This is a genomic window from Enterobacter cloacae complex sp. P2B, from assembly GCF_014895985.1.
Classification (GTDB): Bacteria; Pseudomonadota; Gammaproteobacteria; order Enterobacterales; family Enterobacteriaceae; genus Enterobacter; species Enterobacter bugandensis.
In genome coordinates, this window is the sequence record NZ_JADBQQ010000010.1 from 1 (window position 1) to 57,671 (window position 57,671).

The window sequence follows — 57,671 nt, forward strand, 5'->3', positions numbered from 1 at the left end:
GTAGTGATTGCAGCGGTCAGCGTTGTTTTACCATGGTCAACGTGGCCGATAGTACCGACGTTAACGTGCGGTTTTGTACGTTCAAACTTTTCTTTAGACATCGATTGTCCCTCTAAGACACGGATAAATCGGTGATATCACCACATCAACCAGGCGAAATGCCTGAATTGTTGAATACAGTAAAATTGAAACAGAGAGAAACGGGAAGGAGAAGTGAAGTGGTGCTGATACCCAGAGTCGAACTGGGGACCTCACCCTTACCAAGGGTGCGCTCTACCAACTGAGCCATATCAGCACGTATTGGAGCGGGCAGCGGGAATCGAACCCGCATCATCAGCTTGGAAGGCTGAGGTAATAGCCATTATACGATGCCCGCATCCTGAAACTCGGCTACCCAGTTCTTTCTGTAACAAAAAAAGAGATTTCTCTCTTTTTCAGTTTGAGCTGGCTAATTTTTCCAACCAGCTCCGGCGGCATTTACGCTGCCAGAAAGTGGTGGTGGGGGAAGGATTCGAACCTTCGAAGTCGATGACGGCAGATTTACAGTCTGCTCCCTTTGGCCGCTCGGGAACCCCACCGGACTTGATGGTGCCGACTACCGGAATCGAACTGGTGACCTACTGATTACAAGTCAGTTGCTCTACCTACTGAGCTAAGTCGGCATCAAGTAGCGCGCATTCTATGGATACCTGCGCGGTCATGCAACTAAAAATTTGCATAAAACGTTCTTTCGCTCACATTTTATGCGAACGCAGCGCTAAGCGATGTAAAAGTAGCCATTCCGGGTCAAATAATCAACATACAGGCATGATTTACATCGCATACACCGTAGCGTGACGGCTTCCGCGTAACGCAGCGCTTTCCATCTTTTTTCTTATTATTCCCGCCATCTGGTGTTAACCTCCTGCCCATTGTCCAAAATTAACTGTGTGATGAGCCACGTCCCGGCAGCATAGCGCTGGCTCACTGAAGCATGCTTATGAGCAAAAAAGAGCAAACGTTAATGACGCCTTATCTTCACTTTAACCGCAGCCAGTGGGCTGCCCTGCGTGATTCCGTCCCTATGACGCTGACGGAAGGTGAAATCGCACGGTTAAAAGGGATAAACGAAGATCTGTCCCTGGAAGAGGTGGCAGAAATTTATCTCCCCCTCTCTCGCTTGCTTAACTTCTATATCAGCTCCAACCTGCGCCGTCAGGCGGTGCTGGAGCAGTTCCTCGGAACCAATGGTCAGCGCATTCCTTATATCATTAGTATTGCGGGCAGCGTGGCCGTGGGTAAAAGCACTACCGCACGCGTGCTGCAGGCGCTGCTGAGCCGCTGGCCGGAACACCGCAGCGTTGAGTTGATCACCACCGACGGCTTCCTGCACCCGAACGAGGTCTTAAAAGAACGCGGGCTGATGAAGAAGAAGGGCTTCCCGCTCTCTTATGATATGCACCGTCTGGTAAAATTTGTCTCTGACCTGAAATCTGGCGTGCCGCACGTCACGGCGCCGGTCTATTCACACCTGATTTACGACCGCATCCCGGATGGGGATAAAACGGTAGTCCAGCCGGATATCCTGATCCTTGAAGGTTTGAACGTGCTGCAAAGCGGCATGGACTATCCTCATGACCCGCATCATGTGTTCGTTTCGGATTTCGTCGATTTCTCTATCTATGTTGATGCGCCGGAAGATCTGCTGCAGAACTGGTATATCAACCGCTTCCTGAAGTTCCGCGAAGGGGCATTCACCGACCCGGACTCCTATTTCCACCACTACGCCCAGCTTTCTGAAGAAGAGGCCATTAATGTGGCCAGGGGGCTGTGGAATGAGATCAACTACGTGAACCTCAAAGAGAACATCCTGCCGACGCGCGAGCGTGCGAGCCTGATCCTCACCAAGAGCGAGAAGCACGCCGTCGACCAGATTCGCCTGCGAAAATAGTCAGGCAGACATAAAAAAACCGGCTTAGCGCCGGTTTTTTTCGTTATGCGTGCGGCTTCTCGCCATTTTCATCCTGATCGACCGCAAAGCAGGCGACCAGCTGACCGCCATAATCCTTCAGCTGCGGCTGAAGCTGGGTGCACGGGCCAAAGCGGCGGCTGCAGCGCGCGTTGAAGGCACACCCCGGCGGCGGATTCAGCGGACTTGGCAGTTCACCCGTCAGCTTAATGCGCTCGCGACGATCGTCCGGGTTCAGACGCGGCGTCGCAGACAGCAGCGCCTGGGTGTACGGATGACGAGGATTACTAAAGATCTGCTCTTTGGTCCCCTTCTCCACGCAGCGCCCCAGATACATCACCATCACTTCATCGGCAATATGCTCCACCACCGACAGGTCATGGGAGATGAAGACATAAGACAGCCCCAGATCCTGCTGGAGATCCATCATCAGGTTCAGCACCTGTGCGCGCACGGACACGTCGAGCGCCGAAACCGGCTCATCGGCAATCACTACGTCCGGATCGAGCATCAGCCCGCGGGCGATGGCGATACGCTGACGCTGGCCGCCGGAGAACATATGCGGGTAGCGGTCGTAATGCTCGGTTTTGAGGCCGACCTTCGCCATCATTGCCAGCGCTTTTTCACGGCGCTGCTCTTTGCTCAGATTGCTGTTAATCAGCAGGGGCTCTTCCAGGATCTGTCCCACTTTTTTACGCGGGTTCAAAGAACCGTACGGGTTCTGGAACACAATCTGGATTTTCTGGCGGCGCAGTTTCTGCGCCTGCGGATCGTGCTTGAGCAGATCCTGGCCCTGATAATAAAGCTCACCGCCGGTCGGGACTTCAATCATCGTCAGCAGACGGCCCAGCGTCGATTTCCCGCAGCCTGACTCCCCCACCACCGCCAGCGTTTTACCGCGTTCGAGGTTAAAGGAGACGCCGTCCAGCGCTTTCACCAGGCGCTCAGGGGCAAAAATCCCCTTTTTCACCGGGTAGTGTTTTTTCAGGTCGATGGCCTGCAACAGCGGCTGCTGCGTGGTGGCCTGTTGCGTACTCATAGTGTTGGCCTCCCGGCATCATCGAGTGGGTAGTGGCATTTTGACTGTCGACCGTCGGCCAGCAGATTCAGCTCAGGCTCCTCAACGCGGCATTTGTCCGTGGCATACGGGCAGCGCGGATTAAGCAGACAGCCCTGCGGACGGTCGTACTTGCCCGGAACCACGCCCGGCAGCGACGCCAGACGCGCTTTGTCCTGAGCAAACTCCGGCAGCGCGCGCAGTAGTGCCTGCGTATACGGATGACGCGGCGCGCGGAAGATATCGTGCGAATTTCCGGTCTCAACCACCTGGCCCGCGTACATCACGATGATCTTGTGTGCCGCTTCGGCCACCAGCGCCAGATCGTGCGTAATCAGCACCAGCGCCATGTTCTCTTTCTGCTGCAACTCCAGCAGTAGCTCGATGATTTGCGCCTGAATGGTCACATCCAGCGCCGTTGTCGGTTCATCCGCAATCAGCAGCTTTGGTCGACAGGCAATCGCCATGGCGATCATCACGCGCTGGCTCATCCCACCGGAAAGCTGGTGCGGGTATACGTCCAGCCGCGATGCCGGGTCAGGAATACCCACCTGGTTCAGCAGGTCGATCGCGCGCTGGCGACGGGTTTTCTTGTTACCACCCTGGTGCACCTTAATCGCTTCCATAATCTGGAAGCCGACCGTGTAGCACGGGTTCAGGCTGGTCATCGGGTCCTGGAAGATCATCGCCACTTCGGCGCCCACCAGCTGGCGGCGCTGTTTCTCAGAAATGCGCTTAAGGTCCTGACCGTTGAACTGCAGGTTTTCCGCCATCACGCGGCCCGGGTAATCAATCAGCCCCATGATTGCCAGTGAACTCACCGACTTACCGGAACCGGACTCCCCGACGATACCAACCACTTCGCCCTGATTGACGCTGTAGCTGATGCGGTCCACGGCGCGAAACGGGGTGCCTTCGTCGCCGAAGTGCACCGATAATTTATCTACATTTAATAACGCCATCTCGTGCCTCTTACTGCTTCAGTTTGGGATCAAGCGCATCACGCAGGCCATCACCCATCAGGTTAAATGCCAGCACCGTCAGCAGGATTGCCAGACCCGGGAAGGTGACAACCCACCAGGCGCTTTGTGCGAACTGCAACACGTCGGAGAGCATGGTGCCCCACTCCGGTGTTGGCGGCTGCGCACCCATGCCCAGGAAGCCAAGAGCGGCCATATCAAGAATGGCGTTAGAGAAACCGAGCGACGCCTGAACGATCAGCGGCGCAAGGCAGTTAGGGAAGATATTAACGAACATCTGGCGCATCGCACCGGCACCCGCCACGCGAGAGGCGGTGACGTAGTCGCGGTTCACTTCCACCAGCACCGCCGCGCGTGTTAATCGCACGTAGTGAGGAAGCGCCACGAAGGTCAGCGCCAGGGCGGCGTTACCGATCGACGGGCCGAAGATCGCCACCAGCACCAGAGCCAGCAGCAGGCTTGGCAGTGCCAGCATGATGTCGACGATACGCATAATGATGTTATCAACGATGCCGCCGAAGTAACCGGCAACCAGGCCGAGGATGATCCCCATAATCAGGGAGAGCACCACCACCAGACAGCCAACCAGCAGCGACAAACGCGCGCCGTACATCAGACGCGACAGCACATCGCGGCCCACATCATCGGTACCCAGCAGGTGCGCCAGGCTACCGCCATCCTGCCATGCAGGAGGTGCCAGCAGCGCATCGCGGAACTGATCCGCCGGGTTATATGGCGCCAGAAAGTTCGCAAACACCGCAATCAGAATCATGATAGCGACATACACCAGCCCGACTACCGCGCCTTTATTGCGCTTGAAGTAGTGCCAGAACTCCTGCAGCGGCGTCATTGGAACCGGTGCAGCAACAGCTTTGTTTTCAGAAACCTGTGACATGATGGCCCCTTACTTCTTATGACGAATACGCGGGTTCACCACGCCGTACAGCAAATCGACCAGCAGGTTGACGAGGATAATCATCGTCGCGACCAGCAGCACCCCACCCTGCACCACCGGATAGTCACGGCGTTGCAGCGCATCAATCAGCCAGCGTCCGAGGCCCGGCCAGGAGAAGATGGTTTCCGTCAGGATCGCCCCCGCCAGCAGCGTACCCACCTGGAGGCCGATAACGGTCACCACCGGCAGCATGGCGTTACGCAGCGCGTGGACGATGATGACGCGCATGCGGGTTAAACCTTTGGCGCGCGCGGTACGGATGTAATCTTCACCCAGCACTTCCAGCATGGAGGAACGGGTCATACGCACGATCACCGCCAGAGGAATGGTGCCCAGCACCATGGCAGGCAGGATCATGTGCGCAACGGCATCAATGAAGTTGCCCTCCTCGCCCCAGATGGCCGTGTCGATCAGCATAAAGCCGGTTAACGGATTGGTATCATCAAGGAAGACCATATCGCTGACGCGTCCGGAGACCGGCGTCAGGTTCAATTGCACCGAGACCAGCATGATCAGCATCATGCCCCACCAGAAGATAGGCATGGAGTAACCGGTCAGCGCCAGACCCACGGCGGTATGGTCGAAAATAGAGCCACGCTTAACGGCAGCCAGTACCCCAACAGGAATACCCACCGCAGTGGCGAAAATCATGGCGCAGATGCCAAGCTCCAGCGTCGCTTTAAAACGCGGCACGAACTCGTCCCACACTGGAAGACGGCTTTTTAACGAAATCCCTAAGTCACCGTGCATCACGCCCCAGATATAGTGGAGGTACTGCTGCCACATCGGCTTATCGAGGCCGAGTTCAGCCAGCAGCTGCGCATGACGTTCAGGGGAGATACCACGCTCGCCCGCCATAATCATTACCGGGTCGCCGGGGATCATATGGACGAAGGCAAAAGTGAGAAGGGTGATACCGATAAACGTCGGGATAACAAGTCCCAGACGTCGGAGGATGAACTGCAACATAACCCGGATTCTCTCTGATGACGCACGGCCAGTGGCGTGACGTCTGTATTGCTCACAAATCTTATTCCCTCCCCTTTCAGAGAGGCAATAAAGCACTGCTGCCGGGTGGCGCTACGCTTACCCGGCCTACATACCGTAGGCCAGTGCAAGCGCAGCGCCGCCTGGCGTTGCTTTTAATTATTCAACCGATACGTTTTCGAAGTGGTGTTTGCCCAGTGGATCAACCACGTAGCCCTTCACTTCTTTACGTACTGGCTCATACACGGTGGAGTGAGCAACAATCAGTGCCGGAGCCTGATCGTGCATAACAACCTGAGCCTGCTTGTAGAGTTCAATACGTTTGTTGTGATCGTCAGTCGCACGCGCCGGCTGGATCAGGTCTTCAAACGGCTTGTAGCACCAGCGAGAGTAGTTAGAGCCGTCTTTCGCTGCCGCACAGCTGAACAGGGTGGCGAAGAAGTTGTCCGGATCCCCGTTGTCACCGGTCCAGCCCATCATTACCGCCTGGTGCTCACCCGCTTTGGCGCGCTTCAGATACTCGCCCCACTCGTAGGTCACAATCTTGGCCTGAACGCCAATTTTCGCCCAGTCAGCCTGGACCATTTCCGCCATACGGCGTGCGTTCGGGTTGTACGGACGCTGTACCGGCATCGCCCACAGCTCGACGGTAAAGCCTTTATCCTGGCCCGCTTCTTTCAGCAGCGCTTTCGCTTTCTCAGGATCGTAACTGTAGTCCTTAACGTCGTCGTTATAGCCCCACATGGTTGGTGGGATCAGGTTCTTGGCAGCAACGCCCGCGCCCTGGTAAACGGCCTTGATGATCGCTTCTTTGTTCACCGCGTAGGTCAGCGCCTGACGTACTTTCACGTCATCAAACGGTTTCTTCTCGGTGTTGAAGGAGAGATAGCCTACGTTCAGGCCCGCCTGCTCCATCAGGTTGATGTTCTTGTCCTGCTTCATGCGCGCGATGTCTGCCGGGTTCGGGTACGGCATCACCTGGCATTCATTTTTCTGCAGTTTAGCGTAACGCACGGATGCGTCAGGCGTGATGGAGAAGACCAGACGGTCGATCTGCGGCTTGGTGCCCCAGTAGCCCGGGAAGGCTTTATACAGAATACGGGAGTCTTTCTGGTACTGCAGCAGCTGGAACGGGCCGGTACCGATTGGGTTCAGGTCCACTTTTTCCGGCGTGCCGGCTTTCAGCATATTGTCCGCATACTCTTTAGAGAGAATAGAGGCGAAGTCCATGGCCAGGTCAGCCAGGAATGGCGCTTCCGGACGGGTCAGCACGAACTGAACGGTTTTATCGTCTACTTTTTTCACTTCGGCGATCAGGTCAGGCAGACCCATCCCTTCGAAGTATTCGTAGCTGCCGCCAGACACTTTGTGGTACGGGTTCTGGGCGTTTTTCTGACGGTCGAAGGAGAACACAACGTCGTCGGCGTTAAAGTCGCGCGTTGGTTTGAATTCTTTGCTGTCCTGCCACTTCACGCCCTGGCGCAGGTGGAAGGTATAGGTTTTGCCGTCTTCGCTGATGTCCCACTTCTCGGCCAGACCCGGAATCACTTCCGTGGTGCCGGTTTTGAATTCAACCAGACGGTTATAGATCGGTACAGAGCTTGCGTCGTAAGTCGTACCAGAGGTAAAGAGCTGTGGGTTAAAGCCTTCCGGCGAGCCTTCAGAACAGTAAACCAGGGTTTTTGCCTGTACGCTTGCTGCCACGGTCATAGCCACCAGGCTCAGACCAAGCTTCAGCATCCCTGACTTCTTCAAGGAAATACTCATTATTCTGCTCCAATGTGATGTTTTGCTTTGTTGTGTTACGCCGCCAGACCTTTATTTATTTTTTACCCGGTCCGGTCGGAGGTGCCCGAAGGCGTTAAAGGGATGGAGAATCCTTTCAGAAGAGCGTTTGAGTTGCAGCGCAGATCGTCCCTGAAATGCCCCTCATGCCCTACAATCTGTCAACAGAATGTGAAAACGTCAATACAGGTGACGGGGATTTGCGCCGAGTGTGAGAAACCGCAAACAAAGATTAAAAAAACCCTGAACGCCAGTTTTCAGCAGGGAAATTTATGCTACTCGCCAACTTGCAGCACAAATATCTTCATATTTCGCAACAATCAGTGATTAACTTTTATTCAGAATGGGTAAATTTTCTTGCAGAATGGTGATTATCTGAGCACTAAATACCGCGAACGTTAAAACGCACAGCGAAAAATGCTGAGGTTATCCATAAGCAACGCGAAAAAAGATCAATCTATATATAAAAAAATACAATGGATTATGTCACAAAATCGTTAACAGGCAGGAAGAAGCGGGGATAAGGGGCATTTTACTGAATCAGGATGAGTAAGCCGTTAATGCAAAAAGGGCTAACCTTGCGGTTAGCCCTTTTCAGAATGTGGTCGGCGAGAGAGGATTCGAACCTCCGACCCACTGGTCCCAAACCAGTTGCGCTACCAAGCTGCGCTACTCGCCGAATGCGGAGCGCATCTTACTGCTGAGGTGCGCCCCCGTCAATCCCTTATTTTCAAAAAGCCATTCAACTGGCGATATTCTCGCCAGAGCAGCTACTGCGCGGCTTTTGCGGTGTTATCAGGGAGTTTACACCAGTTGTTGTTTTCGTTAATCCCACCGTTCGGTGAGGTATAGCCGAGGCAACCCATAATGGTGTCGTACAGCTCAACGTGACGGCGCGGCACCTTCATTTCCGCCTCTTTCTTAAGCTGAGCAAACATCTTCGCTTTCTCCGGATTTTCAAGATACTTATCCGACATCCACATGATCATCGGCACGCGGAACTGCTCCGGCGGTGCCAGCTTGCGCGGCGTACCGTGCAGGTGCTCTTTCTCATTAATGGACTCACCGTGGTCTGCGGCGTAGATAACAATCGCTTTTTTATCACGCAGCTGGTCAATCACGCGGCTCAGGAAGGTATCCACATACAGAACGGAGTTATCGTAGGCGTTGATCAGCTCCTGCTTGCTGCAGTCTTTATTAATGCCTACGCACTCAGGCTGCCATTTCGCGAAATCGCGCGTGTAACGCTGGTAATAACTGTAATGCGACCCTTTGGTATGCAGAATGACGAGATGTTTGCCCTGCGGGTGATTCTTCAGAGACTGGGACATCTCCTCAAGCAGCAGCATGTCGTCCACGTTTTTCCCGCGGTTGCGAGGCTCGGCACCAATCTGCTCACGATACGCGATGTTATCTGCCAGCGTGTTGGTGTAGAACCACATCTCACTTTGCATGGCGAACAGATCGGAGCTAAATCCAAGCTGCTTCAGCACGGCAAAGACGTTTTGTTCTTTCAGCGTACGTTGCGGGTTATCGCTCGCCCCGCCTTCACGCACAAACATACAGCGCAACGAGAGCTTCGTGGCGGTATCGCAGGAATAGCCGCGGTAAGCCACCAGATTCTTCTCCTGCGCCAGTTTCGGTGTGGTATCGCGGTCATAACCGAGGATACCCATATGATCCCAGCGCGTCGTTTCACCGATGACAAAGACTACATAAGTATCATCCAGCCCGTCAGCCGGCGCCTGGTAGGTGAACTTTTTGGTCGGGTTAATCAGCGATTTCACATCGCTGGATTCGTCCGCCTGCGCCCAGGCGTAAAGACCTAACGCGGACAGCCAGTTGGACGGCAGATACGAGTTAGCCACCACGCCGCCATAGCTCGGCATATCCACGCCCGTCGCTTTTTCGATCCGTTTTTGCTGTTTTTCCATCAGGCGAATCGGCGCCCACACCAGCAGGCCTGCCAGCAGAACGACGGCGACGTTGCGGATGCGCTGTCCCCGGGTACGCAGCTGGCGTAACAGGGTATAACGGCAGGTATTACTCCAGATAAAGAAGAGCGGGATCAGGCAGGTCAAAATCGTCCATATGATGAACCCTTGACCCACCACCTCTTTCGAGAGGTCGATGTCCGTGGTCATCACCGAGGCGACAATACCGTAGCCAATGACCACGTTCATGAATGTCATGTAATAGCTTGCGGCGGCAGAGATAATCACCACCAGCGAGGCCAGAATTTGCCATGTACGTCGGCCAAAAAGTGAGAGCAGGCGTAACAGGAAGAAGGTTGCCAGGATAGAGCCAAACACTTCGATGACGGCAAAAATTCCATTTCTTACGCTGAGGTGTTCGAAATAACCTTCCACACGTCTGAACAGTACCGCGCCATTCAGAAACAAACCGATATAGACAGCCAGCATCAGACACAATCTTTGCTGGGTAAGAGACCTAATATATTTCATGCAAACAACCCTGGGGGAAGGGGTATAAAGATCCGCCGAATCTCAGTGAGAAAGCTGACAGAGTAAGTAGATGCGAGCGAAACCGTTATCAGAAACGTCTACAAGCGCGATAAGTAGACCACAGCGGGAAAGAAAAGTGGCAGCAGAGAGTGTGATCGAGGAAATTTTTTACAAAATAACAAGTCCGAAAGTGATGTTGAGATAAAAAAAGAGGCCCTGAGGCCCCTTTTCATCGAATCATGCATGCGCTTCTTTATACACCTCGCGCTGCGGCTGACGAATCGTTGTGGACAGCGCCAGCGAGATAATCAGCAAGGCAAATATCACGCAGAAGGTTACGTAGAAGCCACCGAACAGCGAGGCAATCAGCGACCCGCAGATACTGCCGATACCGAAGCCGAGATAAATGACGCCGTAGTTTTTCGCCAGATTGTTGAGGCCAAAGAACTCGCTCACCAGCGACGGGAAAACGGTAATGGTGCCGCCGAAGTTAAAGGCGACGCAGGCAATCGCCGCAAAGAAGGTCGCCTCGTTCAGCGGTGCAAACAGCAGCGCCGCCATGCCTACCAGAGAGATGACCTGCCCCAGCGTAATCACGCGGATGCGGGCGATTTTGTCAGACAGGATACCGAGCACCAGACGACCCGAGAGGTTAGCAATGGAGATGACCGTCACCGCATTCGCCGCCGTCGCGGCATCCAGTTTTACCATCCCCTGCGCGATATCCTTTGCCACACCGATGACATACAGACCGCTCATGCAGGCCGTCAGGAACATCACCGCCAGCATCCAGTACTGCGGTTTACGCATGGACTGCGCGAGGGTGAAATCATTCTCCACCACGCCGTTAACGGTTTTCACTTCCTGCTGCGGGGCATCTTTCATCAGCGTGGCGCCAAACAGAATCATCACCAGGACAATTGCCCCCCAGATCATGAACGTTTTTTCGAGGCCAACGGACGCCAGCAGTTGAGAGTCGATAAATTTAAAGCCAAGGCTGCCCAGGCCATAGGAGCCGATAGCAAACGCGGAGATCAAGCCTTTACGCTCCGGGAACCACTTCACGCAGTTCGACAGCGTCAGCAGGTAACCTGCGCCGTCCGCCAGCCCCACCAGCACGCCGGCGCTCAGCCACAGCATCATCAGGTTGCTGGAATGCGCCGTCAGGAAAAAGCCCAGGCCCAGCAGAATGCCGGAGGCCATGGTCACGCGCTTCACGCCGAAGCGTTCCTGAAGTTTGCCCGCCACGGAAGAGGAAATCGCTAATCCAAGACTCAGCAAGCCGAAAGAGAATGCCACCTGGCTTATCGGCGCGCCGAGCTTATCAGACAAGGCGCTGTTAAACAGACTCCAGGTATAGACCGAACCCAGTGCGAACTGGGTAATGATGGTGCCGAATAGCGTCAGCCAGCGCGTGCGGTTATAGGTTGAGGTGTTCATGGCAGTATCCTGCAAGAGAAATTAAGGAAATTCGCTGAGGACACGATAAACAAAACCCCTAAACGCCAGGGGTAAAACGGCATGAAATGCAGGAGAAACGGAATGAAATGCCTGGAAGCGGGAATGAACGACCTTGCCAGAGAAGAAAACGTTTAAAGGTGAGTGACCACTATCACCACACCCCTCGCCGTTATTGTATTAAATATGTTACCGCAGCGTTTAAAAAAGTAACAACCCTAAAATTTGGCGCTTAAGCCCAGGGTATACAAATATTCTTCTTCCGACTGCTGGTTGTAGCTGATCTTCGCCCAGGGGTGTAAATCGCCGTACTGGGTATCAACACGCCACCCCAGCGAGTTCACGCTGGCATGCCAGAGGGGTTCGGTAAGCGACTGCGCGGTGGTTGTATCACTAAACGTATTTACCGTTGAGGGTGGAGTGCCCTCTGTGCGCCACGCCATGACCGGCCCGGTTGTGATATGCCCCGCCACGGGAAAATTCCAGCCAACGCTCAGAACGGTTTCCGCATCCGAACCGGATGGGTCGTTCAGCGAAAAGCCCGCAGCATTCTGCGAATGGTTAATACGCTCCGCGAGAATATCTTCATAACGAGGTTGGTGATCGGCGTCCCATGTATAGCGTTCTGTCGTATTACTTTGTGCATCTGAAACGATATATTCCTGTTGCCACGCAAAAACGGTGTTACATATAAGCAGGCAGGCTGAAACGCCCACCAGGCCAGAAGCAGCATGGCGACCACTGATTTTTTTTATCATCATCAAAGCGACTCCAGAAAGAGCCGAGTTCGGCGATATATGTCATTGTTCGAAGAGGTATTAGGGCATATAGCCCTGTATTAACTATTGTCTCTTTAGCAGACACGTCAAGCCGGGCAGATTGAAATTTTTGCGTTTATCGTATCAGGAAGGGAGATGACCTATGCAACGTTGCGGTTGGGTAAGCCAGGATCAGCTTTATATCGATTATCACGACAAGGAATGGGGCGTACCGGAAACCGACGGTGAAAAACTGTTTGAAATGATTTGCCTTGAAGGCCAGCAGGCCGGTCTGTCGTGGATCACCGTTCTGAAAAAGCGTGAGAACTACCGCAATGCCTTCCATCAGTTCAATCCGGCTGCGGTGGCCGCCATGACCGACGACGACGTGGAAAGGCTGGTTCTGAATCCCGGTATCATCCGCCATCGCGGTAAAATTCAGGCCATTATCGGTAACGCGCGGGCTTATCTGGCGATGGAGCAAAACGGCGAACCCTTCTCAGCATTTGTCTGGTCGTTTGTGGATAACGAGCCGAAGGTGACGCGGGCCGCCACGCTTGCAGAGATCCCAACCTCGACCCCTGCCTCGGATGCCCTGTCGAAAGCGCTGAAAAAACGCGGCTTCAAGTTTGTGGGCACCACCATCTGTTACTCCTTTATGCAAGCCTGCGGGCTGGTCAATGACCATATTACGGGCTGCATCTGCCACCCGGAGGGCAACCATGATCCGCAAATGGCACAGTGAGAATACCGCTCAGCTCCTGAGACTGTGGCTTGAGAGCACCACCGAGGCGCATCCGTTTATCGACGCCGACTACTGGAAAGCGAACGAAGCGCTGGTGCGGGATGAATACCTTCCCGCCGCCGAAACCTGGGTCTGGGAGGAGAACGGCACGCCGCGCGGTTTTATCAGCGTCATACAGTCGCAGTTTGTGGGGGCGCTGTTCGTTACGCCAGCGTATATCGGAAAAGGCATCGGGCGCGCGCTGCTGAACCATGTTCAACAGCGCTTCCCGCACTTAACCCTGGAGGTGTATCAGAAAAATGTCCGGGCGGTGAATTTCTACCATGCTCAGGGCTTTCGCATTGAAGACAGCGCCTGGCAGGATGACACCCAACACCCGACGTGGATCATGAGCTGGCAGGCGGATCAAACGCCGTTAAGGTAAGCTCGGGCCCCTCATATTTCTCGACCCAGGCCAGCGCCGTGTTCCCTGCGCAACCATTCCCCAGCTTCGAGCTGGGGAGATCTTTGGTCAGCACGTTAACCGCCCCGTTTTTACAGATCCCACCTTCGGTGGGCTCAAGGTCGGGCCAGGCTCCCTGATGAATACAGATCACGCCTGGCTTAATCCCGTCGCTGACCACCGCCCCTGCCAGCACCTGTCCACGCTGGTTCCAGACGCGCACCACGTCACCGTCCGCAATCCCACGCGCTTTGGCGTCTAAAGTATTCAGCGTAATTGGCTCCCGCCCGGCGACCGCATACTGCTCGCGCAGAGAGGTGTAGTTAAGCTGACTGTGCAGACGATGCGCCGGATGGGCAGACAGCACCTGCAGCTGCGCCGGCTGAGCGTTGCCGTGCCACTCGTCCGGCTCCAGCCACGAAGGGTGTGGCGGACAATCGACATATCCAAAGCTGGCGATGCGCTCGCTGTAGATCACAATCTTGCCGCTCTCGGTTTTCAGCGGATGGTTTTCCGGGTCGCGACGGAAATCGGCGAAACGGACAAATCGGGCGTTCTGTTCGCTTTCCGGCATTTCGAGAATCTGGTTCGCCTCCCAGAATTCAGCAAATGGCGGAAGCGTCACGCCCTGCGCCGCACCACGCTGTCCGGCGATCTGGTAGAAACTCTCCAGCCACTGCAGGTCATTTTTCCCTTCGGTAAAGCGTTCGCGACCGCCCGCTTCCCAGAGATCGCTCAGTTCAGCAAACACGTCAAAATCATCACGCGCTTCATCACGCGGGGCCACCACGCGCTTCATCGGCACCATATGCTGGTTGCTGTAATCGCCGGTCATGGTGAGATCGTTACGCTCAAACGACGTGGTCGCCGGCAGCACGATATCGGCATGTTTGGCCGAGGCGGTCCAGAAGCACTCAGAAATCACCACCAGCTCCGGCTTTTGCCAGGCGCGGATCAGGCGATTGGTATCCTGATGGTGCGTGAAGTTTGCCCCGCCCGCCCACCAGACAAACTTAATGTCCGGGAAGTGGCGGTCCAGACCATTATGCTGATAAAAACCGCCCGGGTTTTCCAGGGCTTCAACGATTCGCGCCACCGGGAGTTTATCCACGGCATCCACGCCGCCCTGCACCGAGCCTTGCAGGGACGCCAGCACCGCCGCTTTACGCGTTGGGTTACCGCCGTTCGCAAAATGATAGGAAAGACCAAAACCGCCGCCCGGCGTACCAATCTGTCCTAGCATCGCGGCAAGGGTCACCAGCATCCAGTGTTTCTGCTCGCCAAACTGCTGGCGCTGCATCCCCCAGCCGGACATTAACATCGTGGTATTTTTATGGAACAGTGCCGCCAGTTCGCGGATTTTAGCGGCTGGAACGCCACAAATTTCCGCGGCCCACTCTGCCGTTTTCACTACCCCATCAGATTCGCCCGTCAGGTAGTCGGCGAATTTGTCGAAGCCGGAGGTGCACCGGGCGAGGAAATCGCGGTCGTGCCAGCCGTTCTCCACCAGCGTATGGGCGATACCCAGCATCATCGCCACGTCGGTGCCCATATGAGGAGCAATCCACTCGGCGCTGTCGCCGAAGAAATCCATGGTTTCAGAACGCATCGGATCAATGCAGATGATGCGTTTGCCGCTTTTGCGCAGCGCGTCGAAATACCCAATCCCCTGCTCGTCGCTGGCATTCCAGGCAATTTTCAGCGTGTTCAGCGGGTTGGCGCTCCACAGCACCACCACGTCGGTGTGCTGCAGCACCAGCGGCCAGCTGGTCTGCTGCTGGTACACTTCGTTTCCTCCCACGACGTACGGCATGATCGCCTGCGCCGCGCCGGTCGAATAGTCTCCCAGATGACCGGTATAGCCCCCGGCCAGGCTCATGTAGCGCTGCAGCAGGGTCGAGGCCTTATGCAGCACGCCGTTCGAGCGCCAGCCATAGGAGCCGGCAAAAATGGACGATGGGCCATAGCTGTCGCGAATGCGCTTATGCTGCGTATGGATCAGCGCCAGCGCATCGTCCCAGCTCACGCGAACAAACTCATCCTGACCACGGATCCCCTGCGGCTTATCCGGCGAGGCCAGAAAACCTTTGCGCACCATCGGCCAGCGCACGCGCGTTTTGCTGTGCACCTGATCGCGTACGACGGTCTGTAACGAATTGGGATGTTGTGTTGGCAGTGCCCCACGGGACGACAGAACATTTTCGCCATCGGTTTCGACCAGCATCGGCCCCCAGTGGGCGGCGGTCAGAATGGTTTTTGTTGAGGTGCTCAAGCGTGCGCTCCTGGTTGCGTGCAGGTTTACGGCCTTCTCGTTGAGGCCGTTTATGGTTTGTCACAAATTTCAGAGTTATACCCGGAATTTTCTCCGTATCTGGACGTCATAATCAACTGCCACGCTCGCCGTGGCAAAGAATAAAAAGGATTAAGGAAAGAAGATGAAAAAACGCGTACTCGTTATTGCCGCTCTGGTGAGCGGTGCACTGGCTGTTTCTGGCTGCACAACCAACCCTTACACCGGTGAGCGCGAAGCGGGTAAATCCGGCATCGGCGCAGGTATCGGCTCGCTGGTCGGCGCAGGCGTTGGGGCACTCTCCTCCTCCAAGAAAGACCGCGGCAAAGGTGCGCTGATTGGCGCAGCGGCAGGCGCGGCGCTGGGCGGCGGCGTCGGTTATTACATGGACGTGCAGGAAGCGAAACTGCGCGACAAAATGAAGGGAACCGGCGTGAGCGTCACCCGCAGCGGCGATAACATCATCCTGAACATGCCGAACAACGTGACCTTTGACAGCAGCAGCGCCACGCTGAAACCCGCGGGCGCGAACACCCTGACCGGCGTGGCGATGGTGCTGAAAGAGTACAACAAGACCGCCGTGAACGTGATTGGCTACACCGACAGCACCGGCAGTCAGGATCTGAACATGCGTCTGTCTCAGCAGCGTGCCGATTCCGTGGCCAGCTCCCTGATAACCCAGGGCGTTGAAGCAAACCGCATCCGCACCAGCGGCATGGGTCCTGCCAACCCTATCGCCAGCAACAGCACGGCGGAAGGTAAAGCGCAAAACCGTCGCGTAGAGATTACGTTGAGTCCGATTCAGTAATCCCGAGGGAAAGGGCCGGGGTGAGGGCAACAGACCGCACACCCCGGCATGAACCACTTGCCATCGTTGATTTTCCCGCTAAGGTATTCTCACTAAATTCAGGGAAATCAGCGATGAGCAAACCAGCCCGGGCCACCATCAGCGACGTGGCGAAAGCCGCCAAAACCGGTAAAACCAGCATTTCGCGCTACCTTAACGGCGAGAAACACCTGCTGTCCGACGCATTGCTGGCGCGTATTGAACAGGCCATTGCAGATCTCGACTATCGTCCCAGCCTGATGGCGCGCGGGCTCAAACGCGGTCGCACCCGTTTGATCGGCCTTATTATCGCCGATATCACCAACCCCTACTCCGTCAACGTCCTCAGCGGTATCGAGGCCGCCTGCCGCGAGAAGGGCTTCACGCCGCTGGTCTGTAATACCAACAACGAAGTCGACCAGGAGCTGCACTACCTCGATCTGCTGCGCAGCTACCAGGTGGAAGGGATTGTGGTTAACGCAGTAGGCATGCGTGAAGAGGGCCTGCACCGCCTGCAGCAGTCCTCCCTGCCCATGGTCCTCATCGACCGTAAAATCCCGGAATTCGCCTGCGATGTCGTCGGGCTGGATAACACCCAGGCAGCCACAACCGCGACCGAGCACCTGATCGAACAGGGCTTCGAAGCGATTCTTTTCCTGAGCGAACCCCTGGGCATGGTAAATACCCGACGCGACCGCCTGGCGGCATTTCGCGCCACGCTTGCGCGTTATCCCGGAGCGATCGCCGAAAATGCCGAAACGCCGCTTCACGAAGCCGACCAGATCGACAACACCCTGCGCCAGTTCCATACCCGCCATCGCGGGATGCGCAAAGCCGTTATCTCCGCCAACGGGGCGCTGACGCTTCAGGTCGCCCGCTCGCTCAAACGCATTGGCCTGCACTGGGGCAGCGATATCGGTCTGCTGGGCTTTGATGAGCTGGAGTGGGCGGAGCTCGCTGGCGTGGGTATTACGACCCTTAAACAACCCACCTGGCAGATTGGCTATGCCGCTGTAGAACAAGTGATTCGTCGTATTGAAGGTACCCGCGATGCCGTACGCGAGCAGGTCTTCTCCGGCGAGCTGATCGTTCGCGGCTCCACCGCCCGTTAATTCCCCCTTGTGATAGCGATCATAAATTCGACATCCTGATCTTTTCTTTGGAACCGGTTCCATCTAGCGTAATAGTATTGATATGTTGCGATGGAGTCCGAAGATGGGCAGGAAAATCATGGTGGTCACCGCCGCGTATGGCGCGGAACAGGTGCGACAGGCAGGCGGTCAGCGGGCGATGCTCCCCGTTATTGCAGGCGCAGGGGCAGACGGCGTGGAGATCCGCCGCGAACTGTTTAACAGCGAAGAGCTGCTGGCGCTGCCTGCACTGAGCGAATCCATCGAGCTAATGGGTCTGCTGGCGTGCTACTCCGCGCCCGCCGCCCTGTTTATGGCCGACGGCACCCTTAACCCGAACCTGCCCCGCTATCTCTCTGAGGCCAACACCCTTAACGCCCTGTGGCTGAAGGTTTCTCTGGGCCATTTCAGCGACACACAGCCTCTCGACGCCCTGCGCGCCCTGCTGAATGCCAGCGGTATGGCGCTTGTTGTGGAGAACGATCAGACCGACTGCGGGCAGCTCGCGCCCATGCGGCGCTTCCAGGCCTCCTGTCGGGAAATGGCGTTGCCCGTCACGCTGACCTTCGACATGGGCAACTGGCTGTGGGTCGGCGACTCCCCCGAAGAGGCCGCACGTCACCTGGCCCCTGCGGTGAGCTATATCCACGTTAAAGCCGCCGTGCCGCATAAAGATAACTTCCGCGCCGTGGCGCCGGACCGCGCAGACGCGCGCTGGCTGGATCTGCTCGGCCAGCTGCCTGCAGATGCTCCGCGCGGTATTGAGTTCCCGCTGGAAGGGGCGGATTTAACCGCCGTTACCCGTCATTACGTCAACCTGCTGCGCGAGGAGTAAATCATGCACAAAACGCTGGATGCCATCACGATCGGCGAGGCTATGGCGATGTTTGTCGCGACCGAAACGGGCGAACTGAGCGCGGTAGAGCACTTTATCAAACGCGTAGCGGGCGCAGAGCTGAACGTCGCGACCGGCCTGGCGCGTCTCGGTCTGAACGTCGGCTGGGTCAGCCGCGTGGGGGATGACAGCTTTGGCCATTTCGTTCTCGACTCGCTGAAAAAAGAGAATATTGATGCCGCAGGCGTCACCCTGGACGGACGCTTTCCTACCGGCTTTCAGCTTAAATCGAAGGTCGAAAATGGAACCGATCCCATCGTGGAGTATTTCCGCAAAGGTTCGGCGGCAAGCCATCTCTCAACGGAAGATTACCACGCCGGCTATTTTGCCTCCGCGCGCCATCTGCACCTGAGCGGCGTGGCGGCGGCGCTCTCTGACAGTTCCTATGAACTGCTGGACCATGCGGCAACGACCATGAAGTCGCTGGGCAAAACGATCTCTTTCGATCCGAATTTGCGCCCGGTGCTGTGGAAAAGCGAAGCGGAAATGGTCGAGAAGCTGAACCGCCTTGCGTTCCAGGCGGACTGGGTTCTGCCGGGCCTGAAGGAGGGGATGATTCTGACGGGTGAAAATACGCCGGAAGGCATTGCTGATTTCTATCTGAGTCAAGGGGTAAAAGCGGTGGTGCTGAAGACCGGTGCCGATGGTGCATGGTTCAAAACGGCAGACGGCGAACAGGGCGCGGTCGCGGCGGTGAAGGTTGAGAACGTTGTCGACACCGTCGGCGCGGGCGATGGCTTTGCCGTAGGCGTCATTAGCGCCCTGCTGGAAGGCAAACCGCTGCAGCAGGCCGTCGCGCGGGGCAATAAGATTGGCTCGCTGGCGATTCAGGTGCAGGGCGACAGCGAAGGATTGCCAACGCGAGCAGAGCTCGGCGTTTAAATTCCCTCTCCCTGTGGGAGAGGGCCAGGGTGAGGGCAGCATGCCACACCAAATAATTAAGCCACCGTGTACCCTACAGTCAACGGCGGTAACAACCTCAACAACAGAGGCAAGCCTATGAACAGTTCGACCAATGCAGTAAAACGCTGGTGGTACATCATGCCAATCGTGTTTATCACGTACAGCCTGGCGTACCTCGATCGTGCCAACTTCAGCTTCGCGTCCGCGGCGGGGATCACCGAAGACCTCGGCATCACCAAAGGTATTTCATCCCTGCTGGGTGCCCTTTTCTTCCTGGGCTACTTCTTCTTCCAGATCCCCGGCGCGATTTACGCGGAACGCCGCAGCGTGCGTAAGCTGATCTTCATCTGTCTGATCCTGTGGGGCGCCTGCGCGTCACTGACCGGCGTGGTGAACAATATTCCTGCCCTGGCCGCCATTCGCTTTATTCTCGGCGTCGTTGAGGCAGCGGTCATGCCGGCGATGCTGATTTACATCAGCAACTGGTTTACCAAATCTGAACGTTCACGCGCGAATACCTTCCTGATCCTCGGTAACCCGGTCACCGTACTGTGGATGTCGGTCGTCTCCGGCTACCTGATCCAGTCCTTCGGCTGGCGCGAGATGTTTATCATCGAAGGGGTACCCGCAATTATCTGGGCATTCTGCTGGTGGGTGCTGGTAAAAGACAAGCCTGCCCAGGCGAAGTGGCTTTCCGAAGATGAAAAAGCCGCGCTGCAGGCGCAACTGGATAAAGAGCAGCAGGGGCTGAAGGCGGTACGCAACTACGGCGAAGCGTTCCGCTCCCGCAACGTTATCCTGCTCTGCGCGCAGTACTTTACCTGGAGTATCGGCGTGTACGGGTTTGTGCTGTGGCTGCCGTCGATTATCCGCAGCGGCGGCGAGAACCTCGGCATGGTGGAAGTGGGCTGGCTCTCTTCCGTACCGTATCTCGCCGCGACCATCGCGATGATCGTTGTCTCCTGGGCGTCGGACAAGCTGCAAAACCGTAAGCTGTTCGTCTGGCCGCTGCTGCTGATTGCCGCTTTCGCCTTCATCGGCTCGTGGGCCGTGGGCGCGAATCACTTCTGGGCCTCTTATACCCTGCTGGTGATTGCCGGTGCCGCCATGTACGCCCCGTACGGTCCGTTTTTTGCCATCATCCCGGAAATGCTGCCGCGTAACGTCGCGGGCGGTGCAATGGCATTGATTAACAGTATGGGCGCGCTGGGGTCGTTCTGCGGATCCTGGTTCGTCGGCTACCTGAACGGTGTTACCGGCAGCCCATCCGCGTCGTATATCTTTATGGGGGTAGCGCTTTTCGCCTCCGTGTGGCTTACTTTGATTGTTAAGCCTGCTAATAATCAACAGCACCTCGTCGGCGCACGCCACGCCTGAATCCTTAAAAATCAACGGAGATTAGCATGAAGCCGTCCGTCATTTTGTACAAAGCTCTGCCGGAAGATCTGCAGAAACGCCTGGAAGAACACTTCACCGTTACGCAGGTGAAGAACCTGAGCCCGGAGACCGTGGCGCAGCACGCCGATGCGTTCGCCAGCGCCGAAGGCCTGCTGGGTTCAAGCGAAAAAGTGGATGTCGCCCTGCTGGAGAAAATGCCGAAGCTTCGTGCTACCTCAACCGTTTCCGTGGGTTATGACAATTTCGACGTGGATGCCCTGAACGCCCGTAAAATCCTGCTGATGCACACGCCGCATGCCCTGACGGAAACCGTGGCAGATACGCTGATGGCGCTGGTGCTCAGCACGGCCCGTCGCGTGGTGGAAGTGGCCGAGCGTGTGAAAGCCGGCGAATGGACGAAAAGCATTGGGCCGGACTGGTTCGGTGTGGATGTGCATGGCAAAACGCTGGGCATCGTGGGTATGGGGCGTATCGGGCTGGCGCTGGCGCAGCGCGCGCATTTCGGCTTCAACATGCCGATTCTGTATAACGCGCGCCGTCATCACAGTGAAGCAGAAGAACGCTTCAACGCGCGTTACTGCGAGCTGGATACGCTGCTGCAGGAAGCCGATTTTGTTTGCCTGATCCTGCCGCTGACGGATGAAACGCGCCATCTGATTGGCAAATCCGCGTTTGAAAAAATGAAGAAGTCCGCCATCTTCATCAACGCGGGTCGCGGCCCGGTGGTGGATGAACAAGCGCTGATTGAAGCGCTGCAAAACGGCGAGATCCACGCCGCGGGTCTGGACGTGTTTGAGCAGGAGCCGCTTCCGGTGGATTCCCCGCTGCTGAGCATGCCAAACGTCGTCGCCCTGCCACACATCGGCTCTGCTACCCACGAGACGCGCTACAATATGGCGGCGACGGCAGTAGATAACCTGATAGCCGCGCTTGCTGGAAAAGTAGACAGGAACTGCGTTAACCCGCAGATCCAACAGTAGAAACGAAAAAACCCGCCAGAAGGCGGGTTTTTGAATTTTGTGCTACTGGGTTGGAAGCTTACAGGCTTACAACGTTACCAGCTGCTGGGCCTTTAGCGCCGCTTTCGATGGTGAAGGAAACTTTCTGACCTTCGTCCAGAGATTTGTAGCCATCGTTCTGGATAGCAGAGAAGTGTACGAACACGTCTTTAGAGCCATCGTCAGGAGTGATGAAGCCGAAACCTTTATCAGCGTTGAACCATTTAACCAGACCAGTCATTTTAGCAGACATAGAAATTACCTTATTAACAAATATATTGTGCCTTCCGGCTTGATGGATTGCGTTACAGATTTTTAAGCGATGAAGGAAGGGTCACTACGAAGGGTATCTATGGATAACAATCTGGACTGCTTTACTAAACTGCTTTAGGTCTGTGTAACAAACCGACGCGAACAGTTATACCGATGTGGTAGAGGAATGACAAGCGTTATTTTCTGAATGCCGAAAAAAAACCCCGCCTGAGGCGGGGTTTTTCGGTTTATTCTGTGGCAGCGACTGCTGCGCCCCACGCCTGGCTAAAGGCCTGGTGCTGGGCGGCCAGCGGCCCAATCAGCGTATTGTACTGACTTGCCTGCTGCGAGGTTGGGAACTGAATGCCGTTGGCAACAAAGCTCACCTGTGTCCCCTGCTGCGAGATGAAATCCCCGACCTGAACCAGCTGCTGAGTGAAGACCTGCGCGGCCGGAATCAGCGGTTGTATCGCTTCAGACGGTTTCGTCACTACTTTCTCATACACTTTATCGAAGACCGGTTTGAGATCCTCGCCCTGCTTCAGCGCAGAACGTGACGCGTCAGCCTGCATTTTCGCATTTTGCAGCTGCTGGCTCAGCACGCCGAGCGCACCGTTGGACTGGCGCAGCGGCTCGCGCTGAGTCATATAATCCTGGGGAACACGGATGGCGTTCACGCTATCCACTACCGGGCGGATACCGGAGTCCATCGCCTGGCTCACCTGCTGTGAATACCCATAAAGAATGGCGTAATCGGACACAAAGGGGCCAAACTGTTTTTTCTGATCCGCAGTCAGCGTCGGCAACCGCTCGCCGCTGCGCATCACTGTATTCTGCAGAAAATCGATAAACGCTTTGCGCTGATCGCCTTCTTTATCAAAACACCCACTCAGGCTAACAACCATCAACAACGCCGCAATAGGCGCAAACCAGCGAGAGCAGGACTTTCCTGTCGCCATTTTATTACTCCTTTCACCCAAAAAAGCGCACACCGGCACACGCGTGCCCGACGCTGACAAGGATAGTCCAGGTCAGCCTTGCAAGATACTCTTTTCATGTAAAACGACTATTGCCGATTTATTTCTTACTATTTACAAAAAAATACCTGGCGAAGCCGACATATGGTTAATCAGGGAATTAGCATAACTATCCAGATAGCTGAATCGCGTAAAGCGATCGTTACCGCACGATTAATCACAGCCGTGACGATCCTTGGTTTGTATTAGGGACTATTCTTAATTGGCTCTCTGATGTTCTTGATCACGATGTGAGATTTAAGAGGAGTTCTCAATGGAATATAAAGATCCTGAGTTTGAGCTGCTGAGCAGTCTGGAACAGATCGTTTTTAAAGATGTACCGCAGGCCATTACCCTGCAACAAAAATCCAATCCCTTTACAGAATATGAGCAATTGCGCAAAGGGACAGGGCTGAAAACTGAAGAATTCGCCAGAGCGATGGGTGTCAGCGTGGCTATGGTGCTGGAGTGGGAGTCAAAACGAGAGAAACCCACCCCAACCGAGTTAAAGCTGATGCGCCTGATTCAGGCCAACCCTGCACTCAGCAAACAGATAGCGTAGTAAAGTTTGAACGCCCCCGCCTCTGCGGGGGCTTGTGTTTAAAGGCTCTCGAAACGCCAGCCCGTCTCTTCCCACACCATCTCGTACGTCAACGTTAACCCTTTTAAAAACGCATCATCGTGTGACACCACCAGCAGCGCGCCGGGGAAACCAGCCAGCGCCGCTTCAATAGCCTGCACTGAAGCCAGATCCAGATGGTTGGTCGGTTCATCCAGCAACAGGAGCTGCGTGGCCTCCCCGCGCCAAAGCACGCAGGCCAGCGCAGCCTTCAGACGCTCACCGCCGCTCAGTTCCGCCAGCGGGAGCGAGACTTTGTCGGCCCCCAGCTGAAGCTGGGCTAAACGGGTGCGTAACATACCCTCTTCCAGGGGCGTATTGCCCAGGTTGAGGTGCGTCATGACCGACTGCGACAGATCGAGCCGGGAAAGATGCTGATCGAGATAAGCACAGCTGACCGACACCTTGCAGGTTCCTGAGCGTGGACTAATGTCGCCGAGGATGGCTTTCAACAGCGTCGACTTCCCGCAGCCGTTCGGACCTTTTAGCGCCACCCGCATTGGCCCATCCATCCGCCAGCTAAGCGGAGGAACAGGCACATGCGGTAACACCAGATCTTCCAGCACCAGCACCTGTTTACCTTCCGGGATCTGACTCCCCGGCAGGGTAAACATCACCGGGTTATCTTCCTCAACCCGCTCACGCGCCTTGTTTACCGCGGCATTCAGGGCTTCATTTTGCTCGCTGTGCTGTTTTTTCCAGGCGCCGATACGTTCCTTTGCCGCACCTTTGTATTTGACGCGTTCAAACGACGCGATATTCAGGGTATCGACGGTGCGTAATGTTTTTGCCGAGCGCCGCTGGCTGTCGTCATGCTCTTTTTGCATGCGCGCGCGGGTGCGTTTGCGCTCCGTGGCCGCGTGCTCCAGCGCCGCGCGGGCCGCCTGCTGTTCGGCATCGCGCTGGGTTTGATAATCCGCATAATTCCCGCCGTAGCTGCGCAGGCCGCCGCTGCTCAGCTCAAGAATACGCGGCACCTGCGCCAGCAGCTCACGGTCATGGGAGGCGACGAGCACGCCGCCCTGATAACGGGCAAGCTGGTCGTAGAACCACGCCCGTCCTTGTCGATCCAGATGGTTAGTCGGTTCGTCCAGCAGCAGGAAATCCGCTTCAGCCGTAAATGCCCCGCACAGCAGCGCGCGAATACGCTCGCCGCCGCTGAGCTCACCGGCTGGCTTATCTGGATCAAACGGCGGAAGTTTCGCCCGGGCAAACGCCTCGCCAAGACGTTCAGCTAAATCCCAGAATCCATCAAGCATTTCCAGATCGTCAGGCTGGTAATCGCCGCTGTCGATACGCGCTCGCGCCGCGAAGATGGCCTCGTACCCGAGCAGCTCAGCCAGCGTCGTGTGCGGCAAAATGTCCTGCTGCTGAGCAACATAGACATGTGTTCCGGTACGTTCAATATGCCCGCTTGCAGGCTCATCAAGCCCCGCCAGCAGACGCAGCAGACGCGTTTTCCCGCTGCCGTTGCGGCCAACCAACGCGCACAGAGACGGCTCCAGAGAAAAACTCAGCGGACCAAAAAGGGTATCGCCCGTCGCAAACTGACAGGTGACCTGATGCAAAATAAAAGAAGGGGACTGCGCAAAATGAGCCATAAGCACTCCTGAATGAAATCAAAACATCCCCTGCCCACGCGGTGGCGTTTAGCAAGGATCGAAATTCATCAGTCGTGTTTGTTCATTTTTGGGGGGCGCTCCAGAGCGAGAAATTTAACGGAGATAAGGATAGAGGTAATGGGTTGACCATTTCAAGGTTAAATTTTGGACGATTTGTACTCCCTCTCCCTTTGGGCTGAGGGATCCCCACCAAATATTGCTTGCACAGACGGCCCCCTCTCCCTTGAGGGAGAGGGCTGGGGTGAGGGGAAGCATACGACTCTGGTGGTCATTCCGTTCACTTTATGTTCCTTGCTACTCTGTAACGACAATACCCGTGAACGTGCCAGGGTGGCTCAGTCGCCACCACCCTGGCTACCCGGGCTCCCGGCGGTAAATCGCCGCTACGCGGTACCTTCGGCTTATTCCTTCCGGCTTATCGGGGACGGGCGGAGGTAACATCCCTGTAAAGCCCGCCCTCTCGGCGCATCCATGCGCCTCGCCCCGGCCTGCAGGAAACGCCTCAGCGATTTACAGCCGGACCATAGCGTCGCTATAAGACCTCTGCCCGCAGTATGCTTTTCATTGCGGTAATTTTGCGAGTCTCTTTCCAGAAATGGTAATATCCTCAGTGGCATAGCTCAAATCTATTGCCGCCTGTTTTGATGAGCAGTAAGTTCTCTTTGCACCTGCAAAATCAGGTGCCGGGTTTAGCATCCTGGCTTATCTTATCGGCGGCACATTATGTGCAGCATGCTTTGCTACATCTCAATGGTGGGCTGAGCAGGGGCATCGAAAGATGCGCCGGTATCCGATAAGGCCGGTAATGCTAACTCTGTTCAGTCCACCACCAGCGAAGTTAGCATTTCCGGTGGTGGAAGCTTTATCACTTATCGGAGGCTGCCAATATGGCTACTACCCCAACCCAAGCTCATTCTTTATTCACCCTGCCCTTCAACCACGCCACCGACTTCACCGAACTGGCGGATAACTGCGAACGTTTTACCGACGCACTGGTAGATTGCGAAGAACCCGCCCCAAAAATGGCGCTTTACGGCAGACTTTATGCCTGTCTGAATCTTCTGCAACCCACGCTTCTGGAACCTGTTCCGGACGCTTTAAAAGCCAGCCTGACCGTGAAGGAACTCCCGTCACGCGTTCCGGCTTTCGAACCCGAATGCGATCAGCTGGGGCGCTACTGTCAGGAGCTTACGCAGATGCTGATGAACGGCTCACTGTCGCGACAATCTGAAATCGTGATGGAAGATTTGCTGTGCGAGCTGGTCAGCTACTTTGCTGATACGCTGAAGGCACCGCGCTGGCTGCAGACAGACGAAGGCACAATCGCGATCGGCTAAACCTGCCGGATGGCGCTGCGCTTATCCGGTCTACAAAAGACCCATAAAAAAACCCGCCGAAGCGGGTTTTTAGCATTTGTTACAACGGGCACATTACTGCAGCAGCGAAATATCCGCCACGCGCAGGAACAGCTCGCGCAGTTTTTCGAGCATGGAGAGACGGTTAATACGCAGCTCTTTATCTTCTACGTTCACCATCACTTTCTCGAAGAAGGCGTCGATCACGTCACGCAGCTCCGCCAGCTCAACCAGCGCTTCCTGGTAGCGACCTTCCGCGAAGTACGGTTCGAGCTTGTCGCGCAGCACCACAACCTGCATCGCCAAGGCGATCTCTTCCGGCTCTTTCAGCGTCGCGGCGTTTACGCGCTCGTTCAGCGTCTCGTCGGATTTCGCCAGGATGTTGGATACACGCTTGTTGGCCGCCGCCAGGGCAGATGCCGCTTCCAGCGTACGGAAGTGGGAAACCGCCTTCATACGCGCATCGAAATCAGCCGGACGGGTTGGACGACGCGCCAGCACCGCCTGAATGGTGTCGACAGTGTAACCTTCGTCCTGATACCACGCGCGGAAACGGCCGAGCATAAAGTCGATCACGTCATCCACCACGTTCGCGTTGGTCAGCTTGTCGCCGTACAGACGCACCGCTTCTTCGGTCAGGGTCTGCAGATCAAGGTTCAGGTTCTTCTCAACGATGATGCGCAGCACGCCCAGCGCGGCACGACGCAGCGCAAACGGGTCTTTATCGCCTTTAGGATGCTGGCCAATGCCGAAGATACCCGCCAGGGTGTCCATCTTATCGGCAATCGCTACAGCGCAGGCAACCGGGTTGGACGGCAGATCGTCGCCCGCAAAGCGCGGCTGATACTGCTCGTTCAGAGCTACGGCCACGTCTTCCGCTTCGCCATCGTGACGCGCGTAGTGCATGCCCATTACGCCCTGGGTGTCGGTGAATTCGAACACCATGTTGGTCATCAGGTCGCATTTGGAGAGCAGGCCCGCGCGGGTCGCGTGGTTAACGTCGGCACCGATTTCACGGGCGATCCAGCCGGACAGCTCCGCGATACGGTCGGTTTTGTCGCGCAGCGTACCCAGCTGCTGCTGGAACAGCACGGTCTGCAGGCGCGGCAGGTTATCTTCCAGACGCTTTTTACGGTCGGTATTGAAGAAGAACTCGGCATCCGCCAGACGCGGGCGCACCACTTTCTCGTTACCGGAGATAATCTGGCTCGGATCTTTCGATTCGATGTTCGCCACGAAGATGAAGTTTGGCAGCAGCTTGCCGTCGTTGGCGTAAACCGGGAAGTACTTCTGGTCACCCTTCATGGTGTAAACCAGCGCTTCTGCCGGAACGGCCAGGAATTTCTCTTCGAATTTCGCGGTCAGCACAACCGGCCATTCCACCAGAGAAGTGACCTCTTCCAGCAGGCTGTCGCTCAGGTCGGCATTACCGCCAATCTTACGCGCCGCTTCTTCCGCGTCCGCTTTAATTTTGGCTTTACGCTGTTCGTAGTCGGCAATCACTTTACCGCGTTCCAGCAGGATCTGCGGGTACTGGTCGGCATTGTCGATGGTGAACTCTGGCTCGCCCATAAAGCGGTGGCCGCGGATCACGCGATCGGACGCCACGCCCAGAATGGTCGCCGGGATAACGGTGTCGCCCAGCAGCAGGGTCACGGTGTGTACCGGACGCACGAAGTGTACGTCAGACGCGCCCCAGCGCATCAGCTTAGGAATCGGCAGCTTAGCCAGCGAAGTGGCGATCATGTTTGGCAGCAGCGCTTCCGCGCTTTCGCCTTTCACGTGGGCACGATACAGCAGCCATTCGCCTTTATCGGTGGTCAAACGCTCGGCCTGATCAACGGTGATGCCGCAGCCGCGCGCCCAGCCTTCGGCAGCCTTGCTTGGCTTGCCTTCCGCGTCAAACGCCTGGGCAATCGCCGGGCCACGTTTTTCAACTTCACGATCCGGCTGAGACGCCGCCAGATTTGCCACTTTCAGCGCCAGACGACGCGGCGCAGCAAACCACTCAATTTTACCGTGCGCCAGGCCAGCGTTATCCAGCTCGGCGGTCACGTTCGCAGCAAAAGATTCAGCCAGGCTGCGCAGGGCTTTTGGTGGCAGCTCTTCGGTGCCGATTTCCACCAGGAAAGTTTTCTCAGACATGGCCGCCTCTTATTTGTTTCGGTTGCACATCGGGAAGCCAAGGGCTTCACGGGACGCGTAGTAAGCTTCTGCAACGGCTTTGGTCAGGGTGCGAATACGCAGAATGTAGCGCTGACGTTCAGTCACGGAGATCGCTTTGCGGGCGTCCAGCAGGTTGAAGCTGTGGGCGGCCTTCAGAATACGCTCGTAAGCAGGCAGCGGCAGCGGAGTTTCCAGCGCCAGCAGCTGCTGTGCCTCTTTCTCGTACTGCTCGAAGCAGGTGAACAGGAAGTCCACGTCCGCGTATTCGAAGTTATAGGTGGATTGCTCCACTTCGTTCTGATGGAACACGTCGCCGTAGGTGGTTTTACCCAGCGGGCCGTCGCTCCAGACCAGGTCGTAAACGCTGTCTACGCCCTGAATGTACATGGCCAGACGTTCCAGACCGTAGGTGATCTCTCCGGTGATCGGCTTACATTCCAGACCGCCGACCTGCTGGAAGTAGGTGAACTGGGTCACTTCCATGCCGTTCAGCCACACTTCCCAACCGAGACCCCAGGCACCCAGCGTTGGGTTTTCCCAGTTGTCTTCCACGAAACGGATGTCGTGAATGGTTGGATCCATACCCAGCTCTTTCAGCGACCCGAGATACAGTTCCTGAATGTTGTCGGGTGATGGCTTAATCACCACCTGGAACTGATAGTAATGCTGCAGACGGTTCGGGTTTTCACCGTAACGACCATCGGTCGGACGACGGGAAGGCTGCACATACGCGGTCGCCATTGGCTCTGGCCCCAACGCGCGCAGGCTGGTCATCGGGTGTGAAGTGCCGGCGCCGACTTCCATGTCCAAAGGTTGAACAATGGTACAGCCCTGACGAGCCCAGTAATCCTGTAAGGTCAGGATCAGGCCCTGGAAGGTCTTGGTATCAAACTTTTGCATAGTATTTCGTGCTGGATACGTGTGGTTTTAAATGGAAGGGACCAGTATACCCGCTGGCTGCAAGATATACAGTACGAAACGGGGTTGTTTAGGGAAAATTGGGAAATAAGCCTTCCGGCCAGAACGCTGGCGGCGTCTGGTTGTTGATTATGCGAGCAGGCTAGCGCATGGAGAGATGTAAAAACTGACCGTCCGCATCAAACGAGCAGACAAAGCCCTCTTTACGCGCCGTATACCCTCTGAGCTCATAGCTGCCCTGAAAGCGCTCGAATCCGATGACGTTAATTTTCTGAACGTCCGAGTTATAGCGCCGAGCAGCCCGCTCTTTACAGAGCGCTTCCATATTCAGCGAACGCTCCGGGCTTATTTTTCCCTGCTGCGCTTTTTGCACGGGGACTTCCTGTGGCGCACTGCATCCTGCCAGCATCAACAGCAGAAAGAGTGATGCCACACGCTTCATCATCATTTTTATTACCGTCCTGGTCAGCGGCTGTTATTTTTAGTATCAACACTTTTATAGATTAAGGTCTGCCATTCTGCGAATCTCGCGGTCTCCCGGCAAGCCTGCGCATAAAACTCAGAATTTTCCAAACGAAGACTTTTGGACAATGGGAGTCCCACTCACTTTACAGGGAATACGAGGAACTGATGCCGTCAAAAATTAACTGGATTGATAACCTGCGAGGAATAGCGTGTCTGATGGTGGTCATGATCCACACGACGACCTGGTATGTCACGAATGCCCACAGCATCAGCCCCGTTAACTGGGATATTGCCAATATCCTCAACTCCGCGTCGCGCGTCAGCGTGCCGCTGTTTTTTATGATTTCCGGCTTTCTCTTTTTTGGCGAGCGTAGCGCGCAGCCGAGGCACTTCATCCGCATCGCGGCCTGTCTGGGGTTCTACAGCGCCGTTGCCCTGCTCTATATCACCCTGTTTACCTCCATTAACGCCGGGTTATCCCTCAAATATTTGCTGCAAAAACCGGTTTTCTACCACCTGTGGTTCTTCTTCGCCATCATCGTTATCTATCTGGTCTCTCCGCTCATTCAGGTGAAAAACGTCAGCGGGAAAATGCTTCTGGCCCTGATGGTGGTGATTGGCATCGTCGCCAACCCGAACACGATCTCGCAGAAAATCGACGGTTTCGAATGGTTGCCGGTAAACCTCTATATCAACGGCGACACCTTCTACTACGTGCTTTACGGCATGCTGGGGCGCGCCATCGGGATGATGGACACGCAAAAGCGCGGTCTGAACTGGCTCTGCGGAGCGCTGTTTATCGCCGGCGTGGCGGTGATTTCACGCGGGACGCTACATGAGCTTCAGTGGCGCGGCAATTTTGCCGATACCTGGTATCTGTATTGCGGGCCGATGGTCTTTATCTGTGCCGTATCGCTGCTCACGCTCGTTAAAAACACCCTGAATGCGCGTCCCCTTCCCGTGCTGGGCTTTATCTCGCGGCACTCGCTGGGAATTTACGGTTTTCACGCGCTGGTGATCCACGCCCTGCGAACAAGGGGCGTTGAGCTCAAAAGCTGGCCGGTGCTGGATATCGTCTGGATTTTTGCCGCTACGCTGGTTATCAGCCTGCTGCTGTCGATGCTGCTGCAAAAAATCGACGCGCGCCGCTTCGTCAGCTAACGCTGCGCTGCCGGGCGCGGTGGTACTGGCGCGGGGAGGAGAAGCCTGCCGCCAGCGAGGCCTGTTCCACGCCGCGCCCCTGCATCAGCCACTGCTCCGCCACCGCCAGACGCAGCTGCTCCAGATAATCGCGGACGCTAATCCCTAAATGCGTCTGGAAAAGCCGGGTGAGATGGCGCGGGCTGACGTGCGCCAGTGCGGCGATATCAGGCAAGCTCCACGTTTTTTGCGGCTCGGCGGTGAGCGCATCCTGCGCCCGATGGATCGCCGGATGAAGATGATTGCGGTAGCGCAGCCACGGTGAAAGCTGGGGATCGTCACCGGAACGGCGGAACCAGACCACCATCTCGCGCGCCACGGCCAGCGCCTTTTCGGGACCGCACAGGCGGTTAATCATATGCAGCGCCAGATCGATGCCCGACGTGATCCCCGCGCTGGTCCAGATATTCTCGTCCTGTACAAAGATGCGGTTTTCTTTAATCGTCGCCGTGGGAGCCACAGTGCGTAAACGGCTGATAACGTCATGGTGGGTTGTGCACTGTTTGTTATTCAGCAGGCCCGATTTCGCCGCCAGCAGCGCACCAGAACAGACGCACATCACCGTGATATCCCGGCGCTGAATGACCGGCTGCAGGCGCATTAGCCAGTGCTGGATCTGCTGCGCCTGCGGCGTTGAGAACTGAACGCGGGAGTCGCTCACCCCCGGCAGGACCAGCAGACTCCCCGGAGGCAGACTTTCCGGCAACGGCTGGATGCCGCCCATCGTCAGGCCTATCGACGTCGGCACGTCCGGTTGCGGCCCAATGTAATGCAGACGAAACGCGTCGCCAGCCAGCACAAAGGTCTCCGCCGGGCCTGACATATCCAGTGCCAGTACCCCGGGTAACATCACGAACCAGACGTCGATGCGCATTACAGTGACTCCAGCGTCTCCGCTACCGTTTTAATTTCGGCAAAACGCCCGGCCAGTACCGTCTCGGTACGATGGCGAATTTCCGCTGCGCTCAGGGTAATGCCCTTGTACATCATGGGAAACGTCAGCATTGCCTCGCTCACAAACGTCACAGCATAACCCAGATCGGATGCTACCCGAGCGGTGGTTTCGCAGCATTGTTCCGTGCGAATGCCGCAGATAATCAGCTGGTTGATATCTCGCTCGCGCAGCCAGCGGTCAAGCCCGGTATCCGTGAAGGCATTATGGACGTGTTTCTGGAAAACCACATCCGGCTGATGACGCAAAAAGGCCATCGGTTTGACATAGCCGCTTTGCAGCGTGAAGGGGCCGTCTTCATCCACATGAAAAATATCAACAACTGGAATACCGCGCGCCTGGCAGCCTTCAATCAGCCCCAGCATCGCCTGCTGAAAGGCAGGAATGTCGCCCTCCTGCCAGTAAGGGCGATGATGGAAGGACTGCTGAGTATCAATATTGATCAGTGCAATGCGTGACATGATGGATCTCCTCGCCAGTGGGTGTAACACCATACTGGCAAGGAAAGGAAGGCACGCACAGACCAAAAAAGGACATCCTCGTGCCGCGGTCGGACAAGCGTGTTTATGACATCAGCGGCAGCAGCTGCTGATAGATTTTACGGAATACCGCGCGCCTTTCCGCGTACCGCGCATGGTTTGCCGCGTCAGGGTGATGCGCCTGTTCAAGCGTAAGCTGCGGCAGCAGCTGCGAAAGCGGTTGTTCCGGGTTCATAGCGATCTGCGCCAGACGCGCGGCGCCGAGCGCGGGGCCAACATCCCCTCCCGTGCGGAAATCCAGCTGCAACCCGCTGATATCCGCCAGCATCTGTCGCCAGTAAGGGCTTCGCGCGCCGCCGCCAATCAGGGTGACGCTCGCCGGTTTCAGGCCGCAGTCGTGCACCACATCCATTCCGTCGGCCAGCGCATACCCCACACCTTCCAGAACCGCACGCGCCAGTTCTGCCGGGCCGTGCTGATGGGTTAGGCCAAAGAATACCCCTTTCGCTTCCGGGTTGTTGTGCGGCGTACGCTCGCCAGAAAGATAGGGTAAAAACCAGACGGTACTCGCCGCGTCATCCGCTTGCTGCGCTGCCGCAATGAGTGCCGGAACGTCCGCCATGCCGGTAAGCTTCGCCGCCCAGTCCAGGCAGGATGCCGCGCTCAGCATCACCGACATCAAATGCCATTTTCCCGGAAGCGCATGACAGAAACTGTGCACAGCGCTTTCGGGATTGCTGCGATAGCCGTCGCTGACGGCAAAATAGACCCCAGAGGTTCCCAGCGACAGCATCGCCTGCCCCGCCTCAACCATCCCGACACCCACGGCACCCGCCGCGTTATCACCGCCCCCGGCCACCACCGGTACGGCAGGCATATTCCAGCGTTCCGCAACGTCTGGCAGCAGCGTACCCGTCACCTCACAGCCTTCGAACAGCGCGGGCATATGTTCCCGGGTCAGATGGCAGGCATCCAGCATCGCCTCGCTCCAGTCGCGCTTCGCCACGTCGAGCCACATGGTACCCGCGGCATCGGACATGTCGCTGGCGAAATCGCCCGTCATACGAAAGCGCAGATAGTCTTTCGGCAGCAGGACTTTCGCCACCTGACGGAAAATCTCCGGCTCGTGGCGCTGTACCCACAAAAGTTTTGGTGCGGTGAAGCCCGGCATCATCAGGTTGCCCGTAATCTCGCGGGACGTGGGCACACGCGCTTCAAGGATTGCGCACTCTTCCGCACAGCGGCCATCGTTCCAGAGAATAGCCGGGCGCAGAACGCGATGCTGGCTATCCAGCAACGTTGCACCATGCATTTGTCCGGCAATGCCCAGCGCTTTCACGTCGCGCAGGCTGTGCTTCTCGCCTAAGGCTTTTATCGCGCGATCCGTCGCCTGCCACCACTGCTCCGGGTCCTGCTCCGACCACAGCGGATGCGGGCGTGAAACCTGCAGCTTTTCAGTCTGCGTTGCTAACACGTCGCCCTGCTCGCTTAACAGGATGGCTTTCACACCCGATGTGCCAAGATCGATCCCGATATACATTGTGGTGACTCCTTTGACAGAAATGCCCGGTGGCGCTTCCGCTTACCGGGCCTGGATGCTGTTATTTATCGAACAGGTAGTGATTAACCAGGTTTTCCAGCAATTCCTGATGCCCGCTCTGGTGCTGCGGCGCCAGCTGCTGTTGTTCAGCGTACTTCGCGATGTCCGCAAGCGATAACTGACCCTTCAAAATTTGCTGGCCCAGCTCACTGTTCCAGCCGCTGTAGCGCTTCGCCACGCGCTTATCCAGCTCGCCGTCTTCAATCATACGCGCCGCCACTTTCAGCGCCAGCGCCATGGTGTCCATCGCGCCAATGTGGCCGTAGAACAGATCGTATTTGTCGGTGCTCTGGCGACGCACCTTGGCGTCAAAGTTAAGGCCGCCGGTGGTGAAACCGCCCGCTTTGACGATCTCGTACATCACCAGCGCATTCTCTTCCACGCTGTTCGGGAACTGGTCGGTATCCCAGCCCAGCTGCGGATCGCCGCGGTTCGCATCTACCGATCCGAAGATGCCCAGCGCAATCGCAGAGGCAATTTCGTGATGGAATGAGTGGCCCGCCAGGGTAGCGTGGTTAGCCTCAATATTCACTTTGATCTCTTTTTCCAGACCAAACTGCTTCAGGAAGCCATACACGGTGGCGACATCATAGTCGTACTGATGCTTGGTTGGTTCCTGCGGTTTAGGCTCGATCAGCAGCGTGCCGCGGAAGCCGATTTTGTGCTTATGGTCGACAACCATCTGCATAAAACGGCCAATCTGCTCGCGCTCCTGGCGCAGGTCGGTATTGAGCAGGGTTTCATAGCCTTCTCGGCCGCCCCACAGGACATAGTTTTCGCCGCCCAGCTGATGCGTAGCGTTCATTGCCGTCACCACCTGCGTAGCCGCCCAGCTAAACACTTCCGGATCCGGGTTGGTGGCCGCACCCGCACCGTAGCGTGGGTTGGTGAAGCAGTTTGCCGTACCCCAGAGCAGCTTCACGCCGCTTTGCTGCTGTTTTTCTGCCAGCACGTCCACCATCTGCGCAAAATTGTTCAGGTACTCTTTCAGCGACGCCCCTTCCGGCGATACGTCAACATCATGGAAGCAGTAGAACGGCACGTTCAGCTTGTGGAAGAACTCAAACGCCACGTCGGCTTTGCGTTTCGCCAGCTCGATGGCCTCACCCGGCTGTTGCCACGGACGGTCAAAGGAACCCACGCCGAACATATCGGCGCCGTTCCAGCAGAAGGTATGCCAGTAACAGGCGGCAAAGCGCAGATGATCTTCCATGCGCTTACCCAGCACCAGCTCATCCGGATTGTAGTGACGAAATGCTAAAGGATTGGTCGTTTTTGGGCCTTCGTAACGAACGCGATCGAGTTGGTCGAAATAAGCTTGCATATTGAGCTCCATAATCAGGGTATGCGGCGAGTCGTTGATTCAGGAGTAATAGTGAATAGACATTTTGGGTTGCTCAATTACGTTATTTCACACTGCTATTGAGAGAATGCACAACTGTGCGCTGGCTCGCAAAATAATGCGCAGACAAACTATTTTTCGGCGCGCATTCCAGAATCAAATGTAATTAAGGCGTTACGAATTTTAAAATCCGATCGCGGTCATAAATTCAGAAATAAACCAAATATCGTAATGAGAAGATAAAAATCTGTAATTGCCAGCCCGCCTTTCCGCGTTAAAAATTTGCTGCGACCCAGCAGTGAATGTTTCTTTTATCTCAGCAACACATACCCCTACAAAAAGGCCTAATAATTATGAAGATAAAGAACCTGACCCTAACACTCTGCACTACGCTCCTCCTTGTAAGCTTTGCAGGGCATGCCAAGGAGGTCAAAATTGGCATGGCGATTGATGACCTGCGTCTGGAGCGCTGGCAAAAAGATCGCGATATTTTTGTGAAAAAAGCGGAATCACTCGGTGCGAATGTGTTTGTTCAGTCGGCTAACGGCAATGAAGAAACGCAAATGTCGCAGATCGAGAATATGATCAACCGGGGAGTCGATGTTCTGGTCATTATCCCTTATAACGGCCAGGTATTAAGTAACGTGGTGAAAGAAGCGAAGCAGGAAGGCATAAAAGTTCTCGCTTATGACCGCATGATTAATAACGCCGATATTGATTATTATATTTCCTTCGACAATGAAAAGGTGGGCGAATTACAGGCGCAAAGCCTGATCGACAAAGTGCCTCAAGGCAATTATTTCCTGATGGGCGGTTCGCCGGTGGATAACAACGCCAAACTGTTCCGCGAAGGGCAAATGAAGGTCCTTAAGCCGTACATCGACAGCGGCAAAATTAAGGTGGTCGGCGATCAGTGGGCCGACGGATGGTTACCAGAAAATGCCCTGAAGATTATGGAAAATGCGCTGACGGCCAATAACAACAAAATTGATGCTGTCGTGGCCTCCAACGATGCCACAGCAGGCGGGGCTATTCAGGCTCTGAGTGCCCAGGGACTGGCCGGTAAAGTCGCGATTTCTGGTCAGGATGCCGACCTGGCGGGCGTAAAACGCATTATTGCAGGAACTCAGACCATGACGGTCTACAAACCGATTACCGAACTTGCCAATACGGCGGCGGAAATTGCCGTTGAGCTGGGCAACGGTAAGCAACCTAAAGCAGATGCAACGCTCAATAACGGCCTGAAAGACGTTCCGGCTCGCCTGCTCACGCCAATTGAAGTCAATAAAGAGAACATTGACGCCACCGTTATTAAAGACGGTTTCCACAAGAAGAGCGAACTGTAATCCGGCGCTGCCCCTGCTCTGCGGGGGCGCATGACGTTGTACTGTTCTTCCCTCGGGTTATGTGGAGCAGTTATGCCTTATTTACTTGAAATGAAAAGCATCACCAAGCGCTTCGGCGCGGTGAAAGCCGTCGACAACGTCAGTCTCCGGTTGAACCCTGGCGAAGTGGTTTCGCTGTGTGGCGAGAACGGTTCGGGCAAATCAACGCTGATGAAAGTCCTGTGTGGGATCTACCCGCACGGCAGTTACGAAGGCGAAATTGTCTTTGCCGGTGAAGTCATCCAGGCGACGCACATTCGCGACACCGAACGTAAAGGCATCGCCATCATCCACCAGGAGCTGGCGCTGGTGAAACATCTCACCGTGCTGGAGAACATCTTCCTCGGAGCCGAGATTTCCCGCCACGGCGTGCTGGATTACGACACCATGACGCTCCGCTGTGAAAAGCTGCTGGCGCAGGTGAGCCTCAACATTTCACCGGATACCCGCGTGGGCGACCTGGGTCTGGGGCAACAGCAACTGGTCGAAATTGCGAAGGCGCTGAATAAACAGGTCAGGCTGCTGATCCTCGATGAGCCAACGGCGTCGCTCACCGAACAGGAAACTGCGGTTCTGCTCAATATCATCCGCGATCTGCAAAACCACGGCATCGCCTGCATCTACATTTCGCACAAGCTGAACGAGGTAAAAGCCATTTCGGACACCATCTGCGTGATCCGCGACGGGCAACACATCGGCACGCGTGAAGCTGCGGGCATGAGTGAAGATGACATCATCACCATGATGGTGGGCCGCGAGCTGACCGCGCTCTACCCGAATGAGCCCCACAGTCAGGGCGATGAAGTGCTGCGCGTGGAAAACCTGACCGCGTGGCACCCCGTTAACAGCCACATTAAGCGGGTCAATAACGTTTCGTTTTCCCTTCACAGCGGCGAAATTCTTGGGATTGCTGGGCTCGTCGGTGCCGGGCGCACCGAAGCCGTGCAGTGCCTGTTTGGCGTGTGGCCAGGGCGCTGGGAGGGCACGATATATATAGACGGCCAGCCCGTGAGAATCGACAACTGCCAGCAGGCGATTGACCGCGGCATTGCCATGGTGCCGGAAGACCGCAAAAAAGACGGCATCGTACCGGTCATGGCGGTGGGTAAAAACATCACCCTTGCGGCACTCGATCGGTTCTCCGGCGCGCTGAGCAGCCTGGATGATGCCGCCGAGCAGCAGTGCATCCTTCAGTCACTTGCCCGGCTGAAGGTCAAAACCTCCTCGCCGGAACTGGCGATTGGCCGACTGAGCGGTGGTAACCAGCAGAAGGCGATTCTGGCGCGCTGTCTGCTCCTCAATCCACGCATATTAATCCTTGATGAGCCGACGCGCGGGATCGATATCGGTGCCAAATACGAAATCTACAAACTGATTAATCAGCTTGTACAGCAAGGGATTGCCGTCATTGTCATCTCGTCTGAGTTACCCGAAGTGCTCGGCCTGAGCGACCGCGTGCTGGTCATGCACGAGGGGAAACTGAAAGCCAACCTGATTAACCAGAACCTGACGCAGGAGCAGGTGATGGAAGCCGCTTTAAGGAGCGAACGTCATGTCGAAAAGCAATCCGTCTGATATCAAAGTCGCTGTTCCGACGCCCGGCGCGTTCGCGGGGCTAAAAGCGCTGAACCTGCAGGTTTTCGTGATGATCGCGGCGATTATCGTCATCATGCTGTTCTTCACGTGGATGACGGATGGCTCGTACTTAAGCGCGCGTAACGTCTCAAACCTGCTCCGCCAGACCGCCATCACCGGCATCCTGGCCGTGGGCATGGTGTTCGTGATCATCTCTGCGGAAATCGACCTGTCGGTCGGGTCGATGATGGGTCTTCTCGGTGGCGTGGCGGCCATTTTTGACGTCTGGCTCGGCTGGCCGCTGCCGCTGACCGTGGCGGTGACGCTGGTACTGGGGCTGGTTTTAGGGGCCTGGAACGGCTGGTGGGTTGCCTATCGGAAGGTGCCATCGTTTATCGTCACCCTGGCGGGAATGCTGGCCTTCCGCGGGATCTTGATCGGTATCACCAACGGCACGACCGTCTCCCCGACCAGCGCGGCGATGTCGCAAATTGGCCAGAGTTACCTCTCGGACAGCATAGGCTTTACGATCGGCGTGGTGGGACTGCTGGCGTTTGTCGCGTGGCAGTGGCGTGGACGTATGCGCCGTCAGGCGCTGGGTCTTGCGTCGCCAGCGTCAACGTCCGTGGTCGGACGTCAGGCGCTGACGGCGGTCATTGTGCTGGGCGCCATCTGGCTTCTTAACGACTATCGCGGCGTTCCGACGCCGGTACTGCTGCTGGCGCTGTTACTGCTCGGCGGCATGTTTATGGCGACGCGCACCGCGTTTGGACGTCGTATTTATGCCATCGGCGGCAACCTTGAAGCTGCTCGCCTGTCGGGTATTAACGTCGAACGTACCAAGCTGGCGGTTTTCGCCATTAACGGCCTGATGGTCGCTATCGCCGGGTTGATCCTCAGCTCGCGTCTGGGGGCAGGCTCTCCTTCCGCCGGTAACATCGCCGAGCTGGATGCTATCGCTGCCTGCGTCATCGGTGGCACCAGCCTCGCAGGCGGTATCGGTAGCGTGGCGGGCGCGGTCATGGGGGCATTTATCATGGCGTCGTTGGATAACGGGATGAGTATGATGGACGTCCCGACGTTTTGGCAGTATATCGTCAAGGGGGCCATTCTTTTACTGGCAGTCTGGATGGACTCTGCCACCAAGCGACGAGCCTGATAACCGCATTGTGACTTAATTGGGAAGCGAGCCATGTTTGAAAAGCGTCACCGCATTACGTTGTTATTCAATGCCAACAAAGCCTACGACCGTCAGGTGGTAGAAGGCGTGGGTGAATATTTGCAGGCGTCGCAATCCGAATGGGATATTTTTATTGAAGAAGATTTCCGCACCCGTCTGGAGAACATCAAAGACTGGCTGGGTGATGGCGTTATCGCCGACTATGACGATCCCATCATCGAGCAGTTGCTGACCGACGTCGACGTGCCGATTGTGGGCGTCGGCGGCTCGTATCATTCACCCGAACACTATCCGCCGGTCCACTACATCGCCACCGATAATCATGCCCTGGTCGAGGCCGCCTTTCTCCATTTAAAGGAGAAAGGCGTCCATCGCTTCGCGTTTTATGGTTTACCCGCCACCAGCGGCAAGCGCTGGGCCGTGGAGCGTGAACATGCGTTTTGCCAGCTGGTCGCACAGGAGAAGTACCGCGGCGTGGTCTATCAGGGGCTGGAAACCGCACCGGAAAACTGGCAGCACGCGCAAAACCGCCTGGCGGACTGGCTGCAAACGCTGCCACCGCAAACCGGTATTATTGCCGTTACGGACGCCCGGGCCCGACACGTGCTGCAGGTCTGCGAACATTTGCATATCCCGGTGCCCGAAAAACTGTGCGTGATTGGCATTGATAACGAAGAACTGACCCGCTACCTGTCCCGCGTGGCGCTCTCCTCCGTAGCACAGGGCACACGTCAGATGGGCTATCAGGCGGCAAAGCTGTTGCACCGTCTGCTGGATAAAGAGGCTCTGCCGCTTCAGCGCCTGCTGGTTCCCCCCGTCCGCGTCGTTGAGCGTCGCTCAACCGATTATCGCTCCCTAAGCGACCCGGCCGTCATTCAGGCCATGCACTATATCCGCAACCACGCCTGCAAAGGGATTAAGGTCGATCAGGTCCTGGACTCGGTGGGCATTTCCCGCTCGAATCTGGAGAAGCGATTCAAAGAAGAAGTGGGCGAAACCATTCATGCCGTCATTCATGCGGAGAAGCTGGAGAAGGCCCGCAGCCTGCTTGTCTCTACGTCACTGTCGATCAACGAAATCTCGCAGATGTGCGGCTATCCGTCGCTGCAGTATTTCTATTCAGTGTTTCGCAAAGAGTATGACACCACGCCGAAAGAGTACCGGGATCGCCACAGCGAGGTGCTGATATAGAAAAGGAAACGCCTTCCAGTGGAAGGCGTTTTTTGAGATTACATATGGGCGGCAATTAAGCGCTGGTTATCCTGGTACATAGCGAACAGATAGTTGTTATAGCTATTTCCCTTCGTCGAATAACCTTTTAGCTTGTGAATCATTGCGCTGGCCGTTACTTCCTGATCCGCTTTACGCAGCTGAGCGCGTGATTTACGGAACGATGAGTAGGCCGGGTGCGTATTAAGATTCACCGCGTAAGCATTCACGGAATCTTTTACTGATTCAAACTGAGAATAGCCCTTCACTTTGCCGGGCGCATTATTACAACGCCCTTTCGCACATTTCATGCCGAACAGGTTGTTGTTATTACGCGCCAGCTTAGACGTTCCCCAGCCGCTTTCGGCTGCTGCCATGGTCGCTACCATGCTGCCTGGGATAATGTCCACACGCTCAAGGAGAGCATTCCACGGTACGCGACGCGTGTTACCGTTCCAGCTCAGTTTGTAGCGCTTCGTGATGTCTTTCAGACGCGCGCGTTCAGACGGCGACCAGCGGCTATCGTACTGTTTTGAAATTAACCAGTTACGATCCGCCGTAATCGCGGCATTTTGACTTGTTATGTAAGGCATTACCGTCCGGAGAAACGCTTTTTTTCTTGGTGTTCCGGAAGGGTATTTTCGCAAATCAGGAAGTGAACTACTCTTTGCACTATTGCGAGAATACTCTTGTTTACTGCTAACCTTACTACTTGTCGTCTTTATTACGTGGGCTTTCTTACTCGTTGTATCCGTGTGCGTCTTCGCAAGCACCCCACCCGAAAATGTCGTGGTGAGTAACATGAGTATCGCGGCCCCATATCGTCGAATGGGAGTCGATATCATTAGGTCTCCTGGTCGGATGTAATCATCCCAACACCTTATTTTTTTCACAAATTTGAGAGCGGAATCTCAAATCATATCAAAAATAGACTTCAAGAGCACGTATAGAAATAGTCCAAATCCGAAACTATGTCACCTGAAACTTGCTCATAAAAACATCATTCCTGAAAAAATGTGTGCGATATCGCAGATAACTGTCTCATTTCGCGCGGGATCACTCATCCTCACAGATCCTCCCGACAGAAAGCGATGGGGGATGAGTTTTTAACCACAACCTGATGGCACACTGGTCAAAAATGCCGCGACAGGAAAATGGAATGAAACGCACCGCATTAGCTTTTCTGATGTTACCCGCTCTGGCACATGCCGACTGGTCATCGCCGGGGTTTAACGCATTTCGCGCCGAAGGCACCGGGGTTTTCACCAGCCAGGCAAAGCTTACGAAGGGTACGCGTCCTCTGACGCTGGGTTTTGACAAGACGTGCTGGCAGCCTTCGGAGGCGATAAAACTCAATGAGATGCTGTCGCTCAAGCCCTGCGACGGGTCTCCGCCGCAGTGGCGCCTTTTCCGCGACGGTGAATACCAGATGCGGATTGATACCCGATCCGGCACGCCCACTCTGTTGCTGACAATTCAGAGCACCGCAGAACAGCCGGTTGCAAGCGTTATCCGCCAGTGCCCGAAGTGGGACGGTAAACCGCTGACGCTGGACGTCAGCCATACCTTCCCGGAAGGCACCGTGGTGCGTGATTTCTACAGCAAACAGACCGCGACGGTGCAGAACGGAAACATAACCCTGCAGCCAGCCGCCAGCAGTGGTGGCCTGCTGCTGCTTGAGCGCGCCGAAACCGACAAACCAGCGCCGTTTAGCTGGCAAAACGCCACCGTCTATTTTGTGCTAACCGACCGCTTTGTGAATGGCGACCCGGGCAACGACAACAGCTACGGTCGCCACAAAGACGGCATGCAGGAGATTGGCACCTTCCACGGTGGCGATCTCAAAGGGCTCGCCAGCAGGCTCGACTATTTACAGCAGCTGGGGGTGAACGCGCTCTGGATAAGTTCCCCGCTTGAGCAGATCCACGGCTGGGTAGGCGGTGGCACCAAAGGGGACTTCCCACACTATGCCTATCACGGCTACTACACCCAGGACTGGACGAAGCTCGATGCCAACATGGGCACCGAGGATGATCTGCGCCATCTTGTTGATGAAGCGCACAGGCGCGGCATTCGCATCCTGTTCGATATCGTCATGAACCACGCGGGCTACGCGACGCTTGCGGACATGCAGGAGTACCAGTTTGGCGCGCTGTATCTGCAGGGTGATGAGCTGAAAAAGACCCTGGGCGACCGCTGGACGGACTGGAAGCCGGGCGCGGGCCAAAGCTGGCATAGCTTCAACGATTACATCAACTTTAGCGATAAAGCCGCATGGGAAAAATGGTGGGGCAAAAAATGGATCCGCACCGACATCGGTGATTACGACAACCCCGGCTTCGACGATTTAACCATGTCGCTGGCGTTCCTACCGGATCTGAAAACGGAATCCACCGCCCCTTCCGGGCTACCCAATTTCTACCAACACAAGCCCGATACCCACGCGAAAGCCATCCCGGGATATACCCCGCGCGACTATCTCACCCACTGGCTCAGCCAGTGGGTGCGCGACTACGGCATCGACGGTTTCCGGGTGGATACCGCGAAGCACGTCGAGCTTGCGGCCTGGCAACAGTTAAAGGACCAGGCTAGTCAGGCGCTGGCCGCGTGGAAAGGGGCCAACCCGGACAAAAAGCTCGATAACGCACCGTTCTGGATGACCGGCGAGTCCTGGGGCCACGGAGTGATGCAAAGCGACTATTACCGCCACGGTTTCGACGCAATGATCAACTTTGATTATCAGGAGCAGGCGGCAAAAGCGGTGAATTGCCTGGCCGATATGGATCTCACCTGGCAGCAAATGGCGGAAAAGCTGCAAAGCTTCAACGTGCTGAGCTATCTCTCCTCCCATGACACACGCCTGTTCCGCGAAGGAGGCCAGCGCGCTGCGGAGCTGCTCCTGCTGGCACCGGGCAGCGTACAAATCTATTACGGTGATGAATCCGAGCGTCCGTTTGGCCCGACGGGGTCTGACCCGCTGCAGGGTACCCGCTCGGATATGAACTGGCAGGACGTGACGGGCAAGCAGGCCTTAACCGTCGCCCACTGGCAAACGCTGGGCCAGTTCCGCGCCCGCCATCCGGCGATCGGTGAAGGCAAGCAAACCACGCTGTCGCTGAAAGAGGGGTACGGCTTCGTACGCGAGCACAAGGGCGATAAGGTGATGGTGGTATGGGCGGGTAATCAATAATTATCCCCCCTCACCCTGGCCCTCTCACCGCATGGGGAGTGAGCCGGGGGTGAGGGGTGAAACCCACCAGAACTATTCACTACACAAACCCCACTCCGCCATACAAAACAACAAATCCGACCACACCTCCCGATTTGCACCAGCACAGTGCTAGCGTTATGGTTACCCACTTTCAAAATAAGCTCGATAGAACACCTGCTATGACGTTTTCACTTTTCGGCGACAAATTCACCCGCCATTCAGGCATTACTCGCCTGATGGAGGACCTCAACGACGGGCTGCGCACACCGGGCGCCATCATGCTCGGCGGCGGAAACCCGGCGCAAATTCCGGAGATGACAACCTATTTCCAGACGCTGCTCGCGCAGATGCTGGAAAACGGCAAAGCGACCGATGCGCTCTGCAATTACGACGGTCCGCAGGGTAAAACCGAGCTACTGACTCTCCTTGCCAAAATGCTGCGTGAAGAGCTGGGCTGGGATATCGAACCACAGAATATTGCACTAACAAACGGCAGCCAGAGCGCGTTTTTCTACTTGTTTAACCTCTTCGCAGGGCGTCGTGCCGACGGCACCACCAAAAAGGTGCTGTTCCCGCTGGCACCGGAGTATATCGGCTATGCTGATTCCGGCCTGGAAGAGGATCTGTTCGTCTCCGCGCGCCCGAACATCGAGCTGCTGCCGGAAGGCCAGTTCAAATATCACGTCGATTTTGAACACCTGCATATTGGTGAAGAGACGGGGATGATCTGCGTATCGCGCCCGACGAACCCAACGGGCAACGTGATTACCGACGACGAACTGATGAAGCTGGATGTCCTGGCGAACCAGCACGGCATCCCGCTGGTGATCGACAATGCCTACGGCGTGCCGTTCCCGGGCATTATCTTCAGCGAAGCACGTCCGCTGTGGAACCCGAACATTGTCCTGTGCATGAGCCTCTCCAAGCTGGGTCTGCCGGGCAGCCGCTGCGGCATCATCATCGCCAACGAGAAAATCATCACCGCCATTACCAATATGAACGGCATTATCAGCCTTTCACCGGGCGGTATCGGCCCGGCGATGATGTGTGAAATGATCAAGCGCAACGACCTGCTGCGTCTGTCTAATGAAGTCATCAAACCGTTCTATTACCAGCGCGTTCAGGAGACGATTGCGACGCTTCGCCGCTACTTACCGGAAGAACGCTGCCTGATCCACAAACCCGAAGGAGCGATTTTCCTGTGGCTGTGGTTTAAGGATTTGCCGATCACTACAGAACTGCTCTATCAGCGACTGAAAAAGCGTGGCGTGCTGATGGTGCCGGGCGATTACTTCTTTCCGGGTCTGGATAAGCCGTGGCCGCACACGCACCAGTGCATGCGCATGAACTACGTGCCCGATCCGGCAAAAATCGAAGCGGGCGTCAAAATTCTCGCCGAAGAAATTGAAAAAGCGTGGCACGAAGGCAGCCAGTAACACGCTACCCCTCACGCACGTTAAAACCCAGCTCTTTTGATATCGCCTCTGCCGTTTCGCGCAGAGGCTTGAGCAGGTTTTTCTCGCCAACCTGCTTCATGCGGGACGTCGACAGCGAAATGGAGATCGCGAAAGCGGCATGATGGTGATCAAGCCGTCCGGCGTGGAGTACGACGTGATGACGGCGGAGGATATGGTGGTAGTGAACATTGCCACCGGCCTGGTGGTCGAAGGCAGTAAAAAACCCTCCTCTGACACACCAACCCATCTGGCACTGTATCGCCGTTATCCGGAGATTGGCGGCATCGTACATACCCATTCCCGCCACGCCACCATCTGGTCGCAGGCGGGACAGGATTTACCCGCCTGGGGCACGACGCACGCAGACTATTTCTACGGAGCGATCCCCTGCACGCGGCTGATGACCACGGCAGAAATTGCCGGGGAATACGAATACCAGACGGGCGAAGTGATCATTAAAACCTTCGAGGAGCGCGATCTCAGCCCAATGCAGGTCCCGGCGGTACTGGTTCACTCCCACGGCCCGTTCGCCTGGGGCAAAGACGCTGCCGATGCGGTCCACAATGCCGTCGTGCTGGAAGAGTGCGCCTATATGGGCCTGTTCTCACGCCAGCTCGCACCACAGTTACCGGCTATGCAGCAGGCGCTGCTGGACAAGCATTATCTGCGCAAGCACGGGGCGAACGCCTATTACGGGCAGTAATCAACCGGAATTAATATGCTCTTTACAGTACCGCCGTTTCCAGACGGCGGGGGTTAACCCGGTATGCTTCGAAAATATCTGTCGGAAATATCCCACGTCGTTAAAGCCGCAGCGCGCTGCGACCTCGGTTAATGACGCAGCGTCGTTGAGCAGGAGTTTTTCCGCCGCCCTGACGCGCTGGCGATGTATCGCCTCCGTCAGGGTTAAATGGAAAGTCCGGCGAAAGACGCGCCCGAGATAATCTGCATTACAGTGCAACGCTTTTGCCAGCTGCGAGGTGGATATCGGTAAATGAAACTGCGTGCGAATAAGCTGTTTTGCCTTCCATGCCATCGCCGCGCCGGCCTGATCTGCGCTGTCTTCATATCCTGAAGAGTTCGACACCTGCTGTAAAATCAATAATAAAATCATCTCCAGCGCCATGCTACGCCGTAATTTCTCCTGCTCGCTGAGGAATTGACGAAAGAGCGCAATCACATATTCCGCATCCCTTACGCGGCAGTGTTGTTCTATTGCCAGAGGAGCAGCGTTGGGTAACGTTGGATCTTGCGGCTCCACCTCAAAATGCAGCCAGTAAAAGCGCAGGTCCGCCGGGAAATCCTCCACGCCCACATGCCGACGCTGCGGCCAGAGCAATAAACTCTCTCCCGCATTAACATCAAAAACATGATTTTCTTCCTGGATCGTTAGAGTCCCTTTTTCGACAAAAATAATCTCCCACGATGTTAATTTTCGCGCAGGGTGGCGGCCCACTCCGCGGGAGATAAATAGCCCGCCATTTTGAACCTTAACCGGAAGCGCTATGGATAATTCGAGCATGGATATTCACCATTCCGCTTTTATTGTCGTTAATATTCGACTTACCCGTTGATTATTAATCAATATTAAAATATCTGTCCGATCGAAATCACATTTTTATCATCAGGTCGGAATCGTCACCTTTTTATACTTTTCCCTTCCCTTGTTGGCCTTCCCGTTCGATGCAGAATAAAGAGGTACCCAGCATAAATACGATAATAAATTCGATCTCCGAGGAGTTACTTCATGACTTCCACACCGATTACAGACGCAGACGCTGCAAAACAGAAAGTCGATGACCGGCTGTCCGTCCGCGAGAAAATGGGCTACGGCCTGGGCGATGCGGGCGGCACGGTGATTACCTGCCTGATCATGAACTTTCTGACCTTTTTCTATACCGATGTATTTGGCCTCACCCCTGCGCTGGTGGGCACGCTGTTTATTGCCCTTCGCGTGTTTGACGCCATTTCCGATCCGGTGATGGGCGTCATTGCTGACCGCACGCAGAGCCGCTGGGGCCGATTTCGTCCCTGGCAGCTGTGGGTCGCCGTCCCGATAGGCATTATCGGCGTAATGACCTTCACCGTTCCGGAAGCCAGCATGGGCGTGAAAATCGCCTGGGCGTTCGGCACCTATTTGCTGTTATCCGTGGGCTATACCGCCATCAACGTGCCCTACTGCGCGCTGATCAACACCATGACCACCCGCCACAACGAGGTGATCGCCTGCCAGTCCTGGCGCTTTGTGTTGTGCGGCGTGGCGGGCTTTCTGGTCTCCGTTGGCCTGCCGTGGCTGGTAGCGGAGCTGGGTCAGGGCGATGCCGCGAAGGGTTATCAACTGGGCGTTGGCGTGCTGTGCGCTATCGCCGTGGTGATGTTCTTGTGCTGCTTCTTCTGGGTTCGTGAACGCGTTCCGCTGGCGCTGATGGGCAAATTCACCCTGCGCGAGCACCTGGCGGGCCTGCGTAAAAACGATCAGCTGCTGCTGATGTTGTTGATGTCGTTTCTGCTGATCAACGTCTTCAACATTCGCGGCGGTGGATATATGTACTTTATCACCTACGTGCTTCAGGGCAGCACGGCGTACACCTCGCTGTTTTTCACCATGGTGACCTTTGCCGCTATTCTGGGCGCGGTGATCGTCAGCCCGCTGTCGCGCCGTATTGATACCGTCAAACTCTACTACTACACCAACCTGGTGCTCGCTGCGCTTGCGGTGGGCATGTGGTTTCTGCCGGGTGGCCCGGCGCACCAGACGCTATGGCTGATCGTCATTTTAAGCAACGGCGTGATCCTGGGCTTCACCCTGCCGCTGCACTTCTCGCTAATGGCTTTTGCCGATGACTACGGCGAGTGGAAAACCGGCGTGCGTTCGTCGGGCATGAACTTCGCCTTCAACCTGTTTTTCATCAAGCTTGCGTGGGCGTCCAGCGCCGGGATTATCAGCCTGGTGTTTATTGCCGTGGCCTATCAGCCAGGCGCGGGCAACCAGACGCCAGCCTCACTGCAGGGCATCACCGCCATGGAGACGCTGCTGCCTGCCCTTTTCCACCTGCTGCTGGCGGTCGCAATCCGCTGGTGCAGGCTTAATAACCCAATGATGTTGCGCATTTCCACCGACCTGCGCCAGCGTCACGTACCGTCCTGAGGAGAACGCTATGTCCATAATGGAACCCGACCTGCACCAGCTGAAAATCAACGATCCGTTTCTCGGGCAATATCAACGGCTGGTCCGTGACGTGGTGATCCCTTACCAGTGGGATGCGCTAAACGACCGCGTGGCGGAGGCCGAACCCAGCCACGCCATCGCTAACTTCCGCATCGCGGCCGGGCTGGAACAGGGGGAGTTTTACGGGATGGTGTTTCAGGACAGCGACGTGGCGAAATGGCTCGAAGCCGTGGCGTGGTCGCTGTGCCAGAAGCCGGATGCAGCACTGGAAAAAACCGCCGACGAGGTGATTGAGCTGGTCGCGGCGGCGCAGTGTGAAGATGGCTACCTCAACACCTACTTTACGGTAAAAGCCCCCGAGGAACGCTGGACGAATCTGGCCGAATGCCACGAGCTGTACTGCGCCGGGCATATGATTGAAGCTGGCGTGGCGTATTTCCAGGGAACCGGAAAACGTCGCCTGCTGGACGTGGTGTGCAGGCTGGCGGACCATATCGACAGCGTGTTTGGCCCGGGAGAAACACAGCTACACGGTTACCCTGGTCACCCGGAAATCGAGCTGGCGCTGATGCGGCTGTACGACGTCACGCAGGAGCCGCGTTATCTCAATCTGGTGAAATACTTTATTGAAGAACGCGGCGCGCAGCCTCACTTCTACGATAGCGAATACGAGAAGCGCGGCAAAACATCTTACTGGAACACCTATGGTCCGGCGTGGATGGTCAAGGACAAAGCCTACAGCCAGGCGCATCTGCCCCTTGCGGAACAACAAACGGCCGTCGGCCATGCCGTGCGTTTCGTCTATCTGATGGCGGGCATGGCGCATCTGGCGCGCCTGAGCAACGACGAGGGGAAACGCCGGGACTGTCTGCGTCTGTGGAACAACATGGCGCAGCGCCAGCTGTACATTACCGGCGGGATTGGCTCGCAGAGCAGCGGGGAGGCGTTCAGCAGCGATTACGATCTGCCCAACGATACGGTGTACGCCGAAAGCTGCGCCTCAATCGGCCTGATGATGTTCGCCCGCCGGATGCTGGAGATGGAGGCAGACGGCCACTACGCCGACGTGATGGAGCGCGCGCTGTACAACACGGTGCTGGGCGGGATGGCGCTGGACGGTAAGCATTTCTTTTATGTCAATCCACTGGAAGTGCATCCGAAAACGCTGGCCTTTAACCATATCTATGACCACGTGAAGCCGGTGCGTCAGCGCTGGTTCGGCTGCGCCTGCTGCCCGCCGAATATCGCCCGCGTGCTGACCTCGCTGGGGCACTACATTTATACCGTTCGCCCGGATGCGCTGCTGATAAACCTGTACGTGGGGAACGACGTCGCCATTCCGGTGGGCGATAACACCCTACAGCTGCGCATTAGCGGTAACTATCCGTGGCAGGAGCAGGTGAAGATCGAAATCACCTCGTCGGTTCCGGTCACCCACACGCTGGCACTAAGGCTGCCGGACTGGTGCGCGGAGCCTGCCGTTTCGCTGAATGGCGAAGCCATTACCGGTGAAGCGTCACGCGGATACCTCTACCTCAACCGCCGCTGGCAGGAAGGCGACACCCTGACCCTGACGCTACCGATGCCGGTCCGCCGCGTGTACGGTAACCCCCAGGTGCGCCAGCAGGCGGGTAAAGTCGCGCTACAGCGCGGGCCGCTGGTTTACTGCCTGGAAGAAGCTGATAACGGCGCCAACCTGCATAACCTCTCCTTGCCCCGAGATAGCGAGTTCCGGGTGTATGAAGGCAAAGGCATTTTCGCGCATAAGATGCTGATACAGACAGAGGGAATTGGGTGTCACATGAAGGAAACGGATGCGCTGTGGCAGTACGACCGCTCGCCGGTACAGCGCCAGCCCCGGACGTTGACCTTTATTCCGTGGTTTAGCTGGGCTAACCGGGGAGAAGGGGAAATGCGGATATGGGTGGATGAAGGCTGAATAGCGGCGGTCTGTTGCCCTCACCCACGGGAGAGGTTGAACGCTATGGCAGCACGCGACGTGCTGCCTCAGCAAGAAATGCGCTTCGATTACCGAACTGAGGATGCTCGCTGACAAAGGAATCAATCTTTACCAGCAAACGTCGAGGCATCGTGATGTTGATACGCTCGGCTCTGCCGTCAAACTGCCTCATATTAATATCCACCAGCAACCATTGCCCGCCCGTGAAGTCGTCAGGGTGATTTTCAAGGTGCACTTCGACATTCCCCGGAAGAGGCAATGCTTCATCCATTTCAAACAGCGCTTCGAAGTGCGCGGTGAGCGCCTCACGTGCATCCTGAAAAGCGTCGTCCAGGGAATCACCTGCAAAAAAACAGCCTGGAACGTCAGGAAAAAAGCCGCTGGCGCTGCCGTCGGTGTCAGAATGAATGTAAGCCGGATAAAACATAACTACTCCTGATATCAGTGTTTAATTCCCGCCTGCCGCCATATCTGCGCGAGCGTGCCCGGTTTAATATCCTTCTTAGGATGTGGGACAGTAACCAGCCCTTTCTGTTCGGGATGGCGAAACTGATGATGGCTTCCTTTCGTTCTGACACATTTCCAGCCGTGGCCGATCAGAACGGTAATGACATCCGCACTTTTCACATCCCAGTCCTTCCATGATTATACACATGATACACACCATTACTATCGGGTCGAATCACATTAGCGCATAAGGAACATCAGTGCAGCCGTGTTTTGGCGGAACAGGAAGAAGCATCGAGAAATGAAAAAGGAATACGTTGTATTGCAGATAAAAATGCAGGCAAGATCGTAGGCCGGGCAAGGCAACGCCGTCGCCCGGCTTTACCGCATCAGAAGCGCCAGGTCAGGCCGGTCATTAGCGCGAAGCTATCATCGCGGTCGATCATCGGGCTGTTCTTCACGTCATCAGGCAATACGGTGTAGACCGCGCTGGCATTGAGGTACAGCTTCTGGGTTAACTGATATTTAGCTGCCAGACCAACGTAGGGCGTCCAGCTGTCGCCGGCGGTGTATTGATCCAGACCTGAGCGGCGTGACTCGCTGCCGGATACGCCGTAGTAGTAGTCGTTATAGCTCTCGTCGCTGTAAAAAACACCGACAGAAGGCGTCAGGGTCAAACGCTCCATCCTGATTGGACGGAAGTAGGATACCTCGCCCACCACGCCGCCGCTTTCATCCGTGGCATCGCCTGAAACCGCCACTTTCAGAGAACCCCAGCTTTCGTGGTGGTAGTACGCACCGCCGAGGAACGCAGAGGCTTTACGCTCATCAAGCTGCTTCATCTGGTGGTCGTCGTTATCATCCGGATCAAAATGCAGCGGCATCCAGGATGCGGTCAGGCTGAGTTCATTTTTTGCGTCTTTCCACAGGATCCATCCGCCCGTGGTCTGGCGAACATAGAAGCGATCGCCCTCATAGCTAATTAACGGCACCGCGGTGGTATTTTCGTTATAGCCTTTATAAGGAGACTCATTAAATACGGCCCCCGCGCCAAGTGAAAAGTCACCGGCCATTGCAGAAGAGGTTGCAAATAACGTGGCAGCAATCAGTAAATTGTATTTAATAGTCATGTGAAGTAATCCATTTATACGCCAAATAAGCGGGGCGAATAATAATGGTTACAAATTTGCCTGTGCAACGCTGCAGTTTATATAATATTATATATAAAACCATATAGATGGGTGCGCATGATGAATAAATTACAGCTAAAGCCACGCGAGTTAAAAATAATCTCCGTCATCGCAGCCACCCACAGCATTGGTGATGCCGCCGCCCTGCTGGGCATGGCGCAGGCCAACGTCAGTAAATATCTCTCGGATTTTGAAACGCGGGTTGGGCTTAAGGTTTTTGAGCGCACGACCCGCCAGCTCGCTCTGACGCAGTTCGGTGAGGCGTTGCTTCCCTATGTCGACGCCACGCTGGACAAAAACACGCAACTTATTAATTTCATTGCCGATTATAAGCATGAAAAGCGTGGGAAAGTCACGATTTACGCCCCAACGGGCATTGTGACCTATCTCGCGCGCCACGTGATCCACCAGATAAAGGACATCGGGGACATTCGCATTTCCCTGAAAACCTACAACCTGGACCGCAACGAATATTCAGAAGGCGTGTCCTTCCCGGATGACTGTGATATTTTAATTACCTATGCGCAACCGAAAGATGAAAGTCTGGTCGCCAGCGTGTTAGCAAAATATTCCGTCACTGCATTCGCAACCCAGGAATATTTAAATAAACATCCTTTAACCGGACCTGAAGATTTAATTAATCACTCCTGTATTCTGATCGACTCCATGCTGGTCGATGACGCCAACATCTGGCGTTTTCGCATGCATGGCAGTGATGATGTGCATGATTATCGGGTAACCGGAAACTATATTTGCGACAATACCCAGACGGCTCTGGAGCTGGCAAGAAATAACCTTGGCATTGTGTTCGCGCCGAAAGAAAGCCTGAAGAAGGAATTAACGCAAGGCACGCTGGTCCCCTGTTTCCCGCATCAGGAAGAGTGGTGGCTCGATCTGACCGCCATCTTCCGCAAGCGCGAATATCAGCCCTGGCGCGTACAATATGTTCTGGATGGCGTCCTCAACTGCCTGCGCCAGCAAATTGCTCAGGCCGTCCATGGACGGCCTGAACTGGGCGATTAGAACAGCCCCAGCGGTTTATCGGAGTAGCTGACAAGCAGACATTTCGTCTGCTGGTAATGCTCCAGCATCATCTTGTGCGTTTCACGCCCGATGCCCGATTGCTTATACCCGCCAAATGCCGCATGAGCCGGATAGGCGTGGTAGCAGTTGGTCCATACGCGTCCCGCCTGAATGCCTCTGCCCATTTTATAGGCCAGGTTGCCGTTGCGGCTCCAGACTCCCGCCCCCAGGCCATACGGCGTGTCGTTGGCAATCTCCAGCGCCTCCTCCATCGTTTTGAAGGTAGTCACCGCCAGCACCGGTCCGAAAATCTCCTCCTGGAAGACGCGCATGTTGTTCTGCCCGAACAGGATCGTCGGCTCAAGGTAATACCCTTCCTGCAGATCTCCGCCGAGCACCTTACGGCGACCGCCGGTCAGGATATCCGCCCCTTCCTTCTTGCCGATATCGATGTAGTTGAGGATAGTCTCCAGCTGGCCATGCGAGACCTGCGCCCCCATCTGCGTAACATTATCGAGCGGGTTACCGCTGCGGATAGACTCGACGCGGCGAATGGCCCGCTCCATAAAGCGCTCGTAGATGGACTCCTGCACCAGCGCGCGGCTTGGGCAGGTGCAGACTTCGCCCTGGTTAAAGGCAAACAGCGCAAACCCTTCCAGCGCCTTGTCGAAGAAAGCGTCCTCTTCCTCCATCACGTCCGCGAAGAAGATGTTCGGGGACTTCCCGCCCAGCTCGAGGGTCACCGGAATAATGTTTTGCGTGGCGTACTGCATAATCTGCTGGCCCACTTCCGTCGACCCGGTAAACGCTACTTTAGCGATCCGTTTTGAGGTGGCCAGATATTCCCCTATCTCACCGCCCGCGCCGTTCACCACGTTAATCACCCCCGGCGGCAGAAGATCGGCAACAATTTCCATCAGCAGCAGAACAGAGAGCGGGGTTAAACGCGCCGGTTTAAGCACAATGCAGTTCCCGGCGGCCAGCGCGGGCGCCATTTTCCAGCTCGCCATCAGCAGCGGGAAGTTCCACGGAATAATTTGCCCGACGACCCCCAGCGGCTCGTGGAAGTGGTACGCCACGGTGTCGCTATCTACCTCGCTTATTCCGCCCTCCTGCGCACGAATACAGGAGGCAAAATAGCGGAAGTGGTCGATAGCCAGCGGCACGTCTGCCGCCATCGTTTCCCGGATCGGCTTGCCGTTATCCCAGGTTTCCGCCGTCGCCAGCAGCTCCAGGTTCTGCTCCATCCGGTCGGCGATTTTGAACAAAATGGCCGCGCGCTCCTGAACGGAGGTATGGCCCCATTTATCTTTCGCTTTGTGCGCCGCATCCAGCGCCAAATCGATATCCCGCTTGCCGGAACTGGCAATCTCGCACAGCGGCTGGCCGGTAACGGGCGTCAGGTTGGAATAGTATTCGCCGTCGACGGGGGCCACCCAGTCGCCGCCGATAAAATTGTCATAACGGGGCTTCAGCTTGAGGGGAAAACCATACTCGCCGGGCTGGATACGCGAAGAGGGAGGATTGTTTGTCATGACCGTCTCCTTGCTGTTGGTGTACAACAAGGGTAGTCCCGGCTGGCGGTTTTCTCGCCAGTGGGTGACGGGTTTACGAGCCGTATCACGGATTACCGTACTTTACGTTTCGTTCCTGCCACTGAGCCATACTTAACAGCTCAAGGGCTCATGAGGAACGATGCGATGCAGCTGTTTATCGGTTTTGACGTAGGCGGAACCCACATCAAACACGGCGTGATTGATGAAAATGGCAAGGAGCTGACGACGGACGAGTACGATACTCCTGAGGATAAAAACACCTTCAAAAAGAAGTGGAAAGCGGTAGTTGAAGCGTATCAGGACGAACACGACATCGTCGGTATCGGCGTGAGCTTTCCCGGCCATATTAACCACCACAGCGGCGAAGCGGCAAAAGCGGGCGCGCTCGACTATCTCGACGGTGAAAACCTGTGCGAACTCTTCGCCGGGCTGACCGATCTTCCCGTCACCGTGGAAAACGACGCCAACTGTGCGGCGCTGGGCGAGCGCTGGCAGGGCGCGGGTAAGGACTACGAGCATTTCGTCTGCATCACCATCGGCACGGGCATCGGTGGCGGGATTGTGATGGAAGGCGATCTTTATCGCGGGTCGCATTACCGCGCCGGCGAATTTGGTGTGCTGCCCGTGGGTAATAACGGCGAACCCATGCATGACGTGGCGTCGGCCAGCGGCCTGATGAAAGCCTGCCGCCGCGCGCTGGCCGTATCAGAAGAAGAGATGCCTGACGGCGAGGAGCTGTTTAAACGCATGGAGAGCGACGTGCATCTGCGTGAGGCCATTGAGGAGTGGGCCCATTGCCTCTCGCGCGGCGTTTACAGCGTAATCTCGATGTTCGATCCACAGGCAGTGCTGATTGGCGGCGGGGTAAGCGAGCAGGAGAAAATCTATCTCCTGCTCGATAAGTACCTGCAGCGATTCGAGGAGTGGGAGGCGCTCAAGGTGCCCATTCTGCCCTGCGAGCTGGGTAACCAGGCGGGAAGGCTGGGCGCGGCATGGCTGGCAAAACAAAAACTCTCCCGCCGCACGTAGCGCTCAGGGGAACAGCTGCGCGTCGCGAAGCAGATGGTCATTACCCCGGCGACGCGTAAAACCGATGCGGTTGAAATATTCCAGGATCTGGATCGCCAGCTTGCGGCCAACGTTCAGCCGGTCGCGGAAATCGGCTGCGCAGGTGGAGCCGCGCGCCTGATCCAGTTCGCGGATCAGGTTAGCAAACGCCACAATGCGATCGTTACGGTAATAACGATCTTTCACGATCGCGACTATCAGCCCCTGCTGCGCCGCATGGCGCAATACCTGGCGCATCACCTGCTCGTCGGTGTTCGTTTCACGCGCCAGATCGCGAACCCACCACGGTTCATCGCCAAACAGCGAGGCCACTTTTTGCCAGATTGCCTCCTGCTCTGCGGTGAACCCGGCTTTGTGATCCGGCAGGTGCAGCCAGCCGTGATGGCTTTTAATCACCCCGCTTTCGCGCATGTTTTCAATCAGCAGCAGCACCAGCGCATCGTCTTCCATCGGCAGCGCCATGCGTCGCAGGCGCTCGCGACCAGGACCGGGTTCATCCTGATGCTGTTCATGGTAAGTGGCGAGCGTGTTCAGGATCTTACGCTGCCAGTTTGCCGCAACCGGCGCATCGAGCAGGCTGTTGCCGGCCTGAATAAAGCCCGGCTGCTGGGTCAGCTGATGCAACCCTTCGCCGCTCAGCTGGCGTGCCCATGTAAAATCACTCAGGCTCACGGCCCCGCGCTCAAGATGCACCCGCAGCGCGGCGTTATCATCCTGAGCCTGTGCAAGCGCAGCCAGCCATTGCAGGTATTCAGGCTTACGCTTGCCGCGTCGCGGCGGGTTCAGCGTCACTACCCGCGCCCCGGCCAGCGTTTCCCGTGCGGAAATGTCCCGCAGTACCAGACGGTCGTTATCCGCCAGCCAGAGCGGCGAATCAAAAACCAGTTCGGCAAGATCGTTTTCCAGCAGGGACACGCGCCCGGTGATATGGCTGGCCGCGTGGTGAATATGCAGCGGCTGCCATTGGGTCAGCGGGACGTTTGTCTGCAGGGAAACGATGACGCGTTCAGACGGCTCGGGCGGGGCGTCGGCCAGCAGCCAGTCGCCGCGGTTAAGCTGCTCTTTTTCCGCATCCCCGGCAATGTTGAGCGCGATCCGCTGCCCGGCGTGGGCGTGCTCCGCAGGCTGATTTTGCGCATGTAAGCCGCGCACGCGCATCGGTTTATTAACGCCCGTCAGCCAGAGGCTATCGCCCACCTTCACTTCACCGCTTAACGCCGTACCGGTGACCACCA

49 protein-coding genes, 5 tRNA genes and 3 pseudogenes (1 of these 57 running past the window's edge) are annotated in these 57,671 nt (G+C 56.1%); 24 read left to right on the forward strand and 33 right to left on the reverse strand.

Translation table 11 applies throughout. The features are described from left to right. From IM313_RS08860 to IM313_RS08880, 5 genes are all read right to left on the reverse strand, one after another. A partial coding sequence (locus tag IM313_RS08860; protein ID WP_029364778.1) for a GTP-binding protein occupies positions 1-101 on the reverse strand: 101 nt, incomplete at its 3' end. Between the two features lie 118 nt (positions 102-219). Beyond that, a tRNA-Thr gene (locus IM313_RS08865) sits at positions 220-295 on the reverse strand. A gap of 6 nt (positions 296-301) precedes the next feature. After that, a tRNA-Gly gene (locus IM313_RS08870) sits at positions 302-376 on the reverse strand. Positions 377-493: 117 nt separating this feature from the next. Then, positions 494-578 (reverse strand) — tRNA-Tyr (locus IM313_RS08875). A gap of 8 nt (positions 579-586) precedes the next feature. Further along, a tRNA-Thr gene (locus IM313_RS08880) sits at positions 587-662 on the reverse strand. Between the two features lie 317 nt (positions 663-979). Between IM313_RS08880 and coaA the strand changes: the two genes are divergently transcribed. Next, on the forward strand, positions 980-1,930 hold the full coding sequence (gene coaA, locus IM313_RS08885) for a type I pantothenate kinase (RefSeq protein ID WP_032644951.1): 951 nt from the start codon (positions 980-982) through the stop codon (positions 1,928-1,930). 43 nt (positions 1,931-1,973) lie between these two features. Here the strand turns inward: coaA and dppF are convergent, their stop codons facing one another. From dppF to IM313_RS08930, 9 genes are all read right to left on the reverse strand, one after another. Then, positions 1,974-2,987, reverse strand: a complete 1,014-nt coding sequence (dppF, locus tag IM313_RS08890; RefSeq protein WP_045260007.1) for a dipeptide ABC transporter ATP-binding subunit DppF — start codon at positions 2,985-2,987, stop codon at positions 1,974-1,976. Continuing rightward, the gene (dppD, locus tag IM313_RS08895) at positions 2,984-3,967 is read right to left on the reverse strand and encodes a dipeptide ABC transporter ATP-binding protein (RefSeq protein WP_041911597.1); all 984 of its coding nucleotides are present in this window, start codon (positions 3,965-3,967) and stop codon (positions 2,984-2,986) included. Before dppD ends, dppF begins: the two co-directional genes overlap by 4 nt. A gap of 10 nt (positions 3,968-3,977) precedes the next feature. Continuing rightward, on the reverse strand, positions 3,978-4,880 hold the full coding sequence (gene dppC, locus IM313_RS08900; RefSeq protein WP_028015093.1) for a dipeptide ABC transporter permease DppC: 903 nt from the start codon (positions 4,878-4,880) through the stop codon (positions 3,978-3,980). Positions 4,881-4,889: 9 nt separating this feature from the next. Beyond that, a complete protein-coding gene (dppB, locus tag IM313_RS08905) occupies positions 4,890-5,909 on the reverse strand; it encodes a dipeptide ABC transporter permease DppB (protein WP_028015092.1) in 1,020 nt (339 codons plus the stop codon). Positions 5,910-6,086: 177 nt separating this feature from the next. Next, positions 6,087-7,694, reverse strand: coding sequence for a dipeptide ABC transporter periplasmic-binding protein DppA (dppA, locus tag IM313_RS08910; RefSeq protein ID WP_028015091.1), 1,608 nt, complete (start codon positions 7,692-7,694; stop codon positions 6,087-6,089). Positions 7,695-8,314: 620 nt separating this feature from the next. Beyond that, positions 8,315-8,391, reverse strand: a tRNA-Pro gene (locus tag IM313_RS08915). A 91-nt stretch (positions 8,392-8,482) separates the two neighbouring features. After that, complete coding sequence (eptB, locus tag IM313_RS08920) at positions 8,483-10,177, reverse strand: kdo(2)-lipid A phosphoethanolamine 7''-transferase (RefSeq protein WP_028015090.1); 1,695 nt, start codon at positions 10,175-10,177, stop codon at positions 8,483-8,485. 237 nt (positions 10,178-10,414) lie between these two features. Then, the gene (locus IM313_RS08925; RefSeq protein ID WP_041911599.1) at positions 10,415-11,617 is read right to left on the reverse strand and encodes an MFS transporter; all 1,203 of its coding nucleotides are present in this window, start codon (positions 11,615-11,617) and stop codon (positions 10,415-10,417) included. Between the two features lie 236 nt (positions 11,618-11,853). Continuing rightward, positions 11,854-12,396 carry a lipase gene (locus tag IM313_RS08930; protein ID WP_192971796.1) on the reverse strand — a complete coding sequence of 181 codons (543 nt, stop codon included), beginning with the start codon at positions 12,394-12,396 and terminating at the stop codon, positions 11,854-11,856. A 160-nt stretch (positions 12,397-12,556) separates the two neighbouring features. Between IM313_RS08930 and tag the strand changes: the two genes are divergently transcribed. Then, complete coding sequence (gene tag, locus IM313_RS08935) at positions 12,557-13,138, forward strand: DNA-3-methyladenine glycosylase I (RefSeq protein WP_192971797.1); 582 nt, start codon at positions 12,557-12,559, stop codon at positions 13,136-13,138. After that, positions 13,116-13,562 carry an N-acetyltransferase gene (locus tag IM313_RS08940; RefSeq protein WP_028015086.1) on the forward strand — a complete coding sequence of 149 codons (447 nt, stop codon included), beginning with the start codon at positions 13,116-13,118 and terminating at the stop codon, positions 13,560-13,562. The genes tag and IM313_RS08940 overlap by 23 nt, the downstream gene beginning before the upstream one ends. Here IM313_RS08940 and IM313_RS08945 read toward each other — a convergent pair. Next, positions 13,525-15,804 carry a molybdopterin guanine dinucleotide-containing S/N-oxide reductase gene (locus tag IM313_RS08945; protein WP_239006654.1) on the reverse strand — a complete coding sequence of 760 codons (2,280 nt, stop codon included), beginning with the start codon at positions 15,802-15,804 and terminating at the stop codon, positions 13,525-13,527. The genes IM313_RS08940 and IM313_RS08945 overlap by 38 nt on opposite strands. A gap of 211 nt (positions 15,805-16,015) precedes the next feature. Between IM313_RS08945 and IM313_RS08950 the strand changes: the two genes are divergently transcribed. The 6 genes from IM313_RS08950 (at position 16,016) to ghrB (ending at position 22,002) form a co-directional block, all read left to right on the forward strand. Then, on the forward strand, positions 16,016-16,678 hold the full coding sequence (locus IM313_RS08950; protein WP_008502762.1) for an OmpA family lipoprotein: 663 nt from the start codon (positions 16,016-16,018) through the stop codon (positions 16,676-16,678). Positions 16,679-16,791: 113 nt separating this feature from the next. Next, complete coding sequence (locus IM313_RS08955) at positions 16,792-17,808, forward strand: LacI family DNA-binding transcriptional regulator (RefSeq protein WP_192971799.1); 1,017 nt, start codon at positions 16,792-16,794, stop codon at positions 17,806-17,808. 103 nt (positions 17,809-17,911) lie between these two features. Further along, entirely contained in the window at positions 17,912-18,661 is a 750-nt protein-coding gene (locus IM313_RS08960) for a sugar phosphate isomerase/epimerase (protein ID WP_192971800.1), read from the forward strand. A 3-nt stretch (positions 18,662-18,664) separates the two neighbouring features. Further along, a complete protein-coding gene (locus tag IM313_RS08965) occupies positions 18,665-19,603 on the forward strand; it encodes a sugar kinase (protein ID WP_192971801.1) in 939 nt (312 codons plus the stop codon). 117 nt (positions 19,604-19,720) lie between these two features. Continuing rightward, the gene (locus IM313_RS08970) at positions 19,721-21,001 is read left to right on the forward strand and encodes an MFS transporter (protein ID WP_028015081.1); all 1,281 of its coding nucleotides are present in this window, start codon (positions 19,721-19,723) and stop codon (positions 20,999-21,001) included. Between the two features lie 26 nt (positions 21,002-21,027). Then, on the forward strand, positions 21,028-22,002 hold the full coding sequence (gene ghrB / locus IM313_RS08975) for a glyoxylate/hydroxypyruvate reductase GhrB (RefSeq protein WP_047366950.1): 975 nt from the start codon (positions 21,028-21,030) through the stop codon (positions 22,000-22,002). A 58-nt stretch (positions 22,003-22,060) separates the two neighbouring features. Here ghrB and cspA read toward each other — a convergent pair whose 3' ends face one another. Both cspA and IM313_RS08985 read right to left on the reverse strand, forming a co-directional pair. Beyond that, entirely contained in the window at positions 22,061-22,273 is a 213-nt protein-coding gene (gene cspA / locus IM313_RS08980) for an RNA chaperone/antiterminator CspA (RefSeq protein ID WP_003860775.1), read from the reverse strand. A 247-nt stretch (positions 22,274-22,520) separates the two neighbouring features. Continuing rightward, positions 22,521-23,231 carry a DUF3053 domain-containing protein gene (locus IM313_RS08985; protein WP_045260020.1) on the reverse strand — a complete coding sequence of 237 codons (711 nt, stop codon included), beginning with the start codon at positions 23,229-23,231 and terminating at the stop codon, positions 22,521-22,523. Between the two features lie 331 nt (positions 23,232-23,562). On the opposite strand from IM313_RS08985, the gene IM313_RS08990 reads away from it, so the two are divergent. Next, positions 23,563-23,850 (forward strand): HTH-type transcriptional regulator, encoded by a 288-nt coding sequence (locus tag IM313_RS08990; RefSeq protein WP_028015078.1) that lies wholly within the window; start codon positions 23,563-23,565, stop codon positions 23,848-23,850. A gap of 38 nt (positions 23,851-23,888) precedes the next feature. On the opposite strand, the gene IM313_RS08995 is transcribed toward IM313_RS08990, so the two are convergent. Then, positions 23,889-25,508 carry an ABC-F family ATP-binding cassette domain-containing protein gene (locus IM313_RS08995; RefSeq protein ID WP_192971802.1) on the reverse strand — a complete coding sequence of 540 codons (1,620 nt, stop codon included), beginning with the start codon at positions 25,506-25,508 and terminating at the stop codon, positions 23,889-23,891. An 837-nt stretch (positions 25,509-26,345) separates the two neighbouring features. On the opposite strand from IM313_RS08995, the pseudogene IM313_RS22700 reads away from it, so the two are divergent. Beyond that, positions 26,346-26,528 (forward strand): annotated as a pseudogene (locus IM313_RS22700) (hypothetical protein); the annotation flags it as partial. Continuing rightward, a complete protein-coding gene (locus IM313_RS09005; RefSeq protein WP_284733502.1) occupies positions 26,489-26,866 on the forward strand; it encodes a hypothetical protein in 378 nt (125 codons plus the stop codon). The pseudogene IM313_RS22700 and the gene IM313_RS09005, both read left to right, overlap by 40 nt. 93 nt (positions 26,867-26,959) lie before the next feature. On the opposite strand, the gene glyS is transcribed toward IM313_RS09005, so the two are convergent. From glyS to IM313_RS09020, 3 genes are all read right to left on the reverse strand, one after another. Beyond that, a complete protein-coding gene (gene glyS, locus IM313_RS09010; RefSeq protein WP_028015075.1) occupies positions 26,960-29,029 on the reverse strand; it encodes a glycine--tRNA ligase subunit beta in 2,070 nt (689 codons plus the stop codon). Positions 29,030-29,038: 9 nt separating this feature from the next. Then, complete coding sequence (gene glyQ, locus IM313_RS09015) at positions 29,039-29,950, reverse strand: glycine--tRNA ligase subunit alpha (protein WP_003860141.1); 912 nt, start codon at positions 29,948-29,950, stop codon at positions 29,039-29,041. Between the two features lie 160 nt (positions 29,951-30,110). After that, entirely contained in the window at positions 30,111-30,416 is a 306-nt protein-coding gene (locus IM313_RS09020) for a YsaB family lipoprotein (RefSeq protein ID WP_028015074.1), read from the reverse strand. Positions 30,417-30,598: 182 nt separating this feature from the next. On the opposite strand from IM313_RS09020, the gene IM313_RS09025 reads away from it, so the two are divergent. Further along, complete coding sequence (locus IM313_RS09025) at positions 30,599-31,594, forward strand: acyltransferase (RefSeq protein WP_028015073.1); 996 nt, start codon at positions 30,599-30,601, stop codon at positions 31,592-31,594. Here the strand turns inward: IM313_RS09025 and IM313_RS09030 are convergent. The 4 genes from IM313_RS09030 to xylA form a co-directional block, all read right to left on the reverse strand. Next, a complete protein-coding gene (locus tag IM313_RS09030) occupies positions 31,587-32,507 on the reverse strand; it encodes a GlxA family transcriptional regulator (RefSeq protein ID WP_045260023.1) in 921 nt (306 codons plus the stop codon). The genes IM313_RS09025 and IM313_RS09030 overlap by 8 nt on opposite strands. Further along, positions 32,507-33,046, reverse strand: coding sequence for an isochorismatase family protein (locus IM313_RS09035; RefSeq protein ID WP_192971803.1), 540 nt, complete (start codon positions 33,044-33,046; stop codon positions 32,507-32,509). The genes IM313_RS09030 and IM313_RS09035 overlap by 1 nt, the downstream gene beginning before the upstream one ends. Before the next feature lie 103 nt (positions 33,047-33,149). Beyond that, the gene (gene xylB, locus IM313_RS09040) at positions 33,150-34,604 is read right to left on the reverse strand and encodes a xylulokinase (RefSeq protein ID WP_192971804.1); all 1,455 of its coding nucleotides are present in this window, start codon (positions 34,602-34,604) and stop codon (positions 33,150-33,152) included. A gap of 61 nt (positions 34,605-34,665) precedes the next feature. Further along, positions 34,666-35,988, reverse strand: coding sequence for a xylose isomerase (xylA, locus tag IM313_RS09045; RefSeq protein WP_127334651.1), 1,323 nt, complete (start codon positions 35,986-35,988; stop codon positions 34,666-34,668). Between the two features lie 371 nt (positions 35,989-36,359). Between xylA and xylF the strand changes: the two genes are divergently transcribed. From xylF to xylR, 4 genes are all read left to right on the forward strand, one after another. Continuing rightward, on the forward strand, positions 36,360-37,352 hold the full coding sequence (gene xylF / locus IM313_RS09050; protein WP_041911619.1) for a D-xylose ABC transporter substrate-binding protein: 993 nt from the start codon (positions 36,360-36,362) through the stop codon (positions 37,350-37,352). 72 nt (positions 37,353-37,424) lie between these two features. After that, a complete protein-coding gene (locus tag IM313_RS09055; protein ID WP_192971805.1) occupies positions 37,425-38,966 on the forward strand; it encodes a xylose ABC transporter ATP-binding protein in 1,542 nt (513 codons plus the stop codon). Beyond that, on the forward strand, positions 38,944-40,125 hold the full coding sequence (gene xylH, locus IM313_RS09060) for a xylose ABC transporter permease XylH (RefSeq protein ID WP_041911621.1): 1,182 nt from the start codon (positions 38,944-38,946) through the stop codon (positions 40,123-40,125). The genes IM313_RS09055 and xylH overlap by 23 nt, the downstream gene beginning before the upstream one ends. 33 nt (positions 40,126-40,158) lie before the next feature. Next, positions 40,159-41,337, forward strand: coding sequence for a D-xylose utilization transcriptional activator XylR (gene xylR, locus IM313_RS09065; protein ID WP_041911622.1), 1,179 nt, complete (start codon positions 40,159-40,161; stop codon positions 41,335-41,337). Positions 41,338-41,375: 38 nt separating this feature from the next. On the opposite strand, the gene IM313_RS09070 is transcribed toward xylR, so the two are convergent. Continuing rightward, positions 41,376-42,200: a protein bax gene (locus tag IM313_RS09070; protein WP_045630274.1), complete on the reverse strand. Its 825-nt coding sequence runs from the start codon at positions 42,198-42,200 to the stop codon at positions 41,376-41,378. 314 nt (positions 42,201-42,514) lie between these two features. Here IM313_RS09070 and IM313_RS09075 point away from each other — a divergent pair, with 314 nt between their 5' ends. Both IM313_RS09075 and avtA read left to right on the forward strand, forming a co-directional pair. Further along, positions 42,515-44,545, forward strand: a complete 2,031-nt coding sequence (locus tag IM313_RS09075; RefSeq protein ID WP_192971806.1) for an alpha-amylase — start codon at positions 42,515-42,517, stop codon at positions 44,543-44,545. Between the two features lie 200 nt (positions 44,546-44,745). Further along, complete coding sequence (gene avtA / locus IM313_RS09080) at positions 44,746-46,002, forward strand: valine--pyruvate transaminase (RefSeq protein WP_045260029.1); 1,257 nt, start codon at positions 44,746-44,748, stop codon at positions 46,000-46,002. A gap of 4 nt (positions 46,003-46,006) precedes the next feature. Here the strand turns inward: avtA and IM313_RS09085 are convergent. Next, positions 46,007-46,150 (reverse strand): annotated as a pseudogene (locus tag IM313_RS09085) (IclR family transcriptional regulator C-terminal domain-containing protein); the annotation flags it as partial. Here IM313_RS09085 and IM313_RS09090 point away from each other — a divergent pair. Further along, positions 46,142-46,726, forward strand: a pseudogene (locus tag IM313_RS09090) (L-ribulose-5-phosphate 4-epimerase); the annotation flags it as partial. The pseudogenes IM313_RS09085 and IM313_RS09090 overlap by 9 nt on opposite strands. Here the strand turns inward: IM313_RS09090 and IM313_RS09095 are convergent. Further along, positions 46,727-47,545, reverse strand: coding sequence for an AraC family transcriptional regulator (locus IM313_RS09095; RefSeq protein ID WP_126300642.1), 819 nt, complete (start codon positions 47,543-47,545; stop codon positions 46,727-46,729). It lies immediately after the preceding pseudogene. Positions 47,546-47,770: 225 nt separating this feature from the next. Between IM313_RS09095 and IM313_RS09100 the strand changes: the two genes are divergently transcribed. Together IM313_RS09100 and IM313_RS09105 are read left to right on the forward strand one after the other, a co-directional pair. Further along, positions 47,771-49,171, forward strand: coding sequence for an MFS transporter (locus tag IM313_RS09100; RefSeq protein ID WP_192971807.1), 1,401 nt, complete (start codon positions 47,771-47,773; stop codon positions 49,169-49,171). 10 nt (positions 49,172-49,181) lie between these two features. Beyond that, positions 49,182-51,131, forward strand: coding sequence for a glycoside hydrolase family 127 protein (locus IM313_RS09105; protein WP_192971808.1), 1,950 nt, complete (start codon positions 49,182-49,184; stop codon positions 51,129-51,131). 43 nt (positions 51,132-51,174) lie between these two features. Here IM313_RS09105 and IM313_RS09110 read toward each other — a convergent pair whose 3' ends face one another. From IM313_RS09110 to IM313_RS09120, 3 genes are all read right to left on the reverse strand, one after another. Beyond that, complete coding sequence (locus tag IM313_RS09110) at positions 51,175-51,579, reverse strand: type II toxin-antitoxin system HicB family antitoxin (protein WP_045630266.1); 405 nt, start codon at positions 51,577-51,579, stop codon at positions 51,175-51,177. Positions 51,580-51,593: 14 nt separating this feature from the next. Then, the gene (locus IM313_RS09115; protein WP_041911637.1) at positions 51,594-51,779 is read right to left on the reverse strand and encodes a type II toxin-antitoxin system HicA family toxin; all 186 of its coding nucleotides are present in this window, start codon (positions 51,777-51,779) and stop codon (positions 51,594-51,596) included. Between the two features lie 209 nt (positions 51,780-51,988). Next, positions 51,989-52,729, reverse strand: coding sequence for a MipA/OmpV family protein (locus IM313_RS09120; protein WP_059357122.1), 741 nt, complete (start codon positions 52,727-52,729; stop codon positions 51,989-51,991). 117 nt (positions 52,730-52,846) lie between these two features. On the opposite strand from IM313_RS09120, the gene IM313_RS09125 reads away from it, so the two are divergent. After that, positions 52,847-53,812 carry a LysR family transcriptional regulator gene (locus IM313_RS09125; protein WP_059357123.1) on the forward strand — a complete coding sequence of 322 codons (966 nt, stop codon included), beginning with the start codon at positions 52,847-52,849 and terminating at the stop codon, positions 53,810-53,812. Here the strand turns inward: IM313_RS09125 and aldB are convergent. Beyond that, the gene (gene aldB, locus IM313_RS09130; protein WP_041911639.1) at positions 53,809-55,347 is read right to left on the reverse strand and encodes an aldehyde dehydrogenase AldB; all 1,539 of its coding nucleotides are present in this window, start codon (positions 55,345-55,347) and stop codon (positions 53,809-53,811) included. The two genes, IM313_RS09125 and aldB, sit on opposite strands and share 4 nt — an antisense overlap. Positions 55,348-55,512: 165 nt before the next feature. Here aldB and IM313_RS09135 point away from each other — a divergent pair, with 165 nt between their 5' ends. Then, entirely contained in the window at positions 55,513-56,397 is an 885-nt protein-coding gene (locus IM313_RS09135; RefSeq protein ID WP_182035323.1) for an ROK family protein, read from the forward strand. A gap of 3 nt (positions 56,398-56,400) precedes the next feature. On the opposite strand, the gene selB is transcribed toward IM313_RS09135, so the two are convergent. Next, positions 56,401-57,671 carry the 3' portion of a selenocysteine-specific translation elongation factor gene (gene selB / locus IM313_RS09140; RefSeq protein WP_192971809.1) on the reverse strand. It continues 568 nt past the right edge of the window, so 1,271 of the gene's 1,839 nt are visible here — the last part of the coding sequence; the start codon falls outside the window, past its right edge — the gene reads right to left on this strand; the stop codon is at positions 56,401-56,403.

What these genes read in the sequence shown, in the direction of transcription:
- coaA (WP_032644951.1), top strand. Translation starts at nt 980, where the DNA reads ATGAGCAAAAAAGAGCAAACGTTAATGACGCCTTATCTTCACTTTAAC.
- dppF (WP_045260007.1), bottom strand. Translation starts at nt 2,987, where the DNA reads ATGAGTACGCAACAGGCCACCACGCAGCAGCCGCTGTTGCAGGCCATC.
- dppD (WP_041911597.1), bottom strand. Translation starts at nt 3,967, where the DNA reads ATGGCGTTATTAAATGTAGATAAATTATCGGTGCACTTCGGCGACGAA.
- dppC (WP_028015093.1), bottom strand. Translation starts at nt 4,880, where the DNA reads ATGTCACAGGTTTCTGAAAACAAAGCTGTTGCTGCACCGGTTCCAATG.
- dppB (WP_028015092.1), bottom strand. Translation starts at nt 5,909, where the DNA reads ATGTTGCAGTTCATCCTCCGACGTCTGGGACTTGTTATCCCGACGTTT.
- dppA (WP_028015091.1), bottom strand. Translation starts at nt 7,694, where the DNA reads ATGAGTATTTCCTTGAAGAAGTCAGGGATGCTGAAGCTTGGTCTGAGC.
- eptB (WP_028015090.1), bottom strand. Translation starts at nt 10,177, where the DNA reads ATGAAATATATTAGGTCTCTTACCCAGCAAAGATTGTGTCTGATGCTG.
- IM313_RS08925 (WP_041911599.1), bottom strand. Translation starts at nt 11,617, where the DNA reads ATGAACACCTCAACCTATAACCGCACGCGCTGGCTGACGCTATTCGGC.
- IM313_RS08930 (WP_192971796.1), bottom strand. Translation starts at nt 12,396, where the DNA reads ATGATGATAAAAAAAATCAGTGGTCGCCATGCTGCTTCTGGCCTGGTG.
- tag (WP_192971797.1), top strand. Translation starts at nt 12,557, where the DNA reads ATGCAACGTTGCGGTTGGGTAAGCCAGGATCAGCTTTATATCGATTAT.
- IM313_RS08940 (WP_028015086.1), top strand. Translation starts at nt 13,116, where the DNA reads ATGATCCGCAAATGGCACAGTGAGAATACCGCTCAGCTCCTGAGACTG.
- IM313_RS08945 (WP_239006654.1), bottom strand. Translation starts at nt 15,804, where the DNA reads ATGCTGGTCGAAACCGATGGCGAAAATGTTCTGTCGTCCCGTGGGGCA.
- IM313_RS08950 (WP_008502762.1), top strand. Translation starts at nt 16,016, where the DNA reads ATGAAAAAACGCGTACTCGTTATTGCCGCTCTGGTGAGCGGTGCACTG.
- IM313_RS08955 (WP_192971799.1), top strand. Translation starts at nt 16,792, where the DNA reads ATGAGCAAACCAGCCCGGGCCACCATCAGCGACGTGGCGAAAGCCGCC.
- IM313_RS08960 (WP_192971800.1), top strand. Translation starts at nt 17,912, where the DNA reads ATGGGCAGGAAAATCATGGTGGTCACCGCCGCGTATGGCGCGGAACAG.
- IM313_RS08965 (WP_192971801.1), top strand. Translation starts at nt 18,665, where the DNA reads ATGCACAAAACGCTGGATGCCATCACGATCGGCGAGGCTATGGCGATG.
- IM313_RS08970 (WP_028015081.1), top strand. Translation starts at nt 19,721, where the DNA reads ATGAACAGTTCGACCAATGCAGTAAAACGCTGGTGGTACATCATGCCA.
- ghrB (WP_047366950.1), top strand. Translation starts at nt 21,028, where the DNA reads ATGAAGCCGTCCGTCATTTTGTACAAAGCTCTGCCGGAAGATCTGCAG.
- cspA (WP_003860775.1), bottom strand. Translation starts at nt 22,273, where the DNA reads ATGTCTGCTAAAATGACTGGTCTGGTTAAATGGTTCAACGCTGATAAA.
- IM313_RS08985 (WP_045260020.1), bottom strand. Translation starts at nt 23,231, where the DNA reads ATGGCGACAGGAAAGTCCTGCTCTCGCTGGTTTGCGCCTATTGCGGCG.
- IM313_RS08990 (WP_028015078.1), top strand. Translation starts at nt 23,563, where the DNA reads ATGGAATATAAAGATCCTGAGTTTGAGCTGCTGAGCAGTCTGGAACAG.
- IM313_RS08995 (WP_192971802.1), bottom strand. Translation starts at nt 25,508, where the DNA reads ATGGCTCATTTTGCGCAGTCCCCTTCTTTTATTTTGCATCAGGTCACC.
- glyS (WP_028015075.1), bottom strand. Translation starts at nt 29,029, where the DNA reads ATGTCTGAGAAAACTTTCCTGGTGGAAATCGGCACCGAAGAGCTGCCA.
- glyQ (WP_003860141.1), bottom strand. Translation starts at nt 29,950, where the DNA reads ATGCAAAAGTTTGATACCAAGACCTTCCAGGGCCTGATCCTGACCTTA.
- IM313_RS09020 (WP_028015074.1), bottom strand. Translation starts at nt 30,416, where the DNA reads ATGATGATGAAGCGTGTGGCATCACTCTTTCTGCTGTTGATGCTGGCA.
- IM313_RS09025 (WP_028015073.1), top strand. Translation starts at nt 30,599, where the DNA reads ATGCCGTCAAAAATTAACTGGATTGATAACCTGCGAGGAATAGCGTGT.
- IM313_RS09030 (WP_045260023.1), bottom strand. Translation starts at nt 32,507, where the DNA reads ATGCGCATCGACGTCTGGTTCGTGATGTTACCCGGGGTACTGGCACTG.
- IM313_RS09035 (WP_192971803.1), bottom strand. Translation starts at nt 33,046, where the DNA reads ATGTCACGCATTGCACTGATCAATATTGATACTCAGCAGTCCTTCCAT.
- xylB (WP_192971804.1), bottom strand. Translation starts at nt 34,604, where the DNA reads ATGTATATCGGGATCGATCTTGGCACATCGGGTGTGAAAGCCATCCTG.
- xylA (WP_127334651.1), bottom strand. Translation starts at nt 35,988, where the DNA reads ATGCAAGCTTATTTCGACCAACTCGATCGCGTTCGTTACGAAGGCCCA.
- xylF (WP_041911619.1), top strand. Translation starts at nt 36,360, where the DNA reads ATGAAGATAAAGAACCTGACCCTAACACTCTGCACTACGCTCCTCCTT.
- IM313_RS09055 (WP_192971805.1), top strand. Translation starts at nt 37,425, where the DNA reads ATGCCTTATTTACTTGAAATGAAAAGCATCACCAAGCGCTTCGGCGCG.
- xylH (WP_041911621.1), top strand. Translation starts at nt 38,944, where the DNA reads ATGTCGAAAAGCAATCCGTCTGATATCAAAGTCGCTGTTCCGACGCCC.
- xylR (WP_041911622.1), top strand. Translation starts at nt 40,159, where the DNA reads ATGTTTGAAAAGCGTCACCGCATTACGTTGTTATTCAATGCCAACAAA.
- IM313_RS09070 (WP_045630274.1), bottom strand. Translation starts at nt 42,200, where the DNA reads ATGATATCGACTCCCATTCGACGATATGGGGCCGCGATACTCATGTTA.
- IM313_RS09075 (WP_192971806.1), top strand. Translation starts at nt 42,515, where the DNA reads ATGAAACGCACCGCATTAGCTTTTCTGATGTTACCCGCTCTGGCACAT.
- avtA (WP_045260029.1), top strand. Translation starts at nt 44,746, where the DNA reads ATGACGTTTTCACTTTTCGGCGACAAATTCACCCGCCATTCAGGCATT.
- IM313_RS09095 (WP_126300642.1), bottom strand. Translation starts at nt 47,545, where the DNA reads ATGCTCGAATTATCCATAGCGCTTCCGGTTAAGGTTCAAAATGGCGGG.
- IM313_RS09100 (WP_192971807.1), top strand. Translation starts at nt 47,771, where the DNA reads ATGACTTCCACACCGATTACAGACGCAGACGCTGCAAAACAGAAAGTC.
- IM313_RS09105 (WP_192971808.1), top strand. Translation starts at nt 49,182, where the DNA reads ATGTCCATAATGGAACCCGACCTGCACCAGCTGAAAATCAACGATCCG.
- IM313_RS09110 (WP_045630266.1), bottom strand. Translation starts at nt 51,579, where the DNA reads ATGTTTTATCCGGCTTACATTCATTCTGACACCGACGGCAGCGCCAGC.
- IM313_RS09120 (WP_059357122.1), bottom strand. Translation starts at nt 52,729, where the DNA reads ATGACTATTAAATACAATTTACTGATTGCTGCCACGTTATTTGCAACC.
- IM313_RS09125 (WP_059357123.1), top strand. Translation starts at nt 52,847, where the DNA reads ATGATGAATAAATTACAGCTAAAGCCACGCGAGTTAAAAATAATCTCC.
- aldB (WP_041911639.1), bottom strand. Translation starts at nt 55,347, where the DNA reads ATGACAAACAATCCTCCCTCTTCGCGTATCCAGCCCGGCGAGTATGGT.
- IM313_RS09135 (WP_182035323.1), top strand. Translation starts at nt 55,513, where the DNA reads ATGCAGCTGTTTATCGGTTTTGACGTAGGCGGAACCCACATCAAACAC.